39 protein-coding genes and 2 rRNA genes (1 of these 41 running past the window's edge) are annotated in these 57,671 nt (G+C 72.6%); 24 read left to right on the top strand and 17 right to left on the bottom strand.

Features of this window, described 5'->3' with window-relative positions; all coding sequences use genetic code 11:
* From ACIP4Y_RS00205 to ACIP4Y_RS00175, 7 genes are all read left to right on the top strand, one after another.
* A protein-coding gene (locus tag ACIP4Y_RS00205) for an FtsK/SpoIIIE domain-containing protein (RefSeq protein ID WP_401388586.1) crosses the window boundary here: on the top strand, window positions 1–3,300 show its 3' portion. 240 nt of this gene lie to the left of the window's left edge; only the last 3,300 of its 3,540 coding nucleotides appear in the window; its start codon lies beyond the left edge, outside the window; its stop codon occupies window positions 3,298–3,300.
* A 262-nt stretch (window positions 3,301–3,562) separates the two neighbouring features.
* Window positions 3,563–4,942, top strand: coding sequence for an ABC transporter substrate-binding protein (locus ACIP4Y_RS00200; protein WP_401385741.1), 1,380 nt, complete (start codon window positions 3,563–3,565; stop codon window positions 4,940–4,942).
* A gap of 7 nt (window positions 4,943–4,949) precedes the next feature.
* Complete coding sequence (locus tag ACIP4Y_RS00195) at window positions 4,950–6,293, top strand: carbohydrate ABC transporter permease (RefSeq protein ID WP_401385738.1); 1,344 nt, start codon at window positions 4,950–4,952, stop codon at window positions 6,291–6,293.
* Window positions 6,290–7,198, top strand: a complete 909-nt coding sequence (locus tag ACIP4Y_RS00190) for a carbohydrate ABC transporter permease (RefSeq protein ID WP_358637154.1) — start codon at window positions 6,290–6,292, stop codon at window positions 7,196–7,198. Before ACIP4Y_RS00195 ends, ACIP4Y_RS00190 begins: the two co-directional genes overlap by 4 nt.
* 156 nt (window positions 7,199–7,354) lie before the next feature.
* Window positions 7,355–9,568, top strand: coding sequence for a CDP-glycerol glycerophosphotransferase family protein (locus tag ACIP4Y_RS00185; RefSeq protein WP_401385734.1), 2,214 nt, complete (start codon window positions 7,355–7,357; stop codon window positions 9,566–9,568).
* Between the two features lie 125 nt (window positions 9,569–9,693).
* Window positions 9,694–11,895 carry a CDP-glycerol glycerophosphotransferase family protein gene (locus tag ACIP4Y_RS00180; protein ID WP_401385731.1) on the top strand — a complete coding sequence of 734 codons (2,202 nt, stop codon included), beginning with the start codon at window positions 9,694–9,696 and terminating at the stop codon, window positions 11,893–11,895.
* 7 nt (window positions 11,896–11,902) lie between these two features.
* Window positions 11,903–14,104 (top strand): CDP-glycerol glycerophosphotransferase family protein, encoded by a 2,202-nt coding sequence (locus tag ACIP4Y_RS00175; RefSeq protein ID WP_401385729.1) that lies wholly within the window; start codon window positions 11,903–11,905, stop codon window positions 14,102–14,104.
* Between the two features lie 55 nt (window positions 14,105–14,159).
* Here ACIP4Y_RS00175 and ACIP4Y_RS00170 read toward each other — a convergent pair whose 3' ends face one another.
* Window positions 14,160–14,573, bottom strand: a complete 414-nt coding sequence (locus ACIP4Y_RS00170; protein ID WP_401385728.1) for an organic hydroperoxide resistance protein — start codon at window positions 14,571–14,573, stop codon at window positions 14,160–14,162.
* 75 nt (window positions 14,574–14,648) lie between these two features.
* On the opposite strand from ACIP4Y_RS00170, the gene ACIP4Y_RS00165 reads away from it, so the two are divergent.
* Complete coding sequence (locus ACIP4Y_RS00165) at window positions 14,649–15,140, top strand: MarR family winged helix-turn-helix transcriptional regulator (RefSeq protein WP_401385726.1); 492 nt, start codon at window positions 14,649–14,651, stop codon at window positions 15,138–15,140.
* On the opposite strand, the gene ACIP4Y_RS00160 is transcribed toward ACIP4Y_RS00165, so the two are convergent.
* The gene (locus tag ACIP4Y_RS00160) at window positions 15,088–16,578 is read right to left on the bottom strand and encodes a hypothetical protein (RefSeq protein WP_401388584.1); all 1,491 of its coding nucleotides are present in this window, start codon (window positions 16,576–16,578) and stop codon (window positions 15,088–15,090) included. The two genes, ACIP4Y_RS00165 and ACIP4Y_RS00160, sit on opposite strands and share 53 nt — an antisense overlap.
* Before the next feature lie 246 nt (window positions 16,579–16,824).
* On the opposite strand from ACIP4Y_RS00160, the gene ACIP4Y_RS00155 reads away from it, so the two are divergent.
* The 3 genes from ACIP4Y_RS00155 to galE are packed head-to-tail and all read left to right on the top strand — an operon-like array spanning window position 16,825 to window position 20,813.
* Entirely contained in the window at window positions 16,825–18,096 is a 1,272-nt protein-coding gene (locus tag ACIP4Y_RS00155) for a glycosyltransferase 87 family protein (protein WP_401385724.1), read from the top strand.
* A 44-nt stretch (window positions 18,097–18,140) separates the two neighbouring features.
* A complete protein-coding gene (locus ACIP4Y_RS00150; RefSeq protein ID WP_401385722.1) occupies window positions 18,141–19,793 on the top strand; it encodes a glycosyltransferase family 2 protein in 1,653 nt (550 codons plus the stop codon).
* 39 nt (window positions 19,794–19,832) lie between these two features.
* A complete protein-coding gene (gene galE, locus ACIP4Y_RS00145) occupies window positions 19,833–20,813 on the top strand; it encodes a UDP-glucose 4-epimerase GalE (protein WP_401385720.1) in 981 nt (326 codons plus the stop codon).
* 21 nt (window positions 20,814–20,834) lie between these two features.
* On the opposite strand, the gene ACIP4Y_RS00140 is transcribed toward galE, so the two are convergent.
* Entirely contained in the window at window positions 20,835–21,473 is a 639-nt protein-coding gene (locus ACIP4Y_RS00140; RefSeq protein WP_401385718.1) for a TetR/AcrR family transcriptional regulator, read from the bottom strand.
* A gap of 204 nt (window positions 21,474–21,677) precedes the next feature.
* On the opposite strand from ACIP4Y_RS00140, the gene ACIP4Y_RS00135 reads away from it, so the two are divergent.
* The 4 genes from ACIP4Y_RS00135 (at window position 21,678) to ACIP4Y_RS00120 (ending at window position 27,506) form a co-directional block, all read left to right on the top strand.
* Window positions 21,678–22,592, top strand: a complete 915-nt coding sequence (locus ACIP4Y_RS00135; RefSeq protein WP_401385716.1) for an ABC transporter permease — start codon at window positions 21,678–21,680, stop codon at window positions 22,590–22,592.
* Window positions 22,585–23,526 carry an ABC transporter ATP-binding protein gene (locus ACIP4Y_RS00130; protein WP_401385714.1) on the top strand — a complete coding sequence of 314 codons (942 nt, stop codon included), beginning with the start codon at window positions 22,585–22,587 and terminating at the stop codon, window positions 23,524–23,526. The genes ACIP4Y_RS00135 and ACIP4Y_RS00130 overlap by 8 nt, the downstream gene beginning before the upstream one ends.
* A 102-nt stretch (window positions 23,527–23,628) precedes the next feature.
* Window positions 23,629–25,845, top strand: coding sequence for a CDP-glycerol glycerophosphotransferase family protein (locus ACIP4Y_RS00125; protein WP_401385712.1), 2,217 nt, complete (start codon window positions 23,629–23,631; stop codon window positions 25,843–25,845).
* Window positions 25,842–27,506 carry a glycosyltransferase family 2 protein gene (locus ACIP4Y_RS00120; protein ID WP_401385710.1) on the top strand — a complete coding sequence of 555 codons (1,665 nt, stop codon included), beginning with the start codon at window positions 25,842–25,844 and terminating at the stop codon, window positions 27,504–27,506. The genes ACIP4Y_RS00125 and ACIP4Y_RS00120 overlap by 4 nt, the downstream gene beginning before the upstream one ends.
* 186 nt (window positions 27,507–27,692) lie before the next feature.
* On the opposite strand, the gene ACIP4Y_RS00115 is transcribed toward ACIP4Y_RS00120, so the two are convergent.
* Window positions 27,693–29,180, bottom strand: coding sequence for a hypothetical protein (locus ACIP4Y_RS00115; RefSeq protein ID WP_401385708.1), 1,488 nt, complete (start codon window positions 29,178–29,180; stop codon window positions 27,693–27,695).
* A 172-nt stretch (window positions 29,181–29,352) separates the two neighbouring features.
* Window positions 29,353–34,296, bottom strand: coding sequence for an NAD-glutamate dehydrogenase (locus ACIP4Y_RS00110; protein ID WP_401385706.1), 4,944 nt, complete (start codon window positions 34,294–34,296; stop codon window positions 29,353–29,355).
* Window positions 34,297–34,965: 669 nt separating this feature from the next.
* On the opposite strand from ACIP4Y_RS00110, the gene ACIP4Y_RS00105 reads away from it, so the two are divergent.
* Window positions 34,966–35,532 carry a DJ-1/PfpI family protein gene (locus ACIP4Y_RS00105; RefSeq protein ID WP_401385704.1) on the top strand — a complete coding sequence of 189 codons (567 nt, stop codon included), beginning with the start codon at window positions 34,966–34,968 and terminating at the stop codon, window positions 35,530–35,532.
* 20 nt (window positions 35,533–35,552) lie between these two features.
* Here the strand turns inward: ACIP4Y_RS00105 and ACIP4Y_RS00100 are convergent, their stop codons facing one another.
* Window positions 35,553–36,221, bottom strand: a complete 669-nt coding sequence (locus ACIP4Y_RS00100; RefSeq protein WP_401385702.1) for an HAD family hydrolase — start codon at window positions 36,219–36,221, stop codon at window positions 35,553–35,555.
* A 57-nt stretch (window positions 36,222–36,278) separates the two neighbouring features.
* The gene (locus tag ACIP4Y_RS00095) at window positions 36,279–36,791 is read right to left on the bottom strand and encodes a DUF6912 family protein (RefSeq protein WP_358637119.1); all 513 of its coding nucleotides are present in this window, start codon (window positions 36,789–36,791) and stop codon (window positions 36,279–36,281) included.
* A 334-nt stretch (window positions 36,792–37,125) separates the two neighbouring features.
* Here ACIP4Y_RS00095 and ACIP4Y_RS00090 point away from each other — a divergent pair, with 334 nt between their 5' ends.
* The gene (locus ACIP4Y_RS00090; RefSeq protein ID WP_401385699.1) at window positions 37,126–37,605 is read left to right on the top strand and encodes an Rv3235 family protein; all 480 of its coding nucleotides are present in this window, start codon (window positions 37,126–37,128) and stop codon (window positions 37,603–37,605) included.
* A gap of 158 nt (window positions 37,606–37,763) precedes the next feature.
* On the opposite strand, the gene secA is transcribed toward ACIP4Y_RS00090, so the two are convergent.
* Window positions 37,764–40,574, bottom strand: a complete 2,811-nt coding sequence (secA, locus tag ACIP4Y_RS00085) for a preprotein translocase subunit SecA (RefSeq protein WP_358637115.1) — start codon at window positions 40,572–40,574, stop codon at window positions 37,764–37,766.
* A 253-nt stretch (window positions 40,575–40,827) separates the two neighbouring features.
* Here secA and ACIP4Y_RS00080 point away from each other — a divergent pair, with 253 nt between their 5' ends.
* Entirely contained in the window at window positions 40,828–41,397 is a 570-nt protein-coding gene (locus tag ACIP4Y_RS00080) for a GNAT family N-acetyltransferase (protein WP_401385697.1), read from the top strand.
* 68 nt (window positions 41,398–41,465) lie between these two features.
* Window positions 41,466–42,641 (top strand): winged helix-turn-helix domain-containing protein, encoded by a 1,176-nt coding sequence (locus tag ACIP4Y_RS00075; RefSeq protein ID WP_401385695.1) that lies wholly within the window; start codon window positions 41,466–41,468, stop codon window positions 42,639–42,641.
* A 22-nt stretch (window positions 42,642–42,663) separates the two neighbouring features.
* Here the strand turns inward: ACIP4Y_RS00075 and ACIP4Y_RS00070 are convergent, their stop codons facing one another.
* From ACIP4Y_RS00070 to mtnA, 7 genes are all read right to left on the bottom strand, one after another.
* Complete coding sequence (locus ACIP4Y_RS00070; RefSeq protein WP_401385693.1) at window positions 42,664–43,410, bottom strand: response regulator; 747 nt, start codon at window positions 43,408–43,410, stop codon at window positions 42,664–42,666.
* Between the two features lie 203 nt (window positions 43,411–43,613).
* On the bottom strand, window positions 43,614–44,306 hold the full coding sequence (gene hpf / locus ACIP4Y_RS00065) for a ribosome hibernation-promoting factor, HPF/YfiA family (protein ID WP_401388582.1): 693 nt from the start codon (window positions 44,304–44,306) through the stop codon (window positions 43,614–43,616).
* 313 nt (window positions 44,307–44,619) lie between these two features.
* Complete coding sequence (locus ACIP4Y_RS00060) at window positions 44,620–45,489, bottom strand: ComF family protein (protein WP_401385691.1); 870 nt, start codon at window positions 45,487–45,489, stop codon at window positions 44,620–44,622.
* Between the two features lie 118 nt (window positions 45,490–45,607).
* Window positions 45,608–47,440, bottom strand: a complete 1,833-nt coding sequence (locus ACIP4Y_RS00055) for an LpqB family beta-propeller domain-containing protein (RefSeq protein ID WP_401385689.1) — start codon at window positions 47,438–47,440, stop codon at window positions 45,608–45,610.
* A complete protein-coding gene (gene mtrB, locus ACIP4Y_RS00050) occupies window positions 47,430–49,529 on the bottom strand; it encodes an MtrAB system histidine kinase MtrB (RefSeq protein WP_401385687.1) in 2,100 nt (699 codons plus the stop codon). The genes ACIP4Y_RS00055 and mtrB overlap by 11 nt, the downstream gene beginning before the upstream one ends.
* A gap of 1 nt (window position 49,530) precedes the next feature.
* A complete protein-coding gene (mtrA, locus tag ACIP4Y_RS00045) occupies window positions 49,531–50,220 on the bottom strand; it encodes a two-component system response regulator MtrA (protein ID WP_191870552.1) in 690 nt (229 codons plus the stop codon).
* 117 nt (window positions 50,221–50,337) lie between these two features.
* Window positions 50,338–51,489 (bottom strand): S-methyl-5-thioribose-1-phosphate isomerase, encoded by a 1,152-nt coding sequence (gene mtnA / locus ACIP4Y_RS00040; protein WP_401385684.1) that lies wholly within the window; start codon window positions 51,487–51,489, stop codon window positions 50,338–50,340.
* A 140-nt stretch (window positions 51,490–51,629) separates the two neighbouring features.
* On the opposite strand from mtnA, the gene ACIP4Y_RS00035 reads away from it, so the two are divergent.
* Genes ACIP4Y_RS00035 through ACIP4Y_RS00015 form a run of 5 tightly spaced genes read left to right on the top strand, consistent with a single transcriptional unit; the run spans window position 51,630 to window position 57,303 of the window.
* Window positions 51,630–53,015 (top strand): glycerophosphoryl diester phosphodiesterase membrane domain-containing protein, encoded by a 1,386-nt coding sequence (locus ACIP4Y_RS00035; protein WP_401385682.1) that lies wholly within the window; start codon window positions 51,630–51,632, stop codon window positions 53,013–53,015.
* 4 nt (window positions 53,016–53,019) lie between these two features.
* The gene (locus ACIP4Y_RS00030; RefSeq protein WP_401385680.1) at window positions 53,020–53,808 is read left to right on the top strand and encodes a DUF4129 domain-containing protein; all 789 of its coding nucleotides are present in this window, start codon (window positions 53,020–53,022) and stop codon (window positions 53,806–53,808) included.
* A complete protein-coding gene (locus ACIP4Y_RS00025; RefSeq protein ID WP_401385678.1) occupies window positions 53,805–55,004 on the top strand; it encodes a DUF4350 domain-containing protein in 1,200 nt (399 codons plus the stop codon). Before ACIP4Y_RS00030 ends, ACIP4Y_RS00025 begins: the two co-directional genes overlap by 4 nt.
* A complete protein-coding gene (locus ACIP4Y_RS00020; protein ID WP_401385676.1) occupies window positions 55,004–55,993 on the top strand; it encodes an AAA family ATPase in 990 nt (329 codons plus the stop codon). The genes ACIP4Y_RS00025 and ACIP4Y_RS00020 overlap by 1 nt, the downstream gene beginning before the upstream one ends.
* A complete protein-coding gene (locus tag ACIP4Y_RS00015; RefSeq protein WP_401385674.1) occupies window positions 55,993–57,303 on the top strand; it encodes a DUF58 domain-containing protein in 1,311 nt (436 codons plus the stop codon). Before ACIP4Y_RS00020 ends, ACIP4Y_RS00015 begins: the two co-directional genes overlap by 1 nt.
* 92 nt (window positions 57,304–57,395) lie before the next feature.
* Here ACIP4Y_RS00015 and rrf read toward each other — a convergent pair.
* Both rrf and ACIP4Y_RS00005 read right to left on the bottom strand, forming a co-directional pair.
* Window positions 57,396–57,512 (bottom strand): 5S ribosomal RNA (rrf, locus tag ACIP4Y_RS00010).
* Between the two features lie 86 nt (window positions 57,513–57,598).
* Window positions 57,599–57,671 (bottom strand): 23S ribosomal RNA (locus ACIP4Y_RS00005); the annotation flags it as partial.

Genomic DNA, 57,671 nt, shown 5'->3' with positions numbered 1-57,671 from the left:
CCGCTGACGGACGGCGCCGTGCTCTCCCTCGGCGCTCCGGCGGCCCCCGAACCGCACCCCGAGCTGGACGAGGCCCCGACCCAGCTGCACGTGGTCGCCGGCCCGGACGCGGGCGGGGTGCATCTGCTGCACGGCGGCCGGATCACCGTCGGCCGCTCCGCCGACGCCGACGTCCCGCTGGACGACCCCGACGTGTCCCGCCTGCACTGCGCGGTCACCGTCGACGCGGACGGCCGGGTCTCGGTCGCCGACCTCGGCTCCACGAACGGCACGTCGCTCGACGGCGTGCGGGTCTCGGAGCGGCCGGTACGGGTGCCCGCCGGTGGCCTGCTGCGGATAGGCGAGTCGGCGCTGCGGGTCGCTCCGGCCGGAGGAGCCGGGATGCGCGTGCGGACAGTGCCCGACGGGGAGGGCTGCGTGCGGGTCGTGGCGGGCGCCGGATCCGCCGCGGCGCCCGCGGCGCCCGCGCGGGAGGCGTCGCCGGGCGCAGGTGGCCATGGTGGCGGGCAGTCGCCGTCGGCGGGTGCGGGTGGTCCCGGCGAGGGGCCGGCCGCGGCGGACGGCGCGGGAGGCCCCGGGGCCCGGCTTGCTCCTTCGGCCGGTGCCGGGCACCGGCCCGGCGGGGCGGGGGCCGCTTCCGGTGGTGCGGCCGCGCAGCACGCCTACGGCCCCGACGGCGCCGCCGGCTGGGACGCGGGGGCGCAGGAGCACCGGCGCGGGCCGTCCCCGGTGGTGCCGGGACAGGCCGGGGCGCCGAGTGCGGAGAGCCGGAGCGGGGCGGCCGGCGGGGACACCCACGCGGGGCGCTTCGGGATCGCCGGTGAGGACCCGCGGGCGGCGGGGCGCCAGGGAACCCCGGTCAGGGGTACCGACGCCCCGCAGGGTGCCCGGCGGCGCGGCCTGGGGGCCTGGGCGCGCCGGCTGGCCGGCGGACGCGGCGAGCAGCCGGCCGGCCCCGAGACGGACGACGGCACGACCGCCCGCGTCGGCACGGCCCGGGCGGCCGGTGTCCCGCGGCAGCCGGAGACCTGGCCGGATCCGGCCGCCCTGCTGCTGACCGCGCTGGGTCCCGGACCCCGCCTGTGGGAGCGCGGGCCGGGACACCCCGAGGCGCTGGCCGTGCGGCTCGGCACGGCCGACCGGAGCGCGCCGGACGGCTCGGGCCTGCTGCCGGCGGTGCCGGTGACCGCCGCGCTGCGCGAGGCGGGCGCGCTGGGCCTGGCCGGTCCGCGCCCCCGGCTGTCCGGGCTGGCCCGCGCGGTGCTGGCCCAGCTCGCCGCGCTGCACTCCCCCGACCTCCTCGAGATCGTGCTGATCAGCGCGGACCGCTCGCGGCCGGTGGCGGACCGTACGGCCGAGTGGGCCTGGCTGGGCTGGCTCCCGCACGTCCGGCCGGGCCACGGCCAGGACTGCCGGCTGCTGCTGGCCTACGACCGCGAACAGGCGGCCGCCCGCGCGGAGGAGCTGCTGCGCCGGCTGGACGACCACGCGGCGACGGGCCGCACCGCGGCCCACCCCGCCCCGGCACGCGATGCCACCCCCACGGCCCCCGGCCCCCAGGGGCCGATCCCGCCGTCCGGCACCCCCGCTGCCCCCGCTGCCCCGGCCGCCCGCAACACGGCCCCCATCCCGCCCGGCACACCCACGCCGCCCCCCGCCCCCCTCCTCGGGACGCCCGCCGCATCCGGACAAGCCCCCCGGCGGCCCTCCTGGGCCAAGGAAGACGTCGGTGCCGGTGGCTTCGAGGGGCCGTACACGATCGTCGTCGTGGACGGGGATCCCGGCGGCTCGGCGCTGCGGGACGCGCTCGCGCGGCTGGCCGTGGCCGGGCCGCGGGCCGGGATCCACGTGGTGTGTCTCGCCGAGACCGAGACCGCCTCGCCGGCCTCCCCGGTGCCCCGGACGTACGAGGCCGCGTGCGCGGTGACGCCGACGTTCCGGCACTGCGGTGCCGTGGCGCTGCTGAGCGGGGACGTCGCCGCCGCGCTGCAGCTGCTGCGGGTCGCGCCGGGCGGGCCCGTCGGCACCGGCACGCTCGCCACCGTCGACGCCGTCTCCGCCGCCTGGGCGGAGCGGTTCGCGCGGGCACTGGCACCGCTGCGCCCGGACGGCCCGCCCGGTGAGCGGCACGCGCGCGTGGCCACGCCGCTGCCCAGGTCGGCGCGGCTGCTGGACGAGCTGGGCCTGGCCCGCGCCACCCCGGCCTCGCTGATGGCGCGCTGGGCGGACGCGGCCGACGACACCGAGTCGCTGGGCGGCCGGGCGCGGGCGGTGCTGGGCGCCGGGCAGCGCGGGCCGGTCACCGCCGACCTCGTGGCCGAGGGCCCGCACCTGCTGGTCGAGGGCCCCGCCGGCAGCGGCCGTACCGAGCTGCTGCGGACCGTGGTCGCCTCGCTGGCCGCCGCCGAGCGCCCGGACCGGCTGACCATGGTGCTGCTCGACGGCCGGGACGGCGTCGGCACGGGCGCCGGCCTCGGTGAGGGCCTGCGCGTGTGCACCGACATACCGCACGTCACCACGCACCTGATCGCCAACGACCCCGTGCGCATGCGGGAGTTCGCCCAGTCGCTGACCGCCGAGCTGAAGCGCCGGGCGGAGCTGCTGGGCCGCACCGACTTCGCCCGGTGGCACGCCGGGCAGGAGGTGTCCGGCCGGATGGTGTCCCAGCGCACGCCCTCCGGTCACGCCGCCTCCGCTTCCGCGTCCGGTGACATCGAGTCGCCGCCCAGCTCCACCCTGCGGCTGCGGCCGGGCGGGGCGGCCCGGCAGCGGGCCGCCGCGGCACCGCCGCTGCCCCGGCTCGTGGTGGTCGTCGACGACCTGGACGCGCTCGTCTCCCCCGCCCTCGGCTCGCCGGGCCGGCCCGCCGCCGGCTCGGTGATACGCGCGCTGGAGGCGGTGGCCCGGGACGGCGAGCGGCTCGGCGTGCACCTGGTGGCGGCGGCCGGGGCCGGCGGCCGTACGGCGGAGTCCGAGCCGGCGCGCCGGGCCGCCCTGCGGGTCACGCTGGACGCCCCGCAGCCGGGGCCGGACCAGCCGGCGCCGGGTCGGGGCACGCTGGCGTACGCGGACGGGCGGACCGTGGGCTTCCAGGGCGGCCGGGTGACGGGCCGTATCCCGCGTACCGCCACCCAGCGGCCCACGGTCGTCCCGCTGGACTGGCAGCGCATGGGCGACCCGCCGGCCCGCCGGCCCGTGCGTGAGCTGGGCAACGGCCCGACCGACCTGGCGCTGCTGGCGAGCGCGGTGGAGCGGGCGGCCCGCCAGGTCGCGGCGGCGGAGGTTCCGTCCCTGCTCTGAGCGATCCGTGGAAGCGCTGAAGGGAGTACGACGGAACCCGTCATCCCTCCAGGTGAACCTGCCGTCTCCCCGGCGGGACCGCCCCGGCCCCGGCCCCCGCGAACCCGTGCGCATACACCCCTGGTCACGAGCCGGTCACGATGAGCCGGTGGACACGGCAGGCGCTCTTGCCCGCCCGGAGCGGCCCGGCGTACACCGGACCGCACGGGACAGAGTTCTGACGTTCAACAGCGTTCAACGACGAACGACGAACGGGGAAGTGATGCGCAGCAAGAGCAGCACGTTCCGGACACCTAGGGCCGTCACCACACTCGCCGCACTGCTCGCGGGAGCGCTCGCGCTCTCCGCCTGCTCCAGCAGTGACGACGGCAAGAAGGACAACGGGGACAAGAGCAGCGGAGCCACCGCCGCCACCGTGACCCTGCCGAAACTGAACGGCGCCCGTCTGGAGGTGGCCGCCGTCTGGACCGGCGCCGAGCAGGCCAACTTCAAGAAGGTGCTCGCCGAGTTCGAGAAGCGGACCGGCGCCAAGGTCACCTTCGTACCCGCACAGGACCCGATCATCAACTTCCTCGGTTCGAAGATCGCGGGCGGCCAGCCGCCGGACGTCGCGCTGCTCCCGCAGCCCGGCGCCATCAAGCAGGCCGTCGACAAGGGCTGGGCCAAGCCCCTCGGACCGGAGGCCCGGAAGGAGCTGGCCAAGAACTACTCGCAGGGCTGGCAGGACATCGGCAAGGTCGGCGGCAAGCAGTACGGCGTCTACTACAAGGCCGCCAACAAGTCGCTGATCTGGTACAACGCCGAGGTCTTCGAGAACGCGGGCGCCAAGGAGCCGAAGACCTGGCAGGACCTGCTGACCGCCTCGCGCGCGGTGTACGACTCGGGTGTCACACCGTTCTCGGTGGCCGGCGCGGACGGCTGGCCGCTGACCGACTGGTTCGAGAACGTGTACCTGTCCCAGGCGGGCCCGGAGAAGTACGACCAGCTGGCCCAGCACAAGATCAAGTGGACCGATCCGTCGGTGAAGCAGGCGCTGACCACCCTCGCCCAGATCTGGGGCAGGAAGGACTACCTGGCCGGCGGCCAGACCGGCGCCCTCCAGACGGAGTTCCCGCAGTCGGTCACCCAGACCTTCACCGGCGGCGACCAGCCGAAGTCCGCGATGGTGTACGAGGGCGACTTCGTGCAGGTCAACATCGGGGAGACCAAGGCGAAGGTGGGCACGGACGCGAAGGTGTTCCCGTTCCCGGCGGTCGGCGCCGGCGCGCCGGTGGTCTCCGGCGGTGACGCGGCGGTGATCCTGAAGGACTCCAAGGCCGCGCAGGCCCTGGCCACCTTCCTCGCCTCCCCGGACGCGGCCACGATCCAGGCAAAGCTCGGCGGTTACCTCTCCCCGAACAAGAGCGTGCCGATCTCGGCGTACCCGAACGCGGTCCAGCAGAAGATCGCCAAGGCGCTCGTCGCGTCCGGCGACGACTTCCGCTTCGACATGTCCGACCAGGCCCCGCAGGCCTTCGGCGGGACGCCCGGCAAGGGTGAGTGGAAGGACCTCCAGGACTTCCTGAAGAACCCGAAGGACGTCGCGGGCGCCCAGGCGAGGCTGGAGAAGGACGCGGCCGCGGCCTACGGGAACGGGGGCTGATCCGGCCATGGCGTCGGCAGCGGCGGCCGGGGCCCCACCGGGCCCCGCCGCGCCCCGCAGTCGCAAGAGCGTGACCGGCACCCGCAGGACCGTGGCAGCGCTGTTCCTGCTGCCCGCGCTGGTGCTGCTCGGCGCGCTCGTGGTCTACCCGATCGGGTACTCGCTGGTCCGCAGCTTCTACAACGCCTCCGGCGACGGCTTCGCCGGCTTCGACAACTACAAGACCCTCTTCACCGACGACGGCATCCGCACCGCCCTGAAGAACAACGTCCTGTGGGTGGTGTTCGCGCCGGCGGTCGCCACCGCGCTGGGCCTGGTCTTCGCGGTGCTGACCGAACGGGTGCGCTGGGGGACGGCGTTCAAGCTGGTCGTCTTCATGCCGATGGCGATCTCGATGCTGGCCGCCGGGATCATCTTCCGGCTGGTGTACGACCAGGACCCCGACAAGGGCGTCGCGAACGCGGTGTGGGTGGGCGTGCACGACACGTTCGCGCAGTCGTCGGCGTTCCCGAAGGCGCACCCGGGCCGTGACTCGCCGCTCCGGCCGGATCAGGGCGGCTTCGTCACCAAGGAGCCCGTCCGCGCCGGGCAGCCGGTCACCCTGCCGCTGGTCGGCGTCGCCCCGGACCAGTTGCCGGACGACGCGAAGAAGGCCGCCGCCGCGAAGCCGGAGCCGGGGAAGGTCACCGGCAGCACCTGGCAGGACTTCACCCGCGGCACGGGCGTCGGCAGGCTCGGCGCGCCGGACCCGTCCGAGGTGGGGTACGCCGGGATGCGGATCGAGGCGGTGAAGGACGGCAAGGTGGTCGCGTCCACGAAGGCGTCCGGGGACGGCACCTTCACCCTGCCCGCGGCGGCCGACGGGGCGCTGCTCCGGCTGCCCGCGAGCAACTTCAGGGAGCCCTACAACGGGGTGGACTGGCTCGGCCCGGCGCTCGTGACGCCGTCCATCATCGGGTCGTACGTGTGGATGTGGGCGGGCTTCGCGATGGTCCTGATCGCGGCCGGGCTCGCGGGCGTGCCCCGGGAACTGCTGGAGGCGGCGCGGGTGGACGGCGCCACCGAGTGGCAGGTGTTCCGCAAGGTCACCGTGCCGCTGCTGGCGCCGGTGCTGGCGGTCGTGGTCGTCACCCTGATGATCAATGTGCTGAAGGTGTTCGACCTGGTGTTCATCATCGCGCCGGGCTCCTCCCAGGACGACGCGAACGTGCTGGCGCTGGAGCTGTACCGCAAGGGCTTCGCGGAGGGCCAGCCGGGCATCGCGAGCGCGATCTCGGTGTTCCTGCTGCTGCTGGTGATCCCGGTGATGCTGTTCAACGTTCGTCGGCTGCGGCGGGAGGTACGGCGATGACGGCGACCGCCGGAAGCATCGGCAAGGCCGACCCGGTCCGCACGGTGAAGGCGAGGCAGTCGGTCGGCTCCCGGATCGCGGAGCGGCTGAGCGGCGGGCTGGTCCGGGTGGTCCTGATCCTGGTGGGCCTGTTCTGGCTGGTGCCGACCATCGGCCTGCTCGTCTCGTCCCTGCGCACACCGCAGGACATGAGTGCGAGCGGCTGGTGGACGGTGTTCACCAAGCCGTCCCAGCTGACCGTGGACAGCTACCAGCGGCTGCTGGAGAACTCCGACATCACCAACTCCCTGGTGAACACGGTGCTGATCACGGTCCCGGCGACCGTGCTGGTCGTGGTGATCGGGGCGCTGGCCGGGTACGCGTTCGCGTGGATGGAGTTCCCCGGCCGGGACTGGTGGTTCCTGGGCGTGGTGAGCCTGCTGGTGGTGCCCGTGCAGGTCGCGCTGATCCCGATCGCCGAACTGTTCGGCAAGCTCGGGCTGTTCGGGACGATCCTCGGGGTGATCCTGTTCCACACCGGCTTCGGCCTGCCGTTCGCGGTGTTCCTGCTGCGGAACTTCTTCGCGGAGATCCCGCGCGAGCTGCTGGAGGCGGCCCGGCTCGACGGCGCCGGTGAACTGCGGCTGTTCGCCCGGGTGGTGATGCCGCTCGGCGGGCCGGCGATCGCGAGCCTCGGCATCTTCCAGTTCCTGTGGGTGTGGAACGACATGCTGGTGGCGCTGGTGTTCACCAAGTCGGGCACCCAGCCGATCACGGTCGCGCTGCAGACGCAGGTACGGCAGTTCGGCAACAACATCGACGTGCTGGCGCCCGGCGCCTTCATCTCCATGGTGATCCCGCTGGCCGTGTTCTTCGCGTTCCAGCGGCAGTTCGTGTCCGGCGTGATGGCCGGGGCGGTCAAGTAGCCGCAGAAGGGGATCACTTATCGGGGGGCGGGCCGTCGGCGGCCCGCCCCTCGGCGTTCACCCGGTGTCCCCCGAATGCCGTACGGGCCGTAACCAATTCACTCCATCGGCCGTTCCCGGGCAGAACGCCCGCGCCGACCGACCCATGGATGTCCCTTGCCCAGGTTCAGTGTCATTGTCCCCGCGTACAAGGTCCAGGCGTATCTGTCCGAGTGCCTGGACTCGGTGCTCTCGCAGTCGTATCCCGATCTGGAACTGATCGCCGTGGACGACTGCTCGCCCGACGCCTGCGGCGCGATCATCGACGAGTACGCGGCCCGGGACGCCCGGGTGAAGCCCGTCCACCTGGCCGAGAACCAGGGGCTGGGCCGGGCCCGGAACGCGGGCCTGGCCGAGGCGACCGGTGACTACCTGGTCTTCCTGGACAGCGACGACACGCTCACCCCGGACGCGCTGCGGGCGGTCGCCGACCGGCTCAAGGAGACCGGCGACCCGGACGTGCTGGTCTTCGACTACGCGCGCACCTACTGGGACGGTCGCCGGGTGCGCAACCAGCTCGCCGCCCAGCTCACCGAGCAGGGCCCGGCGCCGTTCCGGCTGGAGGACCGGCCGGGGCTGCTGCGGGTGCTGATGGTGGCCTGGAACAAGGCCTACCGGCGGGACTTCGTCGAGCAGCACGGCTTCCGGTTCCCGCCGGGCTACTACGAGGACACCCCCTGGACCTTCCCGGTGCTGCTGACCGCGCAGTCGCTCGCCACCCTGGACCGGGTGTGCGTGCACTACCGGCAGCGCCGGCAGGGCAGCATCCTCGGCACCACCAGCGACAAGCACTTCGACCTCTTCGAGCAGTACGACCGGGTGTTCGCGTACGTCGAGGAGCGGCCGGAACTCGCGCGCTGGCGGCCCGAGTTGTTCCGGCGGATGGTCGACCACTACGCGACGGTGTTCAGCAAGCCGGGCCGGCTGCCGCGCGGCAGCCACGGCGCGTTCCTGCGCCGGGCCCGCGCCCACTACCGCCGCTACCGGGTGCCGGGGGTGCGCCTGCGGCTGCGGCACGCCCTGGTCCGCTTCGGGCTCCACCGCACGTTCCGGGCGCTCCGGCTGGCCGCGGCCGTCCGCCGGCGGGCGCTGAAGTCCGCGGTCAAGCTGGTCCGCGCCGCGCGCACCGCCGTCCTCCGGCTGCACTACCGGTTCCAGCTGCGGCTGCCGCTGCGCTCCGACCGGGCGGTGTTCGCCGCCCGGGAGGGCCGCGGGGACCCGGCCGCGCTGGAGGAGGCGTTCCGTACGCACGTGCCGCGGCTGAGCACGGCGTGGATCGCCCGGCCCGGGCAGGAGCACGCCGTACCGGCGGGTCCGCGGCGGCTGCGGCCCGGCACGGCCGCGTACTGGACGGCGCTGGCCCGCTCCCGCTACCTGGTCAGCGACGCCGGCTTCGAGGGACGGCTGCGCAAGCGGCCCGGGCAGGTCTTCGTGCAGACCCAGCAGGGCACCCCGCTCGGCCACGCGGGCCTCGACCTGCTGGAGCGCCCGGCGGCGGCCCGGGACCTGGACCTCGCGGAGCTGCTGCGGGGCGTCGACCAGTGGGACTACGTCCTGTCCGGCAACCGGCACGCCACCCTGACCTGGGAGCGCGTCCACCCGGGCGGCTACACCACGCTGGAGTACGGGCTGCCCCGCAACGACGTCCTGCAGCGGGCGACCGCGGCGGACGTGGCCCGGCTGCGCACCGCGCTGGGCGTCCCCGAGGGCGCGGTCGCGATCCTGTACGCGCCCGCCCGCCGCGACCACCGGCGCACCCAGCAGCCGCTGCTCGACCTGGAGCGGATCCTGCGCCGGCTGGGCCCGCGCTTCGTGGTCCTGGCCCGCACCCACACCCCCGTGCAGGGCACCCGGATCATCGACGTCTCCGGCCACCCGGACCCGGCGGAGCTGTGCCTGGCCTCCGACGTGCTGCTCACCGACTACGCGCCCGTCCTGTTCGACTACGCGGGCCTGGACCGGCCGATCGTGGTGCACACCGAGGACTGGGCGGCGTACGAGGCGGTCCGCGGCGTCTACATCGACCTGCGGGCCTTTCCGCCGGGCGCGGTGGCGCGCAGCGAGGACGAGCTGATCGACATCTTCGCCACCGGCCACTGGTGCGGCTCGCGCTCGGCGCAGCTGCGGGCGGCGTTCCGGGAGCGGTTCTGCCCGTGGGACGACGGGCGGGCCGCCGAACGGGTCGTACGCCGGGTGGTGCGGGGCGAGACGGAGCTGCCGCCGGTGGTGCCGCTCGCGGACCGGAAGCCGGCACCGGCGGCCTGCGCGCGTTCTCCGCTGGCCACCGTGCCGCAACCTTCCGGTCCCCTTCCCGTCACCGAGAGCCACTGAACACCGTTGGTCCTTCCGGGAGTTCCCATGCCCCTCGGCTCGACGCGGCCCGCCCCGAGCCGGCCGTCCACCTGGCGCCCGGCGGGACGGCCCGGCCGCGTCCGCAAGACGACAGAAAGAACAGAATGCCCCGCTTCAGCATCATCGTCCCGTCCCACGGGGTCGCCGGCCGGCTGTCCCAGGCGCTGGACTCGGTCCTCGGCCAGTCCTTCGGCGACCTCCAGCTGATCCCGGTCTGCGACGCCCCCGACGCTCCGGCCGCCGAGGTCGCCGCCGGGTACGCCGAGCGGGACTCCCGGGTGACCCCCGTCCACTCGCCGCCGTCCGCCGGGCTGAGCGGGGCGCGCAACACCGGGATGCGGGCGGCGACCGGCACCTATCTGCTGTTCCTGGACGGCGACGACCTGCTGCTGCCGGGCGCGCTGGCCGCGCTGGACGCCCGGCTCACCGAGACCGCCGGCGTGGACGTGCTGTACACCGAGCACGAGCGCGTCCCCTGGTGGGAGGGCGAGCCGGCGAACCCGGCCGCGCCGCTGCTCGCGGGGGCCCCGAAGGGCGCCTTCGCCCCCGCCGAGCGGCCCGCGCTGACCGGCGTGCAGCTGCCGGCGTGGAGCGCCGTCTACCGCCGCGACTTCCTCTCCGAGCGGGAACTCGCCTTTCCCGACGGCCACTTCACCGACCTCGGCTGGGGCGGGCTGGTGACCGTCGCCGCCGGGCGGATCGCGGTGCTGCGCCAGGTCGTCGTACGGCACCGGCTGCGCCGGCAGGGCAGCCGGCTCAATCTGCCCGGACCGCACCAGCACACCCTGCTGGACCAGGTCGAGCAGGTGCTGACGCGGGCGGCCGACAGCGGCCTGCCGGCCGAGCGGACCGGGCCGCTGTTCGACCAGCTGTTCTCCGTGGTGCTGAAGACGGCGTCCCGGCCGGAGCGGCTGCCCTCCGGGCACCGGGCGTTCTTCCGTCGCGCGGCCCGGCTCTACCGGCGGCACCGGCCGGCCGGGCACCGGGTGCCGGGTGGCAGCCTGGGGGTCCAGCACCGGCTGCTGGCGGCGGGCGCGTACACCGCGTTCCGTGCCCTGCGGGGCGCCAACCGGGCGGCCGACGGCGCCGTCGGCCGGCTGCCGCGCCCGCGCCCGCTGCGCACCCGGCTGCGCTACCTCCGTGACCTGCGCCGCCCGCTCGACACCGGCCTCGCCGTGTACTGCGCCTACTGGGGCCGCGGCTACGCCTGCAACCCGGCCGCGATCCACGCCAAGGCCCGCGAACTCGCCCCACACCTCCGCTCGGTGTTCCTCGTCGAGGCCGGCCAGGAACACGCCGTACCGCAGGACGTCGAGTACGCGGTGATCGGCTCCCGGCGCTACTGGGAGGTGCTGGCCCGCGCGAAGTACCTGGTCAACAATGCGAACTTCGCCGAGGGCGTGGTCAAGCGGCCGGGCAGTGTGCACCTGCAGACCCAGCACGGCACCCCGCTGAAGACGATGGGCGTGGACCAGTCGACGTACCCGGTGGTGGCCGCGCAGTCCGGCAGCTTCACCAAGCTGCTGGGCCGGGTCGACCGCTGGGACTTCAACCTGTCGTCCAACCGCCACTCCACCCAGATGTGGGAGCGCGCCTTCCCGGGCTCGTACGAGCACCTGGAGTACGGCTATCCGCGCAACGACGTCTACTACACGGCGACCGCGAGCGACGTGGCCCGGATCCGGCGCGAACTCGGCGTCCCGGAGGGCAGCACGGCCGTGCTGTACGCGCCGACCCACCGCGACCACCACACCGGCTTCGAGCCCGGCCTGGACCTGGAGGCGTTCTGCGCGGCGGCCGGCGAGGACGTCGTCGTCCTGCTGCGGGCCCACTACTTCTACGACCGGGGCCGCTCCCGGAACTCGGAGCGGATCATCGACGTCACCGCGCACCGCTCCTCCGAGGACGTGTGCCTGGCCGCGGACGCGCTGGTCACCGACTACTCGTCCATCATGTTCGACTACGCCAACCTGGACCGGCCGATCGTCGTGTACGCCGACGACTGGGACGTGTACCGGGAGACGCGGGGCGTCTACTTCGACCTGATGGCCGAGCCGCCGGGACGGGTCGCCCGCACCCCGGAGGAACTGGCCGCCGTCTTCCGCGACGGCTCGTACGCCGGCCCGGAGGCCCGGGCGCTCAGGGCCGCGTTCCGGGAGCGGTTCTGCCAGTTCGACGACGGGCGGGCCGCCGAGCGGGTGGTCCGGCGGGTGCTGCTCGGCGAGCCGCCGGAGGCGCTCCCGCCGGTGATCCCGCTCGCGGAACGCATCCCCGCCCCCGCCGCCGCGACCCTCGTGAGGAGCTGATCCCGCCGTGCCCCGCTTCAGTCTGATCGTGCCCTGTTTCAAGGTGCAGGGCTTTCTGCGCGAGTGCCTGGACTCGGTGCTCGGGCAGTCCTTCGGCGACTTCGAGCTGATCGCCGTGGACGACCGCTCCCCGGACGGCTGCGGCGCGATCCTGGACGAGTACGCCGAGCGCGACCCGCGCGTGAAGGTGCTGCACCTGCCGGAGAACGTGGGCCTCGGCCGGGCCCGCAACGCGGGTCTCCCGCACGCCACCGGCGACTACCTGTTCTTCCTGGACAGCGACGACACCCTCACCCCGGGCGCGCTGCGGGCCGTCGCCGACCGGCTCGCCGAGGCCGACGACCCGGACGTGCTCGTCTTCGACTACGCGCGCACCTACTGGTGGGGCGGCACCCGGCGCAACGTCCTCGCGCACGTCCTGGCCGAGGCCCCCGGCATCTTCGCCGTCTCGGAGTACCCGCAGATCCTCGACCTGCTGATGGTGGTCTGGAACAAGGTGTACCGGCGGGAGTTCGTCACGGAGAACGGCTTCGAGTTCCCGCCGGGCTACTACGAGGACACGCCCTGGACGTTCCCGGTCATGCTGAGCGCCCGCCGGATCGCCGCCCTGGACCGGATCTGCCTGAACTACCGGCAGCGCCGGCAGGGCAACATCCTGTCCACCACCAGCCGCAAGCACTTCGACATCCACGACCAGTACGAGCGGGTCTTCGCCTTCGTGGCCGAGCGGCCGGAGCTGGCGCAGTGGCGGCCCTACCTGCACCGCAAGATGGGCGAGCACTGCCTGGACATCCTCGCCAAGCCGGACCGGTTGCCGCCCGCCGACAAGGCCGAGTTCTTCCGGCGTACGGCGGAGATGTTCCGCCGGCACCGGCCCGCGGGCGCCCCGGTGGACGGCGAGGTCGCCGTGCTGGAGGGGTCCTGGACCGGGTACCGGCTGAAGCGGCAGGCGGCGCGGGCCGGGCGGGAGGCGGCCCGGCAAGCGGAGCGGGTGCGCCACGCGGCCGCCGGCCGGGCCCGCGCCGGCTGGGCGGCCGTGCACGCGCACCGTCCGCTGGACGAGCACCTCGTGGTCTACTCGGCGTCCTCGCACCGGGGCCTGCTCGGCGACCCGGCGGCCGTCCACGCGGCGGCCCGCGAGATCGCCCCGCAGCTGCGCGGGGTGTGGGTGGTGCGGGACGCGGAGACGGCCGCGCAGCTGCCGCCCGACGTGGAGCACGTGATCGTCGGATCGCGGCGGTACCTGGAGGTGACCGCGCGCGCGAAGTTCTTCGTCAACGACGTCAACTGGCCCGGCTCCCTGGTCAAACGCCCCGGCAGTGTGCACGTCCACACCCATCAGGGCACCCCGCTCAAGTACGTGGGCGCCGACCTGCTCGACAAGCCGGGTGCCCGGCTCGGCTTCGACGTGCCGCAGATGCTGCGCCGGGCCGACCGCTGGGACTACAGCCTCGTCGCCAACCGCCACTCCGAGCTGGTGTGGGAGCGGGCCTACCCCTGCCACTTCACGTCGGTGCGCACCGGCAGCCCGCGCAACGACGTGCTGGTGAACGGCGGGCCCGGTGACTTCCGGGAGCGGCACGGCATCCCGGCGGACCACACGGTCGTGCTGTACGCGCCGACCCGCCGGGACTACCGCCGGGGCGGCCACGTGGACCGGATCGACCTGGCCCGGTTCGCGGCGGACCTCGGCGAGGGCCACACGCTGGTGGTCCGGCTGCATCCGTCGCTGGCGACCGGTCCCGCGCGGGGCATGGGCCTGGCGGAGCTGGCCCGGCGCCGGATCGTGGTGGACGCGACCGACGAGCCCCGGGCGGCGGACGTGCTGCTCGCGGCGGACGTGCTGGTCACCGACTACTCGTCCGTCATGTTCGACTACGCCGTCCTGGACCGGCCGATCGTGGTGCACGCCGACGACTGGCCCGCGTACCGGGCGAGCCGGGGCACCTATCTCGACATCACCGCCGAGCCGCCGGGCCATGTGTCCACCTCGTACCGCGAGCTGGCCTGGCTGTTCGCCTCGGGCTCCTGGCGGGACGAGGAGTCGGCGCGGCTGCGCGCGGACTTCCGGGCCCGGTTCTGCGAGTACGACGACGGGCGGGCCGCCGAACGGGTGGTCCGGACGCTGCTGCTGGGCGAGCCGGCGCCCGGGCAGCCGGTGCGCATCCCGGGCCAGGCGGCTGCCCCGGACGCGCTGACCTCGGCGTGACCCGTGCGCGAGGGGCCGGCCCCGACCGGGACCGGCCCCTCGGACGCGCTCGGCGTTACTCGACGATCAGGTCGACGTCGATGTTGCCGCGGGTGGCGTTGGAGTACGGGCAGACCTGGTGGGCGGTCTCGACCAGCTTGCGGCCGGTCTCCTCGTCCAGGGTGTCGGGCAGCTCGATGCGCAGGGTGACCTTCAGCCCGAAGCCCTCGCCCTGCTTGCCTATGCCGACCTCGGCGGTCACGGCGGCGTCGCTGACGTCGACCTTGGCCTGGCGGCCGACGAGGCCGAGGGCGCTGCCGAAGCAGGCGGCGTACCCAGCGGCGAAGAGCTGCTCCGGGTTGGTGCCCTGGCCGTTGCCGCCCAGCTCCACCGGCATGGCCAGGGCCAGGTCGATCTTGCCGTCGGAGGAGACGGCACGGCCCTCACGGCCGTGGGTGGCGGTGGCGACAGCGGTGTAGAGCGCGTCCATGAAGACCATCCCTCTGGGGTGTGGCGGTTCGTTGTGACCACAAGTAGAGCACACAATTAAGTTGTGCACAACTAAATGGGGTGCAAGAGCTATCCTGGAGCCATGAACGACATGGACTGGCTGCGCCTGGACCGGCAGATCTGCTTCTCCCTGCACGCCGCGTCCCGTGCCTTCAACGGCGTCTACCGCGTGATCCTGAAGGACCTCGGGCTCACCTACCCGCAGTACCTGGTGATGCTGGTGCTGTGGGAACAGGGAGAGCTGCCGGTCAAGAAGCTCGGCGAACAGCTGCGGCTCGACTCGGGCACACTGTCCCCGCTGGTCAAGCGGCTGGAGGCGGCCGGTCTGGTGCGGCGCGAGCGCAGCGCCGAGGACGAGCGCTCGGTCCTGGTCCAGCTCACCGGGGAGGGCACGGCACTGCGCGAACGGGCCCTGGAGGTGCCCCGCAGGATCATGTCGGCGACCGGTTTCGACCTGTCCGAGATCGTCGACCTGCGCGCCCGGCTGGACCAGCTCACCACCGCTCTGGACGCGGCGGCGGAGGCGGAGGCGCGGGCAGTCCGCTGAGCGGGCGGACGTAGAGCCGTACGGTCACCCCGCCCCGCACGGCTTCCCGACGGGCCACGAACTGCTGCCCGAGCACGGTCGCCTTCGCCCGCTCGACGGGGTTGCGCGGCGCCCGCCGGCCGGCGAGCAGCCGCCCGTCCGCGACGACCCACACCCGGTCCAGCCGCGCCAGCCTCCGGCGCACCTCCTCCGGCCCTGCCTCCCGCCCGTACAGCGTCCCGGACGCGGCGGCCCCCGCCACCAGCGCCACGTCCCGCGTCCCGCGGAAGGCCCCCGGATACGTGAGCGCCACGTTCCGCATCGCGCCGGGAAGGAACAGCACGGGTTCTCCGGGCGGTACGTTTCGCCCCGCCGCCCGGGAGATCGCGCCGAGGTCGTCCGGCCGATGACCGGGTGCCCGGTCCTTCTGGAGCAGGGGGAGCTGGTGGAGGAGGGAGAGGGCGACGGCGAGAACGCCGGTGAGGGTGACGTAGGACGGCTGCGACAGAGGGTCGCCTTTCAGGCGACCAGCGGCGCACACGCGCCCCACTGCCCCCGCCACCCGCTCGGCCCCGCAGGCCACCAGCAACGGCGCCCCGGAGAGCGCGTACAGCACGTACCGATCGACATAGAGCGGCGACCACTGCGACGCCAGCATCAGCACCACCGGCGGCACCACCACCACCGGCAACGCCACCGCCGCACACGTGACCTCCCCCCGCCGCCCCGCCCATCCCGCCAGCCCCGCGACCCCCAGCCCGAGGCACACCCAGAACACCTCGTCCGTCGGCCCCAGGAACTCCCGCAGCAACCTTTCCGCAGTGTCCGCCGCAGGCGCCCGCAGCCACGCCAGCTGCGCCGCCTGCGCCTGCGACACCGCCACCATCGGGAGCAGCGCGAGCACCACCGCCGCCGCCGTACACCCCCACCCCCGCCACACCCGCCCCCCGGCCCGGGCCAGCGCCAGCGACACCGCGTGGGCGAGGAGCAGCAGCACCGCGAACTCGTGCAGCCAGCAGGTGAGTCCGAGGACGGCGCCGTAGGGCCACCAGGAGCCGCCTTGCACGGCCCGGACGAACAGCAGCGTCGCGCCGGTGGCGCCGGCCGCGACGATCGCGTAGGAGCGACCCTCCTGGGCGAAGTGACCGGCCATCGGCGTGACGGCGTACAGCAGTCCGGCCCACAGCCCGACCCGCGGCCGGACCAGCCGCATGCCGAGCGCGGCCACCAGACCCGCCGTGCCGGCCGCCGCGCACAGCGACGGCAGCCGCAGGACGACCTCGCCGGGGTGGACGGCGAGCACGGCGTGCAGCAGGAGGTAGTACAGGCCGTGCACCGCGTCCACGTCGTGCAGCAGCCGCCAGATCTGCGGCACGGTACGGCGCCCGACCTGGTAACTGACCGCCTCGTCGCGCCACATGCCGCCCCGGTCGAGTCCCCAGAGGCCGAGCGCGAGCATCACCAGCGCGGGCAGGACCACGACGGCGGCCCGGTGCAGCCCCGCCGGGGACACCGGTGCCCGGTACGGTGGGTGACTCGTTGCACCCGTCGGTACGCCAGTGGTCACAGCCGCCCCACGCGACTGGGGTTTCGCAGGAAGCCCGACGTTCACCATGGCCCGATCTCTTACGATTAGCCAATATTTGCGGTTCTTGACGGCGTATCAGCGGGGATACCCCATCCGCACCGCTTAGGCTCCCATGTGATGAACCGTCTCCGCGTCACCCCCGGCCCGGTCCTCACCCTCACCGCCCTCTGGCTCGCCACCCGTGCCCTGATGCTGTGGCTGCTCACCCACGGCGGCGCCCGGCTGCTGGGCGGCGGTTCGGTGAGCCGCGAGGTGTGGCGGCTGTACTTCCACTGGTACGGCGTCCTCACGCACGGCTCCTTCCCGGTGCACGACACGCTGTGGCAGTACCCGCCGGGCGCCGGCGCGGTGCTGCTGGCGCCGGGCCTGCTGCCGGGCCTGACGTACTTCGAGGCGTTCGTGGGGGTCACGCTGGCCGTGGACGCGCTGACCCTGGCGGCGCTGCTCCGCGCGGGCACCCGGCCCGGGCGCAGCCTGCTGGGCGCGGCCCTGTGGACCGGCGGCCTGCCGCTGCTGCTGCACCTGCCGCTCGCCCGGTACGACGTCCAGGTCACCGCCCTGGCCATGTTCTCCCTGCTGGCCTCGGCACGCTCCCCGCGCGCGGGCGGCGTATTCGGGGCGCTGGGCGCGCTGGTGAAGGTGTGGCCGGCGCTGGTGCTGCTGGGCACGCCCCGGGGCCGGCCGACGCGCACGGCGTGGGCGTGGGCGGGGTGGGCCGGTCTCTCGTGCCTCGCCCTGCTCGCGGCCCGCTTCACCCACCCCCTGTCGTTCCTGCGGGAGCAGGGCGGCCGGGGCGTGCAGATCGAGTCGCTCGGCGGTACGGCGCTCAACCTTGCCCGGCACGCCGGCTGGCCGGGCCTGACCCGCTACCGGTACGGGGCGATCGAGATCGTCGGCCCGCACGTGCAGGCCGTCGCCACCGCCTCCCTCGCGCTGACGGCGGTCTCCTTCGGGCTGCTGGTGCTGTGGCGGGTGCGGGCGCGGCACTGGACCGAGGCCACGCCGTTCGACGCGGCACTGAGCGCGGTGCTGCTGTTCACGGTCACCAGCCGGGTCATCAGCCCGCAGTACATGATCTGGCTCATCGGGCTGGCCGCCGTGTGCCTGACCTCGCGGCACACCAGCCAGCGGCTGGTGGCGGTGCTGGTCCTGGCGGCGTCCGCGCTCAGCACCCTGGCGTACCCGATGTTCTACCGTGAGGTGGTCGGCGGCACCTGGGCCGGTTGCCTGCTGATGCTGGCCCGCAACGGGGTGCTGACGGCCGCCGCCGTGCTCTCTTTCGTGCGGTTGTGGCGGGCCGCGCGGCCGCCGTCCGGAAAGAACGTGCCGCCGACGCAACCCCGACCCGGTTCCGACCGTCTTCCGGAGCGAGCACTAAGCCTCTCTTAACGGGGTATTACCGAATATTCTTACGCTTCCGGCCCGTGGACCCCATGCATCCAGAATCGCGACACCCCCGCCCGGCGCCGGCCCCGGCGCCAGGACCGGCATCATCATCGACGCCGGCGCCCCAGGTCGCCGTCGTCGTGATCGGCTACAACGACCGCGCCCATGTGGGTGATGCCGTGCGCTCGGCGCTCGCGCAGGGGCCCGCGGTCGCCGAGGTGATCGCCGTCGACGACTGCTCCACCGACGGCAGTGACGAGCTGCTCGCCCGGCTGGCGGCCGGCGAACCGCGGCTGCGGGTGGTGCGCCGGGCGGTGAACAGCGGCGGCTGCGGCAGTCCGCGCAACGCCGGGGTCGACGCGGCGACCGCGCCGTACGTGATGTTCCTGGACAGCGACGACGTGCTGCCGCCCGGCGCGGTGGACGCGCTGCTGGCGGCGGCCACGGAGGCGCGCGCCGAGGTGGCGAGCGGACTGTGCGTGCGCCGGGAGCTGCCCTCGGGGCGCGAACAACCCTGGCAGGCCCCCCTCTACACGGCTCCCGCCGTCCTCGCGCGCCCCGCCCAGCACCCCCGCCTGGTCCACGACACGCTGTGCGTCAACAAGCTGTACCGCACCGACTTCCTGCGCACCCACGGCATCCGCTTCCCCGAGGGCCGCTTCCTCTACGAGGACTTCGTCTTCGTCGCGCGGGTGCTGGCCGCGAGCCCGCGCATCGCGCTCGTACCGGACCGGGTGTACGTCTGGCAGGTCCGCCGGTCGGCCGAGCGGCTGTCGCTCTCGCTGGACCGGGGGCGCATCGAGAACTGGACCGCGCGCCTGGAGGCGTCCACGCTGGCGTACGACATCCTGCTGGGCGCCGGGCAGAAGGAGCTGGCGCGGGCGGCGCGCGCCAAGTTCCTCGACCACGAAGTGCGCATGTACGTGCGCGAGCTGGGGTTGCGCGACGAGCACTACCGGCGTGCGTGGTGGGAGCAGACCCGGGAGTACCTCGCGCGCTACGACGCGGCCGACTGGGAACGGGACCCCGGCGCCCCCGGCCGCCTGATCGCCCGGGTCCTGCTGGAGTCGCCCGAGCCACGCGACCTGCCCCGGCTGCGGGAGTTCGCCGCCCGCCCGGCGCGCCTGCTCCCGCCGTACGCCCGCACTCCCGACGGGACCCCGGTCTGGTCCGCCGGCCTCCCCCAGGTCTCCCTGGCCCCCTTCCTGACCCGGCCCGTCGCCGGGCTGCCGCTCGCCGTGGACGCGGAACTGCACCCCCGCGCGCGTGCGTCGCTGCTGCGCCTGCGGCTGCACGAGCTGTACGGCAGGGTGGCCGAGGCGGACCCGCGCGAGGTGGAGCTGGACTGGCAGGCGCGCGAGGACGACGGCACGCGCGGACGCACGACGGTGGCGCTCACGCCCTCCGGCGCGGACACCTGGACGGCCGAGGTGCCCGTCGACCTGGCGCGGCTCGGCTCGGGCACCTGGGACCTGCGCCTGACCGTGCGCTTCGCGGACGGCACGCAGCGGGAGATGACGGCGCACGCCGTCACAGGCGCCGGCAGGCTGCGCCGGCGCGCCGTCCCGAGCGCCGTGCACGGCGTGCTCCTGGTCCAGCCGTACGCCACGCACTCCGGCGCACTGGCCCTGCGGGTGGCGACCGGGCTGGGCGGAGTGCTACGGGTGGTCCGCGGCCGGCTCCGCCGCCTGCTTCACTGAACACGGGCCGACCGACGAGCTGACGAGGGGATGGCCGTAATGACCTGGCTGATCACCGGCGGCGCCGGATACATCGGGGCGCACGTCGTACGGGCGATGACCGAAGCGGGCGAGCGCGCGGTCGTCTACGACGACCTGTCCACGGGGGTCGCCGCGCGCGTGCCGGCCGAGGTCCCGCTGGTGCGCGGCTCGGTCCTGGACGCGGACCGGCTGGCCCGCGCCCTCGCCGAGCACGAGGTCACCGGGGTCGTCCATCTCGCGGCGAAGAAGCAGGTGGCCGAGTCGGTGGAGCGCCCGCTGCACTACTACCGGGAGAACGTCGAGGGCCTGCGCGTGCTGCTGGAGGCGGTGACGGCGGCGCAGATCCCGTCCTTCCTGTTCTCCTCCTCGGCGGCCGTCTACGGCATGCCCGACGTCGGCCTGGTGACCGAGGAGACCCCCTGCCGGCCGCTCTCCCCGTACGGCGAGACGAAGCTGGCCGGCGAGTGGCTCGTCCGGGCCGCGGGCCGGGCGGCCGGCATGGCCACGGCGGCGCTCCGCTACTTCAACGTGGCGGGCGCGGCCGGTCCCGAGCTGGCGGACACCGGTGTGTACAACCTGATCCCGATGGTGTTCGAGCGGCTCACGGAGGGCGCGGCGCCGCGGATCTTCGGTGACGACTATCCGACGCCCGACGGCACGTGCGTCCGTGACTACATCCACGTGGCCGACCTGGCCGAGGCCCATGTGACCGTCGCCCGCGCGCTGCGCTCCGCGCCCGGCACCGACCTGACCCTCAACATCGGCCGCGGTGAGGGCGTGTCGGTGCGCGAGATGATCGACCGCATCAACGCGGTCACCGGCTACAACCGCCCCCCGACGGTCACCCCGCGCCGCCCCGGCGACCCCGCCCGCGTGGTCGCCTCGGCCACCCGCATCGCCACGGAACTCGGCTGGCAGGCCAAGTACGACGTCCAGGACATGATCACCTCGGCGTGGGAGGGCTGGGTGCGGGTCCATCCGGAGGCGGCCCGGTCGTAGGCGACGCGCTGAGGAGGGCCCTCACAGCGCCTTGAGCGCCCCCGCCGTGGCCCGGGCCAGCTTCTCCAGGTACCCCTTGGGCGGCTTGGGCGAGCGGATCACCACCGCGCGCCAGTACAGCGGCCCGGAGATCAGGTCCAGAGCCAGCTCGGGATCGAGCCCTGCCGACAGCTCCCCCCGCGCCTCCGCCGCCGCCACGATCCGGCTGGCCACCCCCTCCTGCCCGTCCCGCAGCGCCTTCTGGAAGGCCTCCGCGAGGTCGGGATTGCGGGCCGCCTCGGCCTGGAGGTCGGGAATGATCTGCGACGCCACCGGGTGCCGCAGCGCGCGGGACGTGACCTCGTACAGAAGCCGCAGGTCACCCTCCAGGGACCCGGTGTCCGGCACCGGGAACCCGGTCACCGCCAGCGCCGACACCACGTCCAGCACCAGATGCAGTTTCGAACGCCACCGCCGGTACACCGCCGTCTTGCCGACACCGGCCCGCCGGGCGATCCCCTCGATGGACATGCGCGCGTAGCCGACGGCCGCCAGTTCCTCGAAGACGGCCGCCCGGATGGCCTCGGTCACGTCCTTCCGGAGCACGGCCGCCCCGGCGGGCGCCCGGCGGCGCGCACGCGCCGGCGGCTCGTCGGCGGGCTCGGCGGCGTTCGTCGTCATACCGCACAGCATAGGGGCGTCACGACGAAACGGTTGCGTTCCGACGTCGATTGGCCCTACGCTCGCGTTACGACGATACGGTCCCGTCCCGACGTAAGAGAACGTGAAGAGAAGCGTAAGGACACGCCGGACGACGGGAACGAACGCGGCGATCCCGGCGAAAGTCGGACGCAGCAGCCCCTCCCCCGAGCGAAAGCAGCGGATGTGAGCCAGGTCCTCCACACACCGCCCCCGACCCAGGCCCCGGCCGACGACGACCTCGCGGCGCTGGCGGCCCGGCACGGCCTGTCGGTCAGCGGCGCCCGCCCCTCCCTGCCGGAGTACGTCCGCCAGCTGTGGGCCCGCCGCCACTTCATCAGCGCCTTCGCCACCGCCAAGCTGACCGCGCAGTACAGCCAGGCGAAGCTCGGCCAGATCTGGCAGGTCATGACCCCGCTGCTGAACGCGGCGGTCTACTACTTCATCTTCGGCGTGCTGCTCGGCACCAAGCACAACGTCCCGGACTACGTCCCGTTCCTGGTCACGGGCGTGTTCATCTGGACGTTCACACAGAGCTCGATCATGGCGGGCACCCGTGCGATCTCCGGCAACCTCGGCCTGGTCCGCGCCCTGCACTTCCCGCGTGCCGCCCTGCCGATCTCCTTCGCGCTCCAGCAGCTCCAGCAGCTGCTGTTCTCGATGGCCGCCCTGGTCGTCATCCTGCTCTGCTTCGGCGTGCCGGTCGCCGCCTCCTGGGTGCTGGCGCTCCCGGCGCTCGTGCTGCAGTTCACGTTCAACGCCGGGGTGTCGATGATCGTGGCCCGGATGGGCGCCAAGACCCCGGACATCGCGCAGCTGATGCCGTTCGTGCTGCGCACGTGGATGTACGTGTCCGGCGTGATGTGGAGCATCGACAAGCTGGCCAGGAAGGACGACCTGCCGCACATCGTCACCGTCCTGCTGGAGCTCAACCCGGCCGCGGTCTACATCGACCTCATGCGGTTCGCGCTGATCGACAGCTTCCACGCCAAGTCCCTGCCCCCGCACGTCTGGGCGGCGGCCACCGGCTGGGCCCTGCTCGCCGGCATCGGCGGCTTCATCTACTTCTGGAAGGCTGAGGAGACGTACGGCCGTGGCTGAGCACAGCGAGAAGATCCCCACCGTCGTCGCGGACGACGTCGACATCGTCTACCGGGTCAACGGCACCGGCGCCGGCCGCGGGTCCGCCACCGCCGCCCTCAACCGCATCCTGCGCCGCAAGCAGACCGAGAAGGCGGCCGGCGTACGCCGGGTGCACGCGGTGAAGAAGGTGTCGTTCGTCGCCTACCGGGGCGAGGCGATCGGGCTCATCGGCACCAACGGCTCCGGCAAGTCCACCCTGCTCAAGGCGGTCGCCGGGCTCCTCCCGGTGGAGAGCGGGCACATCTTCACCGACGGCCAGCCCTCCCTGCTGGGCGTCAACGCGGCGCTGATGAACGACCTCACGGGCGAGCGGAACATCCACCTCGGCGGTCTCGCCATGGGCATGTCCCGGGAGCAGATCAAGGAGCGCTACCAGGACATCGTCGACTTCTCCGGGATCAACGAGAAGGGCGACTTCATCACCCTGCCGATGCGCACGTACTCCTCCGGCATGGCCGCCCGGCTCCGCTTCTCCATCGCCGCCGCCAAGGACCACGACGTCCTGCTGATCGACGAGGCGCTGGCCACCGGCGACCGCTCCTTCCAGAAGCGCTCCGAGGCGCGGATCCGCGAGCTGCGGCAGCACGCGGGCACGGTCTTCCTGGTCAGCCACAACAACAAGTCGATCCGCGACACCTGCGAGCGGGTGCTGTGGCTGGAGCGCGGCGAACTGCGCATGGACGGTCCGACCGAAGAGGTCATGAAGGAGTACGAGGCCTTCACCGGCGACAAGAAGCCGGCCCCCGGGAAGCCTGTGGCGAAGACACCGGAGCAGAAGAAACCGGAACCGAAGGCGACCGACCCGAAAGGGGAAGTGAAGGACACGAAATCGGGCGGCACGAAAGCGGGCACATCGCAACCGGACGCGCCGAAACTGCCTCTTCCTTCCTGAGCCCTCTCTTACGCCGAGCGCAGTCATCCCTTTCATCCGCTTAGTGACAGTATGTTATGAAGGGTTGCGCCCGGAGACATCAAGCCGAAGGAGTCCACTGCGATGCCCCAGCTGAGTGTGATCGTCTACGGGCCGAACGCACAGGGGCATCTGACCGAGCTGCTCGGCTCCCTGGAAGCCCACCCCCTCACCGACGCCGAGGTGATCGTCGCCGCGGTCGGCGCGTGGGCGCGGGAGACGGCCGAGGCCCACGCCCCCGAGACGATCGTCGTCCCGCTGCCGGACGGCACCGGTGACACGGTGGCGCGGGCGGCCGGCGCCGCCCGCGCCACCGGCCGCTGGCTGCACTTCGTGCACACCGAGGACGGCCTGCCGGCCGGCGCGCCCCGCCTGATCGCCGAGCGCACCGCCGAACTGGACGCCGCGAGCCCGGCGCCGGACACCCCCGTGGACGTCCTCCTCTTCGACCACGTCACCACCACCTGGCAGACCGCCGCCCGCCCCTCCCGGGACGGCCGCCACCTCGCCGCCGTCGGCCGCGCGGGCCTGCCCCTGGACGAGGCCGCCGACCTGCTGCGGCTCACCCCGCTGCTCGGCAACCGCGCCCTGCGCGCCACCTTCTGGCAGGCCCACGAGGAGCAGCTGAACACCGAGGACGAGCCGCGCGCCGCCCACGCGGCCCTGCTGCTCGCCGGCCGCGTCGCCTGCCTGAACCAGACGGCGTACGAGCGCCGCGTGCTGCGCCCCGAGAGCCTGCCGCCGCGCGCCCCCGAGGACCGGCTGAGGCTCATCGACCACTACGAGTCCCTGCTCGCGCTCACCAAGGACCGCCGCGCCCCCCGCACGGTGCTGTACGACCTGATGGTGCGCGACCTCGTGCGCACCTTCGCCCGCGAGGACCTGCCCGACCCGGTGGCCCGCGAGTTCTTCCGCCGCGCCTCCCTGGCCGCCGTCCGCTGGCGCCCCGAGGGCCACCGGCGCCCGGCGGGCCTGGAGGGCGTACGGCACGGGCTGCTGGAGGAGGGCGCCTACAGCAAGTACCGCGCGTTCCAGACGGCCAACCGGACCCGCCGCGCCGCCCGCAAGGCCGTCCGGACCCGCAAGCGGCGGCTGGGCGCCAAGGTCCGCGACCACCAGTACCAGCGCGCTCTGAGCCGCCCGGTGAACCCCGACCTCGCCGTGTTCGCCGCCTACTGGGACCGCGGGGTGTCCTGCAACCCGGCCGCGATCGCCGCGAAGCTCGCCGAACTCGCCCCGCACATCCACCCGGTGTGGGTGGTGAACAAGGAGAACGCGGCCCTGCTGCCGCCCGGCACCGACCACGTGGTCCCCGGCACCCGCCGCTACTGGGAGACCCTGGCCACCGCCAAGTACCTGACGAACAATGTCAACTTCCCGAACGCGGTGGTCAAACGCCCGGACGCGATCCACGTCCAGACCCACCACGGCACCCCGCTCAAGCGCATGGGCCTGGACCAGATGGACCACCCGGCCGCCGCCAAGGGCCTGGACTTCGCCGCCCTGCTGGCCCGCATCGACAAGTGGGACTACAGCGTCAGCGCCAACAGCCACTCCACCCGCATGTGGGAGCGCGCCTACCCGTCCCGCTACACGTCCCTGGACTACGGCTATCCGCGCAACGACGTGTTCTACAGGGCCACCGCGGCCGACGTCCGCGCCGCCCGCGACCGCCTCGGCATCGCGCCCGGGAGGACCGCCGTCCTCTACGCCCCCACCCACCGCGACTACGAGGCCGGCTTCACCCCGCGCCTCGACCTCGCCGCCCTCGCCGACCGCCTCGGCGAGAACACCGTCCTGCTGGTGCGCGCCCACTACTTCTACGGCGGCGCCGCCTCCCCGCTGACCGGCCTGCGCCGCTCCGGCCGGATCATCGACGTCTCCTCCTACGACCCGGTCGAGGAACTCTGCCTGGCCGCCGACGCGCTGGTCACGGACTACTCCTCGATCATGTTCGACTACGCCAACCTGGACCGCCCGATCGTGATCTACGCCGACGACTGGGAGACGTACCGGACCACCCGGGGCGTCTACTTCGACCTGATGGCCGAACACCCCGGCCAGGTCGCCCGCACCCAGGAGGAACTCGCGGAGATCTTCGTCTCCGGCGCCTGGCGCGACGACAGCGCGGCCAAGGCGCGGGCCGCGTTCCGGCGCCGGTTCTGCGAGTACGACGACGGACGCGCCGCCGAACGCGTCGTACGCCGGGTGTTCCTCGGCGAACCGGAGGACGCGCTGCCACCGGTGCTCCCCCTGGAGGACCGCACCCCCGCCCCGACGCCCGAGGAGGCCACGGCATGACCCACCCCGACGTCACGGTCACGGTCATCGTCTTCAACGACGCGGCCCGCCTCCCCCGCGCGGTCGCCTCGCTGCGCGCCCAGACCCACGCGAACATCGAGATCGTCATCAGCGACGACCACTCGACGGACGACACGCCCGCGGTGGCCAGGGAACTGGCGGCCCAGGACCACCGGATCCGCTACATCCGCCTGCCGGAGAACAGCGGCGGGTGCAGTGCGCCGCGCAACCGGGCCATCGAGATCGCTCGGGCGCCGTACCTGATGTTCCTCGACAGCGACGACGAACTCCCGCCGCGCGCGGTCGAGCTGCTGCTCGCCGCGCACCGCGAGCGGGAGGTGGACTTCGCCATGGGCGCGGTCCGCCGGGTCCGCGTGGACAACGGCCGGCGCACGACGTGGATGCCGCACCTGGTCGCCGAACGCCGCACGGTGGAGGGCATCGAGCAGGACCCCCGGCTCCTCTTCGAGCACCTGTCGACCAGCAAGATGTACGCCCGCGCCTTCCTCGACCGCCACCAGCTCCGCTTCCCCGAGGGCATCCACTACGAGGACCAGCTGTTCTCGGCGCAGGCGTACTGCCTGGCGAAGGCGTTCACGATCATCCCGGACCCGGTGTACGTCTGGTACATCGAGCCGTTCGCCGCCGCGGCCTCCGCCTCCATCTCCAACCAGCGGCACAAGATCTCCAACGTCCGCGACCGGGTCCATGTCCAGCGGCTGATCGACGACTTCCTGGTGAGCAGCGGGCACGCGGGGCTGCGGCAGGACAAGGACTTCAAGTTCCTCAAGCACGACTTCCGGATGTACGCGGGCGACCTGCCGTACCGGGACGAGGAGTGGCTGGCGTCCTTCGCGGACCTCATGACCCCCTACCTGGACACGCTCTCCCCCGACGCGTACGCCCGGCTGCCCCGCGCCGAGCGGGTGGTGCTGGAGCTGCTGCGCGCCGGCCGCCTGGACGAGGTGCGGCTGGCGGCGCGCGGGCTGGGCCACGCGGTGGCGCCGCGGCAGGTGACGACCGGCTCCGACGGCGTTCCCTACTGGGGCGACAGCGTCCCGTCGACCGACCGCGCCCGCCGCGAACTCGACGTCTCCGAGCTGGAGCTGGACACCCGGCCGTTCCCCACCGCCCAGTTCCGCCACGAGATCACGGAGCTGACGCCCGGTCCCGGCGCGTCCCTCACCCTCGCGATCCGCACCTACGACCCCGGTCTGCGGCTGCCCGTCGGGCCCCAGCGCGCGTCGCTGCTCCTGACTCCCGGCAGACGCCGCATGACGGTGCCCTTCCGCCTGGACCCGGTGCGCCCCGGTGTCTTCGAGGGCACGGTCCGCCTCGACCTGGCCGCCGCGCCGGTGCCGCTCCACGGCTTCGCCGGCCTACGGCACCCCCTGGTCCGCCTGGACCAGCAGGGCCTGTCCAACTCGGCCCTGCTCCTCGCCCCGCTGGACTTCCCGCCGCGCACCGTCCGCATCCCCTACCACTCGGGCACGGCCCCCCACGACCTCACGATGGAACCGGAAACCCGCAACCCCGGCCGCCTGCAGCTCCGCTGGACTCCCGTCGGCGTCACAGCCCACGTGACCCGCCCGTTGCTCCACCGCCTGGCCCACCCCCGCCTGCGGAACGCCGCCCGCCTGGCCGCGAGCGTATTGAGGTAGGCCGGGGCGCCCAAGCGCCGTTGCGGCACCTGCCCGCGGGCTGCGGCTCCGTCGGGGCTGCTCGCGCAGTTCCCCGCGCCCCTCAGGGGCGCCGCAGTCTGCGGGCAGTCGTGCCGCTGGGGGCGGCACGGGTGGGCGCAGGCGGCACCCGCCGAGCGCCGGTGAGCGGCCCAACCCCCGTACGGCTCAGGGGAGCACTCGGTACAGGGTCTGGTGGCCTGGCCCCACGGCCACCTTGCGGAGCCACGGTGCGTTCGCCGACGTACCTCCGACGACCCACCGCACCCCGTACTGCCGCAGGATCCTCCGCCGTTCCGCAGCCCCCGTCCCCGCAGAGAAGTACCGCTCCACCGCCGCCTCCCGACGCCCCGCGTCCGGAAGGAACACGTCCGGATACCCCGGCGCCACGGTGTACGGCCCGTACGCGGGGATCTGCCGAGCCGGGAACGTCCGAGCCATCACCACATCCCCGTACTTCACCCCGGCCCGCATGATCCACTGGTAACCCACCCACGGCGTCCGGTACTTCTCGGCGACCACCCGAGGAAGCGCCTCCCGGTCCACCACGTATCCGAGCGTCCCGGCCTGCGTCCACGCCCCCACCGCCAGCGCGGCGAGCAGCACACACGCCCACGCCCGCCGCACGGCCCGCCGCCCCGCCGACACCACCTCCAGCGCGGCCGCGAGCTGTGCCGGGACGAGCGCGGCAGGCAGGGCACGGCCCCAGGAGTAGTGCCCGGTCAGACCCCCCGCCGCGAACACCAGCGCGCCGAGGAGGAAGAAGAGGACCAGCGGGTCCCGGTGGTCCCGCCGCCAGCGCAGGCCCAGCGCCGCCACCCCGAGCAGCACGAGCCCGAACCGCCCGGCCAGGTCCTGGTAGAGCGGCCGGTGGATGGCCTCCAGGTCCGCGCCGGCGGAGAACAGCGCGAAGAAGTCGTAGTACGGCCAGAGCCACAGCACCAGCAGCCCCAGAGCCAGCCCGGCACCGAACCGCAGCAGCATCCCCCGCGCCGGCTTCCCCGCGAGCACCATGGCCAGCCCGCCCAGGGACGCCACGACCCCGGTGAACTGATGGCACAGCAGGATCAGCGCCCACAACACCCCCAGGCCCAGCCCCACCCCCCACGCGGACTCCGAGCGCACCGCCCGCGTCAGCCAGGCCCAGAAGTGGAAGCTGAGCCCGAGCGCGAACACGCTGGGGTACGACACCGTCAATGCAAGGGAGTTCAGCCCGAGGAAGCCGCTCCAGTTGAACAGCACCGGCCCCCAGAGCAGCAGCATGCTCAGCAGGGCCAGGGCGGGAGCGGCGCGATGGGCGCTGAGCGTGCGGACGTACCGCAGGACCCCGGTCACCAGCAGCGCCAGCCCGGCGAGTGCGGCCAGCCGCAGCACCACGAAGACGGACAGGCCCGTCGACTTGGCGACGACGCCGAGCAGCAGCATCCACGGCGAGTAGTACGGGCTCGGCGTGTCGGCGTCGACCAGCGGGTTGCCGGGGTGCAGCAGGCTGTGCCGCAGGCGTTGGACGGTGGCCGCGTGCATGCCGAGGTCGCCCGCCCACGGCAGGCGGACGACGACCAGGAGCAGCAGCACCACGACCAGCGCGGCGGCGAGCTGCGGGAGCGTCCGGCCGACGCGCGACGCGGAGCCGCTCGGCGATGCCGTAGGGCTCACCGGTTCGGTGTCTGTCGGCGCGGTGTGCACACCGCCGACCCTATCCGAAGCCCCGCGAAGAGCAGGAAAAGGTAAATTCACCGCAGGTTTCCGGCGAGGGGTCGGCAAGAAGCCCGTGAGAACGCGAAGGCGCCCCCGGTGCACGGCCGGGGGCGCCTGTCGTGTCGTACGCCTACGAGTGCGTGCGCAGCAGCGTCCGCATCGTCCGCATCGCCACCGACAGGTTGGCGAGGTCGAAGGAGTCGGAGCTGCGGATCTCGTCCAGCGTGGTGCGGGCGCGGCTCAGGATCGCCGCGTTCTTCTGCTCCCAGGCCTTGAAGCGCTGCTCGGGCGTCGAGGTGCCGTTTCCGACGGCCAGGACGTCCGCGGTGAGCGCCGCGTGGGCCGCGTACAGGTCCTCGCGGATCGAGGCGCGGGCCATGGACTGCCAGCGGTCGGCGCGGGGCAGCTCGATGATGCGGTCCATCAGCTGGGTGATGTTCAGCCGGTCGGCGAGGTCGTAGTAGATCTCGGCGACGTCCAGCGGCTCCTTGCCCATGCGGTCGGCCACCGACACGATGTCGAGCGCCGGGAAGGCGGAGGAGAACCCGGCCACGCGGGTGGCGAGTTCGTCCGGGACGCCGGCCGCGGACAGCTCGTCGTACACGTGCTGGTACCACTCCAGGTCCGCGCCGCGCAGCAGCTTCGGCAGCTCCTGCCAGACCCGCTCGACCCGGTCGGCGAAGAACTCCACCGTCTCGGCGAGCTGCAGCGGCTGCGGCCGGTTGTTGAGCAGCCAGCGGGTGCCGCGCTCGACCAGGCGGCGCGAGTGCAGCCGGATCCGGGTCTGGACGGCCGCTTCGACCTTGTTGTCCAGGGCCTCTACCGCGTCCCACACCGGCGCCTGGCAGAAGATCGCGCGGGCCGCGGTCTGGGCCCGGACGATCTCCTCCAGGGAGGCCCCGGTCTCCTCGCGCAGCCGGTGCAGGTACGTCGTACCGCCCGTGTTGACCGTGTCGTTGACCAGCACGGTCGTGGTGATCTCACGGCGCAGCGGGTGGTTGTCGATCGCCTCGGCGAACCGCTCGCGCAGCGCCGTCGGGAAGTAGGCGTGCAGCAGACCGCGCAGGTACGGGTCGTCCGGCAGCGAGGTGTGCAGCAGCTCCTCGGCCACCGTGATCTTCGTGTACGCCAGCACGACGGCGGTCTCCGGGCCGCTCAGGCCCTGGCCCCCGGCGAGGCGCTCGCGGATCTGCCGGTCGGTGGGCAGGAACTCCAGCGCCCGGTCCAGGTGGCCCTCGCGCACCAGGTGGCGGATGAACCGCTGCTGGGCGTGGAGCATGTCCTTGGCCTGCAAGAGGGCATTGGCCAGGGCGGTGTTCTGCGCGTAGTTGTTGCGCAGGACCAGCGCGCCGACCTCGTCGGTCATCTCGGCGAGCAGCTTGTTGCGCTGCTTGACCGTCATGTCGCCGTCCGTGACCAGGCCGTTCAGCAGGATCTTGATGTTCACCTCGTGGTCGGAGGTGTCCACACCGGCGCTGTTGTCGATCGCATCGGTGTTGATCTTGCCGCCGAGCATGGCGAACTCGATCCGGCCGAGCTGGGTCAGGCCCAGGTTGCCGCCCTCGCCGACGACCTTGACCCGCAGGTCCTTGCCGTCGACGCGGATCGCGTCGTTGGCCTTGTCGCCGACGTCGGCGTTCGACTCCACCGACGACTTCACGTACGTACCGATGCCGCCGTTCCACAGCAGGTCCACCGGCGCCTTGAGGATGGCCTTCATCAGGTCCGCCGGGGTCATCTTGGCGACCTTGTCCTCGATGCCGAGGGCCTGGCGGATGTGGCTGTTGAGCGGGATCGCCTTGGCGGTGCGCGGGAAGATCCCGCCGCCCGCCGACAGCAGCTCGGTGTCGTAGTCGGCCCAGCTGGAACGGGGCAGCTCGAACAGGCGGCGGCGCTCGGCGTAGGAGGTGGCCGCGTCCGGGTGCGGGTCGATGAAGATGTGCCGGTGGTCGAAGGCGGCGACCAGGCGGATGTGCTCGGAGAGCAGCATGCCGTTGCCGAACACGTCACCCGACATGTCACCGATGCCGACGACCGTGAAGTCCTCGGTCTGCGTGTCCACGCCCAGCTCGCGGAAGTGCCGCTTCACGGACTCCCAGGCGCCGCGCGCGGTGATGCCCATGCCCTTGTGGTCGTAGCCGGCCGAGCCGCCGGAGGCGAAGGCGTCGCCGAGCCAGAAGTTGTAGGTGTTCGCGACCTCGTTGGCGATGTCCGAGAAGGTCGCGGTGCCCTTGTCGGCGGCCACCACCAGGTAGGTGTCGTCCCCGTCGTGCCGCACCACGTCCTGCGGCGGCACGACCTCGCCGGCCACCATGTTGTCGGTGATGTCCAGCAGCGCCGAGATGAACGTCTTGTAGCTGGCGATGCCCTCGGCCAGCCAGGCGTCGCGGTCCACGCTCGGGTCGGGCAGCTGCTTGGCGACGAAGCCGCCCTTGGCGCCGACCGGCACGATGACGGTGTTCTTCACCATCTGCGCCTTGACCAGACCCAGGATCTCGGTGCGGAAGTCCTCCCGCCGGTCCGACCAGCGCAGGCCACCGCGCGCGACCTTGCCGAAGCGCAGGTGCACGCCCTCCACCCGCGGCGAGTACACCCAGATCTCGTACGCCGGGCGCGGCGCGGGCAGGTCCGGGATGGCCTGCGGGTCGAACTTCATGGAGACGTAGTCGTGCGGCACGCCGCCGAGCGCCTCCTGGAAGAAGTTCGTGCGCAGGGTCGCCTTGATGACGGTCAGGAAGGAGCGCAGGATGCGGTCCTCGTCCAGGCTGGCCACCTGCTCCAGGGCCGCGTCCAGCTCCTCCAGCAGGGCGTCGGTGATCTCCAGCCCGGCCTTCTGCCGGTCCGGGGACATCCGCGCCTCGAACAGGGAGACGAGGAGCCGGGTGGTGTGGACGTTGTTGCGGAGGGTGTCCTCCATGTAGTCCTGCGAGAAGGTCGAGCCGGCCTGCCGCAGGTACTTGGCGTAGGCGCGCAGCACCATCGCCTGCCGCCAGGTCAGCCCGGCGCTCAGCACGAGCGCGTTGAAGCCGTCGTTCTCGGCCTGGCCGGTCCAGGTCGCCGCGAACGCGTCCTGGAAGCGCTCGCGGGCGTCGTCGCCCAGGTAGTCGCCGTTGCCGCCGCCGAGCGTCTTCGGCATGCGCAGACCGAAGTCGTAGATCCAGGCGGTGGTGCGGTCCGCGCAGCGCAGCTCGTACGGCCGCTCGTCCGTGACCTCGACGCCGAGCCGGCTCAGCACCGGCAGCACCTTGGAGAGGGAGACCGTGCCGCCCTTCTGGTAGATCTTGAAGCGGCGCTCGTCGGGCGCGGCGCCCACCGGCTCGTACAGGCTGAGCGAGAAGGCCTTGTCCTCGCTCAGCTGCTCCAGGTGCACCAGGTCGGCGACCGCGGCACGCGGGCTGTGGTCGGCCTTGTAGCCCTCGGGGAAGGCGTGGTTGTAGCGGCGCAGCACCTCGGCCGCGCGCTCCTCGCCGCACTCGGCGGTCAGCGCCTCGGCGAACGCGTCGGCCCAGGAGCGGGCCGCCTCGACCAGGCGGGCCTCGATGCGCTCCTTGTCGGCGTCCGACAGCTCGGGCAGCTCGGTGCCCTGCGGGACCCGGACGACGAAGTGCAGCCGGGACAGGATCGACTCGGTGTTCCAGGCGGTGAAGTCGACGCTGGTGCCGCCCAGCTCCTCCTTCAGGATGTCGATGATCCGCAGGCGGACGCCGGTGGTGTAGCGGTCGCGGGGGAGGTAGACGAGGGCCGAGTAGTAGCGGCCGTACTCGTCCTGGCGCAGGTACAGCCGCAGCCGGCGGCGCTCCTGCAGGTAGAGCACGCTCGTGACGATGGACTGCAGCTCGGCGACCGGGGTCTGGAACAGCTCGTCGCGCGGGTAGGTCTCCATGATCTGGAGCAGGTCGCGGCCGTCGTGGCTGTGGGGCGAGAAGCCGGCGCGGCGCAGCACCTCGTCGACCTTGCGGCGGATCACCGGGACCCGGCGCACGGACTCGGTGTACGCGGCCGAGGAGAACAGTCCGAGGAAGCGGCGCTCACCGACCACGTTGCCGTCCGCGTCGAACCTCTTGACGCCGATGTAGTCCAGGTACGACGGCCGGTGCACGGTGGCCCGGCTGTTGGCCTTGGTCAGCACCAGCAGCTTGTGCTCGCGGGCCTTGGCGCGGGCGTCGGCCGGGAGCCGCTCGAAGGAGGGGCTGACCGGGTGCCGGTCCTCCTGGGCGTGGTGCGGGTCGGAACGCAGTATGCCGAGCCCGGTGCCGGGCACGGCGGCGAGCGTGTCGTCCTCGCGCAGCTGGTACTCGCGGTAGCCGAGGAAGGTGAAGTGGTCGTCGGCCAGCCAGCGCAGCAGCTCGCGGGCCTCCTCGACCTCGGCCTCGGGCAGGTCGCCGGGGGCGGGCTCGTCCCCCAGGCCGTCGGCGAGCCGGGTCGACGTGCTCCGCATCTTCTCCCAGTCCTCGACGGCCTCGCGGACGTCGGACAGGATGCGCAGCAGGTCGGCGGAGATCTGCTTCAGGTCGGCGCGGTCGGTCTCCCGGTCGATCTCGACGTGGATCCAGGACTCGACGTGCGCGTCGTGCGGGAGGTCGCCCACGGGCGGGGTCGGCAGCACCTCGATCAGCTTGCCGGTCAGATCCCGCCGGACCACGAACTGCGGGTGGATGACGACGTGGATGCCGCGCCCCTGCCGGGTCAGCTCATTGGTGACCGAGTCCACGAGGAAGGGCATGTCGTCGGTGACGACCTCCACCACGGTGTGGCTGCAGGTCCACCCGTTCTCCTCCACGGTCGGGGTGTGCACCCGGACGTTCGCGGTGCCCTGGGGGCGGGTCTCGGCGAGCCGGTAGTGCGAGACCGCGGCGCCGAAGACGTCGACCGGGTCGCGGTCGGCGAGGTCTTCCGGGGCGGTGTGCAGGTAGTAGCGCTGGAGGAACGCGAGCACGGATTCGCTGTCCGGGGTGCCGGGGGTGCCCTCGCTCGTCGACCCGGTCGGTAGGTGCCCCCCGACCGGGCTGTTCTCAGCTACCCGTGCGGCCCTCTCGAGCAGCTCGGCCTTGGCTTCGTCCAGCTTGGTCTGCATTGTCCTCTGGCTCCTGTCGCGCGCCGTTGCGTGACGTAGAAGGAAGTACGGTCTCTTTCCCTCCGGCTCGACGCCACGGCCCGGGGTCTCCGGTCCGATCCGACGCTATGCCGCGAGGTGAGATGAGCGGGGGGTATTCGGCCAATCTCGGCACGCCCGTCGACTGTGACGCTGCCCTCGGCACCGCCGTGTCCCGGAGCGTCCTCGGCGTCCTGGGAGCGTCCGCGCTCCCGTCCCGCCCGCGAAGACCAGCGACCGCCGCCCGGTCACGGAGGTGTTCCGTGCAACCCGGGCGCAGGGCAGGAGCAGGATCGCCCCCGCGAGCTATCGCGCTGATCACGCCACAAGGCTATCGCCACTTACCCGGGGCCCGTCATGAGCCGTATGTGTACAAAACCAAGGGGTGAAGTTTGACGTTCTGCACAGCGGCGGGGTGGGAGCGGGTGGCGTATCCGAGCGAAGGGCTGGGCACCGCTCCGAACCGGGAACCAGGCACCGCGCACCGGCGCCCGGACCTGGAACCTGGCCCGGTCTTCGGTCACCCGGTCGCGTCCCCGCGCCCGCGGCGGCACCCTGAAAAACAACCGGGCCCTCTTGGCAAGCGCGCCCGGCGGGGGCACGGTGCCCAGAGTCCCACCCGCCGCCCGGAGTACGACCGGAGGAGCCGACATGCCCACCAAGATCCTCATCGTCACCGGCGACGCAGCGGAGTCCCTGGAGGTCCTCTACCCCTACCAGCGACTGCTGGAGGAGGGCTACGAGGTCCACATCGCGGCCCCCACCCGCAAGACCCTCCGCTTCGTCGTCCACGACTTCGAGCCCGGCTACGACACCTACACCGAGAAGCCCGGCTACACCTGGCCCGCCGACCTGGCCTTCTCCGAGGTCGACCCGGGGGCCTACGCGGCCCTCGTCATCCCCGGCGGCCGCGCCCCCGAGTACCTGCGCAACGACGCCGAACTCCGCAAGATCCTCAAGGCCTTCTTCGACGCGGACAAGCCGGTCGCCCAGATCTGCCACGGCCCGCTGCTGACCGCAGCGATCGACTCCCTCCGGGGCCGCCGGGTCACGGCCTACCCCGCGCTGGAGCCGGACATGCAGTCGGCCGGAGCGGGCTTCCAGGACACCGAGGCGGTCGTCGACGGCACCCTCGTCTCCTCCCGCGCCTGGCCCGACCACCCGGCCTGGATGCGCGAGTTCCTGAAGGTGCTCCGCTCCAAGGCACCGGCGAGCTGAGGTTTCCGGAGAGCCCAGGGCTACGCCGCCATCCTCCACGCCTCGGCCACCGCGTCAGCCAGCGTGTCCACCACCGGCACCCCCACGTGCTCCAGACTCTCCCGACTGTGCGACCCCCCGCTGTACAGCACGGCCTGCGCCCCCACATACCGCGCGGCGACCGCGTCGTCCGCCGCGTCCCCGATCACCACGGTCCGCTCCGGCGCCACCACCCCCGCCAGCGCCTCCAGATGCCGCACCATGTGCTCGGCCTTGCTGCCGCCGGACGGCCCCGTACGCCCGTCGACCCGTATGAAGTGCGCCTCGATCCCGAAGCCCCGCACGAGCGGCACCAGCTCCTCGTGCCCGTACATGCTCAGCAGCGACTGGCTGTGCCCCGCCGACCGCCACCCCAGGAGCAGTTCCTCGGCCCCCTCGGTCAGCCCGCACCGCACCCGGTGCTCGGCGTAGTACCGATGGAAGACCCCGTCCATCAGCTCCCACTCGGCGTCGGTCGGCAGCCGGCCGAGCAGCCGCTCGTAGAACTTCGGCACCGGCACGCAGTACAGCGTCCGGTACTGCTCCAGTGTGATCGGCGCGAGCCCCAGCTCGGCGAAGGCCGCGTTCGTCGCCCCGATGATCGCGTCATTGTCGTGGAACAGCGTCCCGTTCCAGTCCCAGACGATGTGCGCGCTTCCGTGCATCCCCATGTCCAAGACCGTACCCGCCCCCACTGACAATCAAGGCGCCACTCGGATCGGACCAGGTCAGCCCAGCCCGACGAGGTTGGGGATCTCCTGCGTGGCGTACCAGAGCAGCTCGTGGTCGTCCGCCCCGTCCACGACGAACTGCGCGTCGTCGTCCCCGCCGTCCGCCGCCTCCAGCGCGTCCGCCGCCGCGGCCACGTCCGGCTCCGCGTCCTCGGCGTCGACGTGCACGGCGGCCGCCTTCGCGAGCGGCACCGCCGCCGTCACGGTGACCTCGCCGAGGGCGGACGGTTCGAGCCCGCGGTCCGGGTCGACGCTCGCGGCACGGTCGGGCACGTCCACGGCGACCACGACCCGGCGCCGTACCGCGTCCGGGTCCGCCGCCAGCAGCCGCAGCGAGGCCAGCGCGGCCCGGCTGAGCGCCGCGTACTCCAGTTCCTCGATGTCCTCGGAGAGGTACCACTCGCGGAGCGCGGGCGTGACGGCGTACGCGACGAGGGAGCCGCTCCCCAGTTCTCCCGTCTTGTACGCCTCGGCGAGAGCGGGGAGGGTCAGGGGGACGTAGACGCGCATGCTGGCCGCTCTTTCCTGTTCCTGGTCGAAGGCTCCGCTGGGCCCCGGGGAGGGCGGCTGGCGCGTCTCCCGAAGGGTCTTCAGGATACGTGCGCCCGTCCCCTTTCGAGCCCCTGCCCACACCCGTGGAAGCGTCGACTCCGGGCCCGGAATTCACCCTCTCCCCCCGCTTGCTCACGGGCTTCCGGGCACCCCGCGTCCCTCGGATAGGTGAACGTTCCGGCCCTTCTCCCGCCGGCCGCGCCTTCCTTGCCGACGCCTCCCGCACCCCGTACAAGATCCCCACCAGCTAGTTACCGCCCGGTATCCCCGGGCCCGCCGAACGGGGACCTCCATGACCAAGGTCATGAGCCGTACCGCCCAGCCCCGCCCGCGGCACCGCCCGCCGACCCGTCGCGACTCCCGCCGACCCGGCGGCGCCCCGCCCCGCATGCCCAGCCGGCCGACGGCCACACGGCCGGAGACGGCCCGTACGCTGCCCGCAGCGGCCCTGCGGCAGCCCCGGCCCACCGACCTCTTCGCCGACCGTCTGCTGGCCGTCCTGAGCGGCCAGCGCCCCGTCCACTGGATGCTCCGCCACACAGCGGGCCGCGCCTACGACGACCTGGCCCGCCTCGCCGAACGAAGCCCCCTGCGCACCCTCGGCCCCCGCCCCTTCGTCCACGACATCGGCTACTACGTCCCCAGCGAAGGCGCCCTCGAGGTCTTCGCCCGTATCGCCGCCGGCGACCAACTCCGCGCCATGGCGTTCCGGCTGGAACGCGGCAAGGACCTCCGCTGGCGCTGCACAGCAGTGGAAGCGGGCCCGTCGTAACACTGGCGCCGCCCGTCGGGGTGCGGAGACGGGCGTGCAGGGGGGCGCCGTCCGGATGCGGGCACGTCGTGGCACGGGGCACCCGTCAAGCCCGCCGCACGGCACGCGGAAGGGCCGGGCTCCCCAAGGGAACCCGGCCCTTCCGCACGCCGCCGGCGTTACTTCTTGCGGCGACGCCCGCCCTTGGCCTGTCGCCGCCGCTCCGCCCGGGTCAGCCCGTCGGACTCGGACCGCACCGGCTCCTCGTCCTCCAGGTCACGCTCGACGATGCCGCCCTCACCGTCCACCGTCGGCGCGGAGAAGTGCAGATCCCGCCGCTGCGGAACGTCCAGCCCCTTCGCGCGGATCTCAGGACGCGCACCCGCCTGCGCCGGCACGGTGTCCTGCACGCCCTCGCCCACCGGCTCGGCTTCCTCGACCGGGACCTCCTCGACGTGCTGCTCGACCTGGACCTCCAGGTTGAACAGGTAGCCGACGGACTCCTCCTTGATGCCGTCCATCATCGCGGTGAACATGTCGAAGCCCTCGCGCTGGTACTCGACCAGCGGGTCCTTCTGCGCCATCGCGCGCAGGCCGATGCCCTCCTGGAGGTAGTCCATCTCGTAGAGGTGCTCGCGCCACTTGCGGTCCAGGACCGACAGCACGACCCGGCGCTCCAGCTCACGCATGATCTCGGAGCCGAGCTGCGCCTCACGGGCCTCGTACTGCTCGTGGATGTCCTCCTTGATGGACTCCTCGATGAACTCGGCGGTCAGACCGGCCCGGTCGCCGGCCGCCTCCTCCAGCTCCTCGATGGTGACCTTCACCGGGTACAGCTGCCGGAAGGCGCCCCACAGCCGGTCCAGGTCCCAGTCCTCGGGGAAGCCCTCGGAGGTCTCGGCGCGGATGTACGCCTCGATCGTGTCGTCCATGAAGTGCCGGATCTGATCGTGCAGGTCCTCGCCCTCCAGCACGCGCCGGCGCTCGCCGTAGATGACCTCGCGCTGGCGGTTGAGCACCTCGTCGTACTTCAGGACGTTCTTGCGGGTCTCGAAGTTCTGCGTCTCGACCTGGGCCTGCGCGGACGCGATCGCGCGCGTGACCATCTTGTTCTCGATCGGCACGTCGTCGGGCACGTTGGCCATCGACATCACGCGCTCGACCATCTGGGCCTTGAACAGGCGCATCAGGTCGTCGCCGAGGGACAGGTAGAAGCGGGACTCACCCGGGTCGCCCTGACGGCCGGAACGACCGCGCAGCTGGTTGTCGATCCGCCGCGACTCGTGCCGCTCGGTGCCGAGGACGTAGAGCCCGCCGAGCTGCTCGACTTCGTCCTTCTCCGCCTTCACGGCCTGCTGGGCCTTCTCCAGGGCGGCCGGCAGGGCCGCGGCCCACTCCTCGATGTGCTCCTCGGGGTCGAGGCCGCGCTGGCGCAGCTCCGCCTCGGCGAGGTCCTCGGGGTTGCCGCCGAGCTTGATGTCCGTACCACGGCCGGCCATGTTGGTGGCCACCGTCACGGCGCCCTTGCGGCCGGCCTGGGCGACGATCTGCGCCTCACGCTCGTGGTGCTTGGCGTTCAGCACCTCGTGCTGGATGCCGCGCTTGCTGAGCTGCTGCGAGAGGTACTCCGACTTCTCGACGGAGGTCGTGCCGACGAGGATCGGCTGGCCCTTCTCGTGCTTCTCGGCGATGTCGTCCACGACCGCCTCGAACTTGGCCACCTCGGTGCGGTAGATCAGGTCCGACTGGTCCTTGCGGACCATCGGCCTGTTGGTCGGGATCGGGACCACGCCGAGCTTGTAGATCTGGTGGAACTCGGCGGCCTCGGTCATCGCCGTACCGGTCATGCCGGAGAGCTTCTTGTAGAGGCGGAAGAAGTTCTGCAGGGTGATCGTGGCGAGGGTCTGGTTCTCGTCCTTGATGTCCACCCCTTCCTTCGCCTCGATCGCCTGGTGCATGCCCTCGTTGTAGCGGCGGCCGGCGAGGATACGGCCGGTGTGCTCGTCGACGATCATGACTTCGCCGTCGATGACGACGTAGTCCTTGTCCTTCTTGAAGAGCTCCTTCGCCTTGATGGCGTTGTTCAGGTAGCCCACCAGCGGGGTGTTCACCGACTCGTAGAGGTTGTCGATGCCCAGCCAGTCCTCGACCTTGCTGACGCCGGACTCGTGGATGGCGACCGTGCGCTTCTTCTCGTCGACGTCGTAGTCGCCGGTCTCCTCGACGCCCTTGAGCGGGTTGCCGGCCTCGCCGCGCTTGAGGCGGGTGACCAGCTTGGCGAAGTCGCCGTACCACTTGGTGGCCTGGTCGGCCGGGCCGGAGATGATCAGCGGCGTACGGGCCTCGTCGATGAGGATGGAGTCGACCTCGTCGACGATGGCGAAGTTGTGGCCGCGCTGCACCAGTTCGTCCTTCGACCACGCCATGTTGTCGCGCAGGTAGTCGAAGCCGAATTCGTTGTTCGTGCCGTAGGTGATGTCGCACGCGTACTGCTCGCGACGCTGGGCCGGCGTCATGTTGGCCAGGATGCAGCCGACGTTCAGACCCAGGAACTTGTGGACGCGGCCCATCATCTCGGAGTCGCGCTCGGCCAGGTAGTCGTTGACCGTGATGAGGTGGACGCCGTCCCCGGACAGGGCGTTCAGGTACGCGGGCAGCGTGCCGACGAGTGTCTTGCCCTCACCGGTCTTCATCTCGGCCACATAGCCGAGGTGGAGCGCGGCACCACCCATCAGCTGCACGTCGTAGTGCCGCTGGCCGAGGACGCGCTTGGCGGCCTCGCGCACCGTGGCGAACGCTTCGGGGAGCAGGTCGTCCAGGCTCTCACCGTCGGCGTAGCGCTGCCTGTACTCCTCGGTGAGGGCCCGCAGCTCGGCGTCGGAGAGGTCGACGAAGTCCTCTTCGATGGAGTTGACCTGGTCCGCGATGCGGTGCAGCTTGCGCAGGATCTTGCCTTCGCCTGCACGCATGATCTTCGAGAGGACGGACACGGGGGCTGGTCTCCTTGCCGGTCGGGCCTGGGACGGTCGGTTTTCCTTCTGACGTACTGAGCAACGGCCATCGTATGCGAGGACCCGGCTGCGCCGGGAGGCCTGGCGGCCCGACGGCTGCTTCACCCGGGACAACGGACGGTCCATCCGGATAGTGCCGCATCGACGCAAGGAATTACGCGAAATGTGATCGCGTGCTCACGCATCGCGAAAATCCATGGCCCCGTACGGGCGAGCCGAGCAGAATCGGGCGATGGAACCCGTCACGCTCACCACCGGCCGCCTCCTGCTCCGCTCGGTCGGCCCCGCCGACACCGACGCGGTGTACAAGGCCGCGCAGGACTCCGACATCCAGCGCTGGACGACGGTTCCCTCGCCCTATCTGCCCGAGCACGCGATCGGCTTCACGGAGCAGATCGTCCCCGAGGGCTGGGCGCAGGGGTCGATGTTCACCTTCGGCGTCTTCCTCGCCGACGGGGAGCTGGCCGGCATGCTCGCCCTCACGATGCGCTCGCTGGGCACGGCCGAGGTCGGCTTCTGGGCGGCCAAGGAGCACCGTGGCCGCGGGTATGTCGTGGAAGCCACGCTCACCGCCTGCCGGTGGATCTTCACCGAGGTCGGTGTCGACCGTGTCGAATGGCGGGCCGAGGTCGGCAACCACGCCTCGCGCGCGGTGGCGGAACGCGCGGGCTTCACCATCGAGGGCACCCTGCGCTCCGGCATCAACAACAAGGGGGTGCGCCGGGACTGCTGGGTCGGCTCCCTGCTCCCCTCGGACCTCGGCCTGCCGTCGACGGCCCCGTACCTGCCCGCGCGAGCCTGAGCCCGGCCCCCGTGGTGAATTCCCAGCCTCGCCGCGGACTGTCAGTGGCACCCTCTATCGTCCGAGGCATGACGACCCTTCCGCGCCCCACCACCACCCTCACCGCGGACGACGCCCGCCGGATCGCCCTGCGGGCCCAGGGCCTGCTCGGCGCGCCCGACCGGCGCGCGGGCGTCCGCGGGGTGCTGCGCCACCTCGGCGCGGTGCAGCTCGACACGATCTCCGTCCTGGCCCGCTCCCACGAGCTCGTGCCGTACGCCCGGCTGGGCGCGGTCGGCCGCCAGGCCGTGGAGGCCGCGTACTGGACGGACGCCCACGCCTTCGAGTACTGGTCGCACGCCGCCTGCATCCTCCCCATCGAGGAGTGGCCGCACTTCGCCTTCCGCCGCCGTGCCTACCGCAACCGCCCGCACTGGCACCACGAACTCCCCGACGGCACCTACGACCAGGTCATCAAGCAGCTCCGCACGGAGGGCCCGCTGACCGCCACGGAGCTGGGCGGCGCGAAGAAGACGAACGACTGGTGGGACTGGTCGGGCACGAAGGTCGCCGTGGAGCGTGCGCTGATGTACGGCGAGGTGGTGTGCGTGGAGCGGCGCGGCTGGAAGCGCGTGTACGACCTTGCCGAGCGCGCCGTTCCTGAGGCGCTGCTGCACGACGAACTGGACGACACCGAGTGCCTGCGCCGTCTGGTCCGGCTGGCGGGCGAGTCGCTGGGCGTCGGCACGCGCGCGGACATCGCCGACTACCACCGCCTCAAGGCCGAGCAGGTCGACGCGGTGATCGCGGACTCGGGGCTGGTGCCGGTCGAGGTCGAGGGCTGGGGCAGGCCGGCCTGGGCGGACCCGGCCGCCTTGGCGACGCCGCCGCGCGGCAGGCACCGCACCACGCTGCTGTCGCCGTTCGACTCCCTGATCTGGGAGCGGGCGCGCACCGAGCGGATCTTCGGCTTCACCCACCGGCTGGAGGCGTACGTCCCCAAGCCCAAGCGGGTCCACGGCTACTTCGCGATGCCGGTGCTCGCCGGCGGCCGGCTGGTCGGGCGTGTCGACCCGGCGCGGGAGGGCCGCACGCTGGTGGCCAAGCAGGTCGCCCTGGACGGCCCGAAGGCCGTCCGGGGGGTCGCCGAGGCCCTGGCGGAGGCGGCGACCTGGGTGAACTGCACGAACGTCCGTGTCGAGCGCGTGGACGCACCCGAGCTGCGCGAGCCCCTCACCCGGGAACTCGCCGGTCTCCTCGGATAGGCGCCGCCGGACCGGTCGGGCGCTAGCGGATCTCGAGGATCTTCTCCCGCATCGCGTAGACCACGGCCTCCATCCGGGAGTGCAGCTGCAGCTTCTCCAGGATGTTGCGGACGTGGTTCTTCACGGTGTTCTCGGAGATGAACAACTCCTTGGCGATGTCCCGGTTGTTCATGCCCGTGGCGACGAGTTTCAGGACCTCCAGCTCCCGGTCGGTCAGCCGGGGCGCGGGCACCAGCCGGCGTTCGTCGGTGCGCTGGATCATCGACTTGAACTCGGTGAGGAGTTTCGACGCCATCGAGGGACTGATCTGCGACTGTCCGTCGGCCACCGCGCGAATGGCGGTGGCCACCTCGTCGGTCGAGATCTCCTTGAGGAGATATCCGGTCGCGCCCGCCTTGATCGCGTCGTAGAGATCGGCCTCCTCGTCGCTGATCGTCAGCATGATGATCTTGGCGCTGGGGGCGACCTCCTTGATGGAGGTGCAGGCCTCGATCCCGCCGCGCTTGGGCATGCGGACGTCCATCAGCACGATGTCGGGCAGCAGGTCGGCGGCCTTGTCGACGGCCTCGGCCCCGTCGCCCGCCTCGCCGACGACCTGGATGTCCTCCTCGGCCGCGAGCACGATCTCCAGGCCGCGCCGGAAGAGGGCGTGGTCGTCCACGACCAGGACCCTGATCGGCTCCTTGCGCGACGGGTCCGCATCCGGGCCCATGCCGATGACATCGTCGTCGGCGTCCCCGTCCCGCATCGGTCCGAAGGTGTCCGCCATCGTTCCTCCCCCTGAAGGCTGTGGCCTGTGGTCCTGTGCCATCGCCAACCCAAGGCAGCGGCCCACCGGTTGGGCCGGTGCGGCCATGATTTCATGCCCGGACGACACGGAGGTGACGTGCGGGGCGCGAAGTGGTCGCACACCGGTGCCCCTGGGGGCGCACACACGCTCCAGGGGCACCGGCTCAGCTTCAGCCGGGCGGGTCAGCCGCCCAGCGTGCCACCCGCCGCGGGGGCCTGCGCCTCGGTGACCATCGGGTCCGTGCTGAGGTGGATCACGCCGTAGTCGTAAGCGTGTCGCCGGTAGACGACGCTCGGTTCCTTCGTCTCGGAGTCGACGAACAAGTAGAAGTCGTGGCCGACCAGTTCCATCTCGTAGAGGGCCTGGTCGAGGCTCATCGGAGCGGCGACGTGCGTCTTCTCGCGGACGACGAGGGGGCCTTCACCCTTGATCTCCAGCGAGCCGATCTTCTTGGTCGGCACTCCGTCCGTCTCCTCCTCGTGGACGGGGAGGCCGTTGCTGTTCAGTGTCGCCGCGTCCGGGACGTGGTCGGGGACCTCTGCCGCCGAGATCCGGCGCGCGCCTCGTCGCGAGAACCGCTTGTCATGCTGTTTGCGCAGCCGGGCGTCCAGCTTCTCCGCCGCCAGGTCGAGTGCCGCGTACGGATCGCTGGCCGCTGCCTCCGCCCGGATCACCGGACCGCGGGAGCGGAGCGTGATCTCCACTCGGTCACAGCGGTCGGCCTGTCGGGGGTTCGGCTCTTTGGACACCTCGACGTCGAGGCTGATCACCTTGGCATCGAGCCTCTGGATCTTCTCCAGCTTCAACTTCTCGGCCACGTGCTTGCGGAACCGCTCGGGCACCTCGGTCTTGCGGCCTTTGACGACGATGTCCACGCAGAACTCCGTTCCCGGATCGCTCCGCTGCATCGGCGGAGCATCTCCCTTTCGCACCAGGTCCGGTGATCACCGGACCTCGGACTCGGTGACTTCCACCTCCTCCTCCCCCATGGGCGAGATCTGCACCCCACCGCTGCGGGTGATTGCGGAAAAACCCACAGCACGGCATTCGGATATGCGAGGCCTGGCCTGCACCTTTCCTCACACCCGAACATATCTCGCCCGGACGGATGTCGTCACCCTCTACTGCGGCGTACCTCCGTTCAGCCGAATTGCGGCTCTCACCACCTGCAACGATGCAAGTTGACGTTCAGTTCCTGTTTATTTCGAAAGAATCGCGAGGAGCGGCGATCACTGCGGCACGGAGCATCCGGCCGACGGCGTTCGGGACCGCCTTTTCCGGTGCACTGTGCACCCACTCGCTCCTCTCCTGTCGTACACCGATCCGTCGTTCCCCCCTACCTTCCCGAGTTATCGCCTCATACACGACCGTCCTGCGATCGGGACCGGATACCTCCGCCTCCCGCAGGGCCCGCGCCGCCTCCGCGAGACTGGCGCCCGTCGTCATCAGGTCGTCGACGAGCACCACGCGTCCCGCGCCGAGCAGCCGGCCACCACCCGGGCTGACCTCCAGCGCCCCGGCGAGGTTCTCCAGGCGCTGCCGGGCGTCCAGCCCCGCCTGGTCCGCCACGGCCCGCCGCTGCCGCAGCACGGCCGTCACCCGGGCGGGTGTCCCGGTGCGCCGCAGCTCTCCGGCCGCCGCGAGCGCCATCCGGCGCACCGGATCGTGCCCCCGCGCCCGCACGGCCCACCGGGCGGAGGGCACGGGAACCAGCAGCACGGACCCGCGCCCCGGCGAACCGGACCTCCCGGCGCCGGCACCGCCTTCGCCGAGGCCTGCCCGGACGGCCCCCGCCAGTGCCCTGCCCAGCACTCCCGCGAGGACCAGCGCGCCGCGCTCCTTGTGCGCGAGCAGCAGCGCGCGCACCTCCGCCGCGTAGGGAGCCACCGCGTGCACCACCGGCAGCCCGGCCGGCTCCGGCACCGGCCGCACCCGCCGGGGCACCCCCGCGTCGAGCGTGGCCCGGCACCGTGCGCAGAGCACCGTACGAGGTGCACCGCAGCTCGCGCAGTCGGCCGGCAGCACCAGGTCGGTGAGGTCCTGCCACCACCCCCGCATGACCACCACTGTGCCGACGCCGCCGCCGACCGGCCACCCCTGTGGACAACGCCCTGTGGACAACCCCGCCCAGCCGCCTACGAGAGCGCGCGGCCGTCGGCCCGGACGGACCCGGCGGTCAGCCCGGATAGACCGGCGCGGTCCCGTCCTTGTCGACCTTCTGCCACTGGGCCCCGGACGGCAGCCGTACGATCCCGTCCTCCGAGTAGGCCACCAGCGGCACCCGCTCGTCCTCGGACGCGGCGATCGCCTTGACGCTGGTGAGCGCGCCCGGCGCCGGACCGTCGAGCGTGGAGCCGTCGACCTGGACGTACCGCATCTGCGGCACGCCGCCCTGCTCCTGCCCGACGACGAGCAGCCTGCTGTCCCCGGCCCAGGAGATGGCGCTGACCTGCTCCAGGTCCGGCGCCGCCGACCGCAGACCGTCGACCGAGATGCCCTGCCCGGTCCCGTCGTCGCGCTGGATCCGGCCGATGAACAGGGACTGCTTGCCGTCCTTCGCCACGACCAGCGCGATCCGCGCCCCGTCCGCGGCCACCCGGACGTCCTCGATCCGACCGGACAGGTCCGGCAAGGCCACCTGCTCCGACTTGGTGACACCCTGCTCCAGCACGAACAGCCCGGGCCGGTGCGGATCACGGTCGACCACCCACAGATCGCCGCGGGCGTCCCAGCTCGGTGTGGTCAGCCGCTCGGCGGGGGTCGGACCGTCACTGGTCACCGGCGGCTCGCCGAGCGAACCGCCCGACGCCAGCGACGTCACGTACAGCGACCTGCCCTCGTCACCGACCCCGGCCGCGGTGTGCTCGTCCCGCGACACCGCGAGCGACTGCAGCCCCTTGCCGCCCTCGCCCAGCGGACCCGGCACCGGAACGGACCCGGTGCCGGTGCTCCCGGCCTGCATCCGTACCGCCCGGTGCTTGCCGTCGAGGAAGTACAGGTACTCGGGGCGCTTGGACGAACCGTGCCAGGCGGCCGACTCGGCGCGCTCCTCGGTCAGTTCGCACAGCCGGTCGCCGCCGGTGCCCTGCAGCTCGACGGACTCCAGCGTCGGCGCGAGGTTCCGCAGGGTGAACATCACCTGCGTCGCCATCTCGGTGCACTTGCTCGCCGCGACCTGCGACGGCTCGAGGTTCAGCGGCACCGTCAGCCTGTTCTGGTCGTCCGGTGCCAGCCCGGACACGCCCTTCTCCAGCGCCGTACCGGTCGGGAAGCTGGACCTGACCACCGGCCCGAGCCAGGTGGTGGGCCCCTTCAGCAGCGAGCGGACCATCTGGGTCATCGGGTCCACCTTGCTGCGCACGAACACCGGGTCGGCGACCGCCACCGGCTGCCCGCTCGCCCCGACCGCCGTGTTGGAGGCGAAGTAGTACTTGTCGACGGACGTGTAGTTCCGCTGGAAGTCCGACTTGCCCATGACGACGCCGTCGGGCAGCCCGTCGATCCGCCACTGCCCGCTCTTGGGGTTCTTCGTGAGGTGCAGCTTCTTGCGGTAGGAGCCGTCGGCGGGCTGGTAGGCCTGCTGCGCGTCGACCGTGGCGACCCGGGTGCCGGCCAGCACGCAGGTGACGCTGTTGGTCTCCTCCCGGCCGCCCGGGCGGCAGTCCGTCTCGATGGTCGGCCCGTTCGCGAGGACGGTGGTCGACCGCTCCGGCCGCCACTTGCCCGCCGCGTCGGCCGTCAGGTACTTGCGTGCCGTGTCGTACCCCGGGTCGTCGCTGGTCAGGGCCTCCAGGAAGCCCTGCATGATCTCGCCCGGGCCGGCGCCGTCGGCCGGCGGCATGGCGAACACCCGCACACCGGTGTCCTGCCGCGGCGTGGACTCCACGTCCCGCAGGTCCCCGCTGTCGGGCATCGAGGCACAACCGGCCAGCAGTACGACACCCAAGGCGGCGTACGCCACCGCGCGCGCCGGCCGCCGCCGTGCGCCCCCCGTGCGGTCAGCGGCCACGAAAAGCCTCCCCTGGCTCGGTCGAGTCCTTCGGCGTGGCCGTGTCCGGCCGGTCCCCGCTCGCCTCGTGCGCCGGACGTGCGGCGGGCCCGTCGCCCGGACGCCGGGCGCCGCCGGTGGGCCGGGGCACCACGCGCGCGCCGTTGCCGTTGCCCGGCAGGGCGGTCGGGTCGGCGGCGGGGGTCGCGGCGGACAGCCGCGGCGCGATCGGCGTCCTCGGCGGCAGCGCGGGCGCCTGCGCGCCGGCCTGCTGCACCGGGACGGTCGCCCGCTTCTCCTCGCCCTCGCGGGGCGCACCGGCGTCGGCCAGGCCGCGGTTGCGGCGCGAGTCCTTGGGCTCCAGCGGTATCGGCGAGCCCCGCAGCGGCTCGTCCGCGGTCCGGGGCAGCGTCAGCCGGAACTGGGAGCCGCCGCCGGGCTCGCCCCAGGCCTGGAGCCAGCCGCCGTGCAGCCGCGCGTCCTCCAGGGCGATCGACAGCCCGAGGCCGGTGCCGCCGGTGGTACGCGCGCGTGCCGGGTCGGCCCGCCAGAAGCGGCTGAAGACCCGGGTCGCCTCACCGGGCTTCAGCCCGACGCCGTAGTCCCGCACCGCGATGGCCACGGCCCCGCCCGCCGCGGCGAGCTTGACCACGACGTCCTTGCCCTCGCCGTGCTCGACGGCGTTCACGACCAGGTTGCGCAGGACGCGCTCCACGCGCCGGGCGTCCGCCTCGGCGACGACGGGCTGCTGGTCGCCGACCACCCGTATGTGCGTGCCCTTGCGCTCGGCCAGCGGTTCGGCACCGCTCACCACCCGCCGGACGACCTCCCTGAGGTCGATCGGCTCGGCCTCCAGCGCCGCCGCGCCGGCGTCGAAACGGCTGATCTCCAACAGGTCCGCGAGCAGCGACTCGAACCGGTCCAGCTGGTCGGCGAGCAGCTCGGCCGACCGCGCGGTCACCGGGTCGAAGTCCTCACGCGCCTCGTGGATGACGTCGGCGGCCATCCGGACGGTGGTCAGCGGGGTGCGCAGCTCGTGCGACACATCGGAGACGAACCGCCGCTGCATCCGCGACAGGTCCTCCAGCTGCTGGATCTTGACCTGCAGGTTCTGCGCCATCTTGTTGAAGGCCTCGCCCAGACGGGCGATGTCGTCCTCGCCGGTGACCTTCATCCGCTCCTGCAGCCGCCCGGCGGACAGCCGCTCCGCGATCCCGGCCGCCATCCGCACCGGCGTGACGACCTGCCGCACCACCAGCCAGGCGATGGCGCCCAGGAGGACGACGACGAACAGCCCGGCCGTGGCGAGGGTGCCCTTGACCAGGCTCAGGGACTTTTCCTCCTGCGTGAGCGGGAAGAGGAAGTACAGCTCGTACGGACGGCCGTTGGGGTCGTTGACCTGCTTGCCGATGGCGAGGCCCGGCTGCGATTCCTTGCCGCCGTCGTAGACGATCCGCGTGTTGCTCTGGACAGCCGTCGTACCGCTGTTCACCCGCTCGCGCAGGGCCACGGGCACGCTGGAGGTCGGGTTGACGTTCCCGGAGCCGCGCGGGCTGCGGCCACCGCCGCTGTCGTCGCCCACGGGCAGCGTCACCACCTCGAAGGCGCCCGCGCCACCGCTGGACAGCGACTCCACGAGGTCGCTCATCCACGGGATGACGGTCTCCGACTGCCGCCCGTCCGCGGTCGACGTCCCGTCACCGGTGGCCGCACCGGTACCACTGGCCGCCTCGTCGGCCTTCTGCTTGGCCACCGCGAACCCGCCCGTGGCCTGGCTCTGCGACGCCTTCACCTTCGCGTCCAGCAGGCCGTTGCGCACCTGCCCGATCACGACGAAGCCCAGCAGCAGGACGACACCCAGCGACATCAGCAGGGTGGTGGCGACGACCCTGAGCTGGATGTTGCGCCGCCACAGCCGCATCACCGGCAGCAGCGGACGGCGCACCCAGCGCAGGAACATCCGCAGCACCGGGCTGCCCTGGACCCCGCCGTTCAGCAGCCCGCCGTGAAACAGGGCCCGCAGGCGTGCACCCGCCGCCGGCCGGCCGACAGGCCGCCCCGGACGGGCCCCGGAACCGCCGGGGGCCGAAGCGGCGCTGTCCCCGGACATGTCAGCTCGGTCCGGCCTTGTAACCGACACCACGGACGGTCACCACGATCTCCGGCCGCTCCGGATCCTTCTCGACCTTGGAGCGCAGCCGCTGGACGTGCACGTTGACGAGCCGCGTGTCGGCCGCGTGCCGGTAGCCCCACACCTGCTCGAGCAGCACCTCGCGGGTGAACACCTGCCACGGCTTGCGCGCGAGCGCGACCAGCAGGTCGAACTCCAGCGGGGTCAGCGCTATCGACTGCCCGTCCCGCTTCACCGAGTGCCCGGCGACATCGATGACCAGGTCACCGATGGTGAGCTGCTCCGGCGCCGGCTCCTCCGACCTGCGCAGCCGCGCCCGGATGCGGGCCACCAGCTCCTTCGGCTTGAACGGCTTGACGATGTAGTCGTCGGCGCCGGACTCCAGACCCACGACGACATCGACGGTGTCGCTCTTGGCCGTGAGCATCACGATCGGCACCCCGGACTCCGCCCGGATCAGCCGGCAGACCTCGATGCCGTCCCGTCCGGGCAGCATCAGGTCGAGCAGCACCAAGTCGGGTTTGGTCTCACGGAAAGCGGCCAGCGCCTTGTCGCCGTCGGCTACGAAAGACGGCTCAAAACCTTCACCACGCAGCACGATCCCGAGCATCTCGGCCAGTGCTGTGTCGTCGTCGACGACAAGGACTCGTCCCTTCATAAACGACATCATCCCATTCTCGTAACAGTGACAGAGGCGCTGGTGAGCGAGGTCACTGGCCGGTGACGATAGTCGTACGGGGCCGTCACTGTCTGCCCCTGTCCGTCGACGTCGATGTCGCTACGGCTCTCACCGCGCCGTCGGCTGCGCCCCGGCCGCAGACCTGGCACACATCTCCGCCAGAGCCTCGGCCGTCACGGGGGAGACGGCGCCCTCCTCGGTGACGACGGCCGTCACCAGCTCGGGCGGCGTCACGTCGAACGCCGGGTTGTACGCCTGCGTCCCCAGCGGAGCCACCGGAACCCCGCCACCGGCCCCCGCCACCGGCACCTGCGGCGCCGCGACCTCGGTCACCTCGAAGCCGGGGCGCTGCTCGACCTCGATGGACGCCCCGTCGGGCGTGTCCAGGTCGACCGTCGTCAACGGCGCCACCACGATGAACGGCACATGGTGGTACCGGGCGAGCACCGCCAGCGGATAGCTCCCCACCTTGTTCGCCACCGAGCCGTCGGCGGCGATCCGGTCCGCCCCGATCAACACCGCGTCCACCTCACCCGCCGCGAACAGGGAACCCGCCGCGTTGTCCGTGAGCAGCGTGTACGCCATGTCGCTGCGGGCCGCCTCGTACGCCGTCAGGCGAGCGCCCTGCAGCAGCGGACGCGTCTCGTCCACCCACAGCCGCCGCAGCCGCCCCACCCGGTGCGCCGCCAGAGCCACCGCGAAGGCCGTGCCCTCCCCGCCCGACACCAACGAACCGGTGTTGCAGTGGGTCAGGATCCGGTGCCCGCCGCCGGGCAGCAGCTCGTCCAGCAGCGCCAGACCATGAGCCGCCATCCGGGCGCTGGCCTCGGCATCCTCCTGGTGCAGCGCCCGCGCCGCGGCCAGCGCCGCCACCGCGGCCGCGGTGGGGTCACCGGTACTGGCCAGCGCCGCCCGGTGCGCGGCCTCGGCCCGGCGCACCCCGACGGACAGATTCACCGCGGTGGGCCTGGCTTCCTCGAGCGCCCGGGCCGCCTCGGCCACGTCGAAGCCGCGCGCGGCGGCGAGCGCGACGCCGTACGCCCCCGCGATCCCGAGCAGCGGCGCCCCGCGCACGGCGAGCGAACGGATCGCCTCCACCAGCGCCGCCGCGTCCGTGCACACCAGCTCGACCTCTTCGGCCGGGAGCCTCGTCTGATCGAGAAGGACCAGCACGGGACCTTCTGGTGGTTCCTCCCATCGGATCGCAGGTATCTCGGTCGGCCGCTTGTCCCCGCTGGTTCGCTCCTGCAGATCAGCCATGCCGTCAGTCTGCCCCGGATCCGGCGGACAATTGAAGGAGTCCAGCCCCGACCGCGGCCGATCCCCCGGTGACCAGCCCATGGCACGATGGCTGCCAACCTGCCGCCGCGACCGCGGACGGGCACCGAGAAGGAGCTTCGATGACAGACACTCCGGGCTGGGCCTCGCCCGGATCCGCCCCGTCGTCCGAGGGTCGGGAACCCGGTGCGTCCGGTCCCGCCGAGCCCGCCGACCGCCCCGGCCCCACCGAACCCGCGCCCCAGCCGGGCCCGGACGCGCAGGGCCCGGGCGGGAAATGGTCCAAGGAGCAGCCGCCACCCGGCCAGTGGTCGGCCCCCACCGGTGCCCCCAGCCCCCACCAGGCCCCGCCGCCCCCACCGCCCGGCCCGGGCTGGGGCGGCCAGCAGCCCGGCGGCCCTGGCCCCGGCGGCTACGGCGGCGGATACGGCGGCCCGCCACCCGGCCACGGCGGTCACGGCACCCCCGGCGGCTACCCCGCCTGGGGCGGCGGCTGGGGCGGTCCCCCGCCCGCGGCCAAGCCCGGTGTCATCCCGCTGCGCCCGCTCGGCGTCGGCGAGATCCTGGACGGCGCCGTGGCCACCATGCGCACCTACTGGCGCACGGTCCTCGGCATCGCACTGGCCGTCGCCGCGGTCACGGACACCTGCCTCGTCCTCGTGCAGGGCTTCTTGCTCAACGACGCCCTCGCCGGCGCGCAGCTCGACAGCCGGACCGCCACCCCCGACGACGTGTACCGCGCCCTGCGCGAGTCCATGCTCGGCACCGGCATCGTCACGGTGATCTCCGCGGCCGCCGTCATCGTCGCGACCGCCCTGCTCACGACCATCACCAGCCGCGCCGTCCTCGGCAAGCCGGTCAGCACCGGGGAGGCCTGGCGTGAGGCCCGCCCGCAGATCCCGAAGCTGGCCGGGCTGCTCATCCTGCTCGGCCTGATCACCGTCGGTGTGATCGTCGCCGGCGCCCTGCCCGGCTTCCTGGTCCTGATCGCCGGTGGCAGCGACGCCGGCGGAGCCGCGCTGTTCGCCCTCGGCATCCTCGGCGGCGTCGTCGTCGCGGTGTGGCTGGCCATCCGCTACTACCTGGCCGCCCCCGCCCTGATGCTGGAGCGCCAGAGCATCACCACGTCCATGGGCCGCTCCGCCAAGCTCGTGCGCGGCTCCTGGTGGCGCGTCCTCGGCATCCAGCTGCTCGCCTGGCTCATCGCCAACATCGTCTCGGCGATCGTCACCATCCCGTTCGCCCTCATCGGGGCCGCCGTGAGCGGCGACGGCATGGGCAACTTCCTCGGCACCAGCGGCGAACGCGTCGGCTGGGCGTTCCTGATCATCCGGGGGATCGGCTCCCTGATCGGCACCACGCTCACCCTTCCGATCAGCGCCGGCGTCACCGTGCTCCTCTACATCGACCTGCGCATCCGCCGCGAGGCCCTCGACCTCGAACTGGCCCGCGCCGCCGGTGTCCAGGGCTACGGCCCCGGCGCCCCCGGCCCCGTCCCCGGGAGCTGATGCGGTGAGCCTCACGGGGGCAGTGCTCACGGCGGCGGTCCCATCGGGCGCCGCCGCCTCGCTCGTACGGCAGCTGCTGCACGTGCCGGACCGGGCCGTGCTCGCGGCCGGCGGCTCGGGAGACGAGCCCCCGGTGACCATCCCGCGTGATCCCGCCCGCGAGGCGGCCCGACGCGAGCTGTCCAAGCGGATGTACCACGAGAACGACCCCAGCCTGCTCCAGCGCGCCCTGAACGCGTTCTGGGACTGGGTCGACCGGCTGTTCGGCGCGGCCGCCTCGGCCACCCCCGGGGGCACGGCCGGCCTGCTCGTCGTGATCCTCTTCGTCGTCGCCGTTCTGGCCGCCCTGTGGTGGCGCCTGGGCACCCCCCGCCGCCAACCCGTCTCCGCCGCCGTCCTGTTCGACGAGCGCCTCCGCAGCGCCGCCGAACACCGGGCGGCCAGCGAGGCACACGCGGCCCAGGGCCACTGGAACCAGGCCGTCCAGGAGCGCATGCGGGCCCTCGTCCGCTCCCTGGAGGAACGAGCCCTGCTCGACGTACGCCCCGGCCGCACCGCCGACGAAGCAGTGGCCGAGGCCGGCCGCGTCCTCCCCGCGCACACGGACCGACTGCGCGCCGCCGCCCGCGAGTTCGACGACGTCACATACGGCGGACGCAGGGCCGGCGAGCAGTCGTACCATCGACTCGCCGAACTCGACCGCGACCTCCGAAGCACCAAACCGACCCTCGCCACCAGCCCCGCCAGCGCCGCTACCACGGCACACAGCGCCCGCCAGGGGGCAGCCGAGTGACCACCGAGGCAACCCCTACGACGACCACCTCCACCGCGCCGGCCGGCCGCCAGGTGTGGACCCGCGCCCGGGGCATCGCGTTCGCCGTCGTCGTGCTCCTGGCCGCCGCCGTCGCCATGGCCGCCGTACGCTCCACCGCCCGGCACGGGGAACTGGACCCGCGCTCCGCCGACCCCTACGGCAGCCGCGCCGTCGCCCAACTCCTCGCCGAGCGGGGCGTCTCCACCCGCGTCGTCACCTCGCTCGGTGCCGCCCGCGCCGCCGCCGGCCCGGACACCACCCTGCTGGTTGCCGTACCCGACCGGTTGACCCATCGTCAACAGACCGAGCTCCACTCGGCGACGGCAACCTCCGGCGGGCGGACCATCCTGGTCGCGGCCGGCAGCTGGTCCGTCGAACGTCTCGCCCCCGGGGTCGCCGCGGACCCCGCCACCAGCGGTGAAGACACGCTCGCCCCGAACTGCGCCCTGCCCGAGGCCCGGCGCGCGGGCACCGCCGACACCGGCGGCATCCGCTACACCACCACCCACCTCGACGCCGACTCCTGCTACCCCAGCGAACGCCTCGCCACCCTGCTGCGCATCCCCGCGGCCTCCGGAGGCGGCGACGCCGTCGTGCTCGGCGCGCCCGACATCCTCTACAACGACCGCCTCGACGAGCAGGGCAACGCCTCGCTCGCCCTGCAACTCCTCGGCTCCCGCCCCCATCTGGTCTGGTACCTCCCCTCGCTGTCCGACACCGTCACCACCGATAGCGACGAGCGGAAGAACTTCCTCGACCTGCTCCCCTCGGGATGGCTGTGGGCCACCGTGCAGCTCTTCATCGCGGCGGCCCTCGCCGCCTTCTGGCGGGCCCGCCGCTTCGGCCCGCTCGTGCCCGAGAATCTCCCCGTCGCGATCCGCGCCTCGGAGACCGCCGAAGGCCGCGCCCGCCTGTACCGCAAGGCCCATGCCCGCGACCGCGCTGCCGCCGCTCTGCGCGCCGGCACCCGCACCCGCCTCGCCCCCCTCGTAGGCGTCCCCGTCGCCCAGGCGCACGCGCCCGAGGCCCTGCTCCCCGCCCTGTCCGCCCACCTCTCCGGCGACGGACAGACCCTGCACTCCCTCCTCTTCGGACCGCCGCCCGGCGACGACGCGGCCCTCATCGCACTCACCGACCAACTCGACGCCCTCGAAAGAGAGGTACGCCGTTCATGATGGACCCGACCACTGACAACGCCGGGCAGAGCGGAGACGCGGGCACCGCACGCGCCTCCCTGGAAGCCCTGCGCGCCGAGATCGCCAAAGCCGTGGTCGGCCAGGACCCCGCCGTGACCGGCCTCGTCGTCGCCCTCCTCTGCCGCGGACACGTACTACTGGAAGGAGTCCCCGGGGTCGCCAAAACGTTGCTCGTCCGCACCCTCGCATCCGCACTCGAACTCGACACCAAACGCGTCCAGTTCACCCCGGACCTGATGCCGAGTGACGTCACCGGCTCCCTCGTCTACGACACCCGCACCGCCGAGTTCTCCTTCCAGCCCGGCCCGGTCTTCACCAACCTCCTCCTCGCGGACGAGATCAACCGCACCCCGCCCAAGACCCAGTCGTCCCTCCTGGAGGCCATGGAGGAACGTCAGGTCACGGTCGACGGCACCCCGCGCCCGCTTCCCGAGCCGTTCCTCGTCGCCGCAACCCAGAACCCGGTCGAGTACGAGGGCACCTATCCCCTCCCCGAAGCCCAACTCGACCGTTTCCTGCTGAAACTGACGATCCCTCTGCCGTCCCGCCAGGACGAGATCGACGTCCTCACCCGGCACGCCTCCGGCTTCAACCCGCGCGACCTGCGCGCCGCCGGCGTACGCCCGGTCGCCGGCCCCGCCGACCTGGAGGCGGCCCGCGCCGCGGTCGCGAGGACGACCGTCTCCCCCGAGATCACCGCCTACGTCGTGGACATCTGCCGCGCCACCCGCGAGTCGCCCTCCCTCACCCTGGGCGTCTCCCCGCGCGGCGCCACCGCCCTGCTCGCCACCTCACGCGCCTGGGCCTGGCTGACGGGCCGCGACTACGTCATCCCCGACGATGTGAAGGCGCTCGCCCTGCCCACGCTGCGCCACCGCATCCAGCTGCGCCCCGAGGCGGAGATGGAGGGCGTGACCGCCGACTCGGTCATCAACGCCATCCTCGCCCACGTCCCGGTCCCCCGCTGATGGCACTCACCGGACGCGCCGCCCTGCTCGCGGCCCTCGGCTCGATCCCCATCGGCATCCTGGAACCAGGCTGGACGGGCATCCTCGCGGTCAACGGCCCCCTGGCCCTGGCCTGCGCCTGCGACTACGCACTGGCCGCGCCGGTACGCCGTCTCCTGCTGGACCGCTCCGGCGACACCTCCACCCGTCTCGGCGACACCGCCGACGTCACGCTCACGATCACGAACCCCTCCCGTCGCCCGCTGCGGGCCCGGCTGCGGGACGCCTGGCCTCCGAGCAGCTGGCAGCCGGGTACCGAGATCGAGGCCTCCCGGCACCGGCTGACCGTGCCTCCGGGCGAACGCCGACGCGTGACGACACGGCTGCGCCCCACCCGCCGCGGCGACCGCCAGGCCGACCGTGTCACGATCCGCTCCTACGGCCCCCTCGGCCTGTTCTCCCGCCAGGGCGCCCACAAGGTGCCCTGGACAGTACGAGTTCTGCCCCCGTTCACGAGCCGCAAGCACCTGCCGTCGAAACTCGCCCGATTGCGTGAACTGGACGGCCGCACCAGCGTCCTGACCCGTGGCGAGGGAACCGAGTTCGACAGCCTGCGCGAGTACGTCCCCGGAGACGACACCCGCTCGATCGACTGGCGAGCCACGGCCCGGCAGTCCGCCGTCGCCGTCCGCACCTGGCGCCCCGAGCGCGACCGGCACATCCTCCTGGTCCTGGACACCGGCCGTACCTCGGCCGGCCGCGTGGGCGACGCCCCACGCCTGGACGCCTCAATGGACGCTGCTCTGCTGCTGGCGGCCCTCGCCTCCCGCGCCGGCGACCGCGTCGCCCTGCTCGCCTACGGCCGTCGGGTGCGCGCCCTGGTCCAGGGGCGCTCGGCAGGCGACGTGCTGCCTTCCGTGGTCAATGCGATGGCCACGCTGGAACCGGAACTGGTCGAAACCGACGCCCGTGGTCTCACCGCCACCGCCCTGCGAACCGCGCCACGGCGTTCCCTGATCGTGCTCCTCACGACGCTGGACGCTGCACCGGTCGAACAGGGCCTGCTGCCTGTGCTCCCACAGCTCACCCAACGCCACACTGTTCTGGTCGCCTCGGTAGCCGACCCGCACATTGCCCGCATGGCGCAGGCCCGGGGCAACGCGGAGGCGGTGTACGAGGCGGCGGCAGCGGCCCAGGCGCAGAGCGAGCGTCGGCGCACGGCGGAACAGCTCCGACGTCATGGGGTGACGGTGGTGGATGCGACTCCGGAGGATTTGGCGCCGGCGCTGGCGGACGCTTATCTGGCTCTGAAAGCAGCGGGTCGGCTCTGAGCGGTTTCTCTGCCGCCGCCCCTTCGGGGACGTAAAAAGCTCCAGAACGCAGAAAACCCCCGCACCGAAGTGCGGGGGTTTTCTCAAAAATTGTTCGGCGGCGTCCTACTCTCCCACAGGGTCCCCCCTGCAGTACCATCGGCGCTGTGAGGCTTAGCTTCCGGGTTCGGAATGTAACCGGGCGTTTCCCTCACGCTATGACCACCGAAACACTATGAAACTGTGAACGCCGCACCATGTGTGGCACATGGGGCTGTTCGTGGTTTCAGAACCAACACAGTGGACGCGAGCAACTGAGGACAAGCCCTCGGCCTATTAGTACCGGTCACCTCCACACGTTACCGTGCTTCCAGATCCGGCCTATCAAC

Origin of the sequence: Streptomyces sp. NPDC088810 (genome assembly GCF_044750305.1) — a bacterium.
Taxonomy (GTDB): domain Bacteria; phylum Actinomycetota; class Actinomycetes; order Streptomycetales; family Streptomycetaceae; genus Streptomyces.
Note: the sequence above shows the minus strand (reverse complement) of the source record. Positions and strands in the feature narration are given on the sequence as shown.

What these genes read in the sequence shown, in the direction of transcription:
- ACIP4Y_RS00200 (WP_401385741.1), top strand. Translation starts at nt 3,563, where the DNA reads ATGCGCAGCAAGAGCAGCACGTTCCGGACACCTAGGGCCGTCACCACA.
- ACIP4Y_RS00195 (WP_401385738.1), top strand. Translation starts at nt 4,950, where the DNA reads ATGGCGTCGGCAGCGGCGGCCGGGGCCCCACCGGGCCCCGCCGCGCCC.
- ACIP4Y_RS00190 (WP_358637154.1), top strand. Translation starts at nt 6,290, where the DNA reads ATGACGGCGACCGCCGGAAGCATCGGCAAGGCCGACCCGGTCCGCACG.
- ACIP4Y_RS00180 (WP_401385731.1), top strand. Translation starts at nt 9,694, where the DNA reads ATGCCCCGCTTCAGCATCATCGTCCCGTCCCACGGGGTCGCCGGCCGG.
- ACIP4Y_RS00170 (WP_401385728.1), bottom strand. Translation starts at nt 14,573, where the DNA reads ATGGACGCGCTCTACACCGCTGTCGCCACCGCCACCCACGGCCGTGAG.
- ACIP4Y_RS00165 (WP_401385726.1), top strand. Translation starts at nt 14,649, where the DNA reads ATGGGGTGCAAGAGCTATCCTGGAGCCATGAACGACATGGACTGGCTG.
- ACIP4Y_RS00160 (WP_401388584.1), bottom strand. Translation starts at nt 16,578, where the DNA reads ATGCTCGCGCTCGGCCTCTGGGGACTCGACCGGGGCGGCATGTGGCGC.
- ACIP4Y_RS00155 (WP_401385724.1), top strand. Translation starts at nt 16,825, where the DNA reads ATGAACCGTCTCCGCGTCACCCCCGGCCCGGTCCTCACCCTCACCGCC.
- ACIP4Y_RS00150 (WP_401385722.1), top strand. Translation starts at nt 18,141, where the DNA reads ATGCATCCAGAATCGCGACACCCCCGCCCGGCGCCGGCCCCGGCGCCA.
- galE (WP_401385720.1), top strand. Translation starts at nt 19,833, where the DNA reads ATGACCTGGCTGATCACCGGCGGCGCCGGATACATCGGGGCGCACGTC.
- ACIP4Y_RS00140 (WP_401385718.1), bottom strand. Translation starts at nt 21,473, where the DNA reads ATGACGACGAACGCCGCCGAGCCCGCCGACGAGCCGCCGGCGCGTGCG.
- ACIP4Y_RS00125 (WP_401385712.1), top strand. Translation starts at nt 23,629, where the DNA reads ATGCCCCAGCTGAGTGTGATCGTCTACGGGCCGAACGCACAGGGGCAT.
- ACIP4Y_RS00120 (WP_401385710.1), top strand. Translation starts at nt 25,842, where the DNA reads ATGACCCACCCCGACGTCACGGTCACGGTCATCGTCTTCAACGACGCG.
- ACIP4Y_RS00110 (WP_401385706.1), bottom strand. Translation starts at nt 34,296, where the DNA reads ATGCAGACCAAGCTGGACGAAGCCAAGGCCGAGCTGCTCGAGAGGGCC.
- ACIP4Y_RS00105 (WP_401385704.1), top strand. Translation starts at nt 34,966, where the DNA reads ATGCCCACCAAGATCCTCATCGTCACCGGCGACGCAGCGGAGTCCCTG.
- ACIP4Y_RS00100 (WP_401385702.1), bottom strand. Translation starts at nt 36,221, where the DNA reads ATGGGGATGCACGGAAGCGCGCACATCGTCTGGGACTGGAACGGGACG.
- ACIP4Y_RS00095 (WP_358637119.1), bottom strand. Translation starts at nt 36,791, where the DNA reads ATGCGCGTCTACGTCCCCCTGACCCTCCCCGCTCTCGCCGAGGCGTAC.
- ACIP4Y_RS00090 (WP_401385699.1), top strand. Translation starts at nt 37,126, where the DNA reads ATGACCAAGGTCATGAGCCGTACCGCCCAGCCCCGCCCGCGGCACCGC.
- ACIP4Y_RS00080 (WP_401385697.1), top strand. Translation starts at nt 40,828, where the DNA reads ATGGAACCCGTCACGCTCACCACCGGCCGCCTCCTGCTCCGCTCGGTC.
- ACIP4Y_RS00075 (WP_401385695.1), top strand. Translation starts at nt 41,466, where the DNA reads ATGACGACCCTTCCGCGCCCCACCACCACCCTCACCGCGGACGACGCC.
- ACIP4Y_RS00070 (WP_401385693.1), bottom strand. Translation starts at nt 43,410, where the DNA reads ATGGCGGACACCTTCGGACCGATGCGGGACGGGGACGCCGACGACGAT.
- ACIP4Y_RS00060 (WP_401385691.1), bottom strand. Translation starts at nt 45,489, where the DNA reads ATGCGGGGGTGGTGGCAGGACCTCACCGACCTGGTGCTGCCGGCCGAC.
- mtrB (WP_401385687.1), bottom strand. Translation starts at nt 49,529, where the DNA reads ATGTCCGGGGACAGCGCCGCTTCGGCCCCCGGCGGTTCCGGGGCCCGT.
- mtrA (WP_191870552.1), bottom strand. Translation starts at nt 50,220, where the DNA reads ATGATGTCGTTTATGAAGGGACGAGTCCTTGTCGTCGACGACGACACA.
- mtnA (WP_401385684.1), bottom strand. Translation starts at nt 51,489, where the DNA reads ATGGCTGATCTGCAGGAGCGAACCAGCGGGGACAAGCGGCCGACCGAG.
- ACIP4Y_RS00035 (WP_401385682.1), top strand. Translation starts at nt 51,630, where the DNA reads ATGACAGACACTCCGGGCTGGGCCTCGCCCGGATCCGCCCCGTCGTCC.
- ACIP4Y_RS00020 (WP_401385676.1), top strand. Translation starts at nt 55,004, where the DNA reads ATGGACCCGACCACTGACAACGCCGGGCAGAGCGGAGACGCGGGCACC.
- ACIP4Y_RS00015 (WP_401385674.1), top strand. Translation starts at nt 55,993, where the DNA reads ATGGCACTCACCGGACGCGCCGCCCTGCTCGCGGCCCTCGGCTCGATC.